Raw genomic sequence first — 57,671 nt, 5'->3', positions numbered from 1 at the left:
CTTTTTTCTATGACCAGACAGCCTTACTTATCGACTTTTCTTTTTATACTTTTTCTCATGAAAGGATTCATTACTCTTAACAATAAAAAACTATAAGCTACTTGTGAAGGCTTTTACTCTAGGATGAGCATTATCAGAAAAAACTTTTTCAGGAGTGTCGTTCATAATTATTTGACCATTGTCCATGAAAATTATCCTGTCAGATATTTCTTTTGCAAAGCTCATCTCATGAGTTACTATTATCATAGTATTTCCAGACTCTGCAAGAGCCTTTATAACTGCTAAAACCTCACTGACTAGTTCAGGATCTAGTGCAGAGGTAGGCTCGTCAAAAAGTAGTAGAGCGGGGCTTGACGAAAGGGCTCTTGCTATTCCTACTCTTTGCTGCTGTCCCCCAGATAACTCATTTGGATAAGCTGAAGCTTTGTGCTCTAGTCCAACTAGCAAGAGCATTTCTAAAGCTTTTTTCTGAGATTCTTTTTTGCTGTAGCCATGAGCTTTTTCTAGCCCTAGAGCTATATTATCAGCTGCGGTGAGATGAGAAAACAAACCGAAATTTTGAAATACCATGCCTATGTGCTTTCTAAGGTCAGAGGCAATAGAGCTATCGATGTTTGACATATCATAAATCAAGCCATTAAAGTGCATGGTGCCTGAATCTGGCTTAACTAGCTGATTGATAGTTTTTAAAAATGTAGATTTGCCTGAGCCAGATGGCCCGATTATGGATACTACCTCCCCTTTTTTGATTTCAAAATTCATATCAGAGATTATGACATTGTTGCCATATGATTTTTTTAGTGCTTCTATTTTGAGCATTATGCCATCCTCCCTTTGCTATAGTGGATTTCTAAATATTTATTTGCTTGGCCGATTATTAAGGTGATAGCCCAGTAAATAAGACCAACAGCCAGATATATTTCGAAAAATTTATAGTTTACAGCGGCTTTCATTTTTCCTAGCCCCATCAAATCATTAAGCCCAAGCATGAAGGTAAGTGCAGTTCCTTGAATAATTCCGATAAAAGTATTTCCAAATGAAGGAATAGCAACTCTAAGGGCTTGAGGTAGCTGGACGTATAGCATAGTCTGCCATAGTGTAAGTCCAACTGAGAGTCCAGCATCTTGCTGGAGCTTATCTACGGACAATATTGCCGCTCTTGTAGTCTCTGCTATATATGCAGCAGAGTTCATAGACATAATCAGGACAGAAGCTTCAAAGGCACCGATGTTTCCTAGTGAAGGAAAGAGCTGAGGCAGCCCGAAGAAAAATAGGAAAAGCTGAATCATCAGCGGAGTGCCTCTAAAAAATGATACATACCCTCTTAAAATCAAATCTATACCTGGTAGCTTAAAATATCTTACTATGCCTATGAATATTCCAAAGCCTAGTCCAATTAGCATGGCAAGCAAGCCAACTGAAAGTGTTATAGGAAGAGCAGAAAGAAGCTCTACTAGAGCTTTTACAAGTATATTAAAATCAAAGTTCATTAATTAAGCACCTTCTCAGTGATATCCATGTCAAAATATTTCATAGATATTTCTTTTATAGTTCCATCTTCGTACATACTATCAATTGCACTGTCTATTTGAGCAACCAATTCTTTGTTTTCCTCATTATTAAGAAAAGGAAAGGCATTTTGCATTTCGTTGATAGGAGGACCAGCAAGCTTTAATGGAAGCCCCGATTCGTTAATTACAGATTGAAGAGCCAATCTATCATTCATAGCTGCATCAACGCGGCCTATGGCAACATCTTGGTATGAACCTGAACCACTGTCATAGGTAATGATTTCTATCTCAGAGTTTTTGTCAAATTCTCTAATTATTGTTTCGTAATTTGTTCCTAGACCTACTGCAACTTTTTTGCCTTTTAATGACTCAAGGTCTATGATGTCGTTTCTATCATCCTTACTAATGAGTTGAGCTCCATAGTAAACATAAGGACGAGTGAAAAGATATTTTTGTTCACGCTCTGGCGTAACAGTTATTTGATTAGCTATAGTATCTAGCTTAGCGGAGTCAAGCATTCCAAATAGTCCGCTAAAATCGCTTGTAACAAATTCAATTTCATGTCCAGTTCTTTTTCCGATTTCTTTCCAAACATCCACATCAAAGCCTGTTAATTCACCTTTTTCATCCAAATAGGTATAAGGTTTGTAAGACCCACTCATACCAACCTTTATAACTTCAGCAGGTTCACTAGCAGTTGATGACTTATCCTTAGTACTAAAAAACATGATTGAGCCTAAAGCCACAGCAATTAAGATAATTATTAATGGTAATTTATTCGATTTCATTTGAAATTCCTCCAATTTTTATTGTTATTTATGATATTTTGATTTTTAATAAACAAGATTTTACTTCAGAAATATTCTAAAGCAATGTTCTTCTGGCCAGAAAAGAAACGAATTACTTGTTTTTTTGCATAAAAAAACGGACAGGTCCACTTAGGACTGCCCGTAATTATAATAAAGTTATTATAAGTAGATTGTTAGGGAAAGTCTTATTTCAGCACCACAAAAAGCTATTATCAAGTTTTTTAGTAATATCTTGACAACAGCAACATGCAAAAGCATTAATTTGTGAAACTAAATTTTGAGCTTTCATATCCAATCTCCTTTCGAACTTTTTTCTATCATAAACGACCTATACTATACCTGTCAAGTAGGAATTAAAAATATTGTTAAAATGGATAAAGAAAAACCCCGAATCCTATTTAGGGATTTTGGGGTTTGATTGAGAACCAACATTTAAATATAAGGTTTTAATATTTAAATATAGAGATACTTTCTTGCATCTGCTGAGCAAGCTTTGCTAAAGATTCGCTAGCATCAGCAATCTGCTCCATAGCAGCGGTTTGTTCTTCTACAGAGGCAGAGGCTTCCTGTGTAGAGGCAGCATTTTCCTCAGATATTGCAGATAAATTTTCAATGATTGCAATTATCTGGTCTTTTTTCACATTCATTGTGGCACTTGATTTATTGAGATGGTCAACTATAGTTTTGACATTGTCTATTGCTTTTGCTATGCCATCAAATTGAGTATTGGTTTTTTGAAGACTTTCATTTTGCATATCAACTATGTGACCGACTTCTTGAATTTTTGATACGGCAAAATCCGTTTGGCTTGTAAGAGAATTTATAATGTTAGAAATCTCAGAAGTAAAGTTAGTAGATTGCTCTGCTAATTTTCTTATTTCATCAGCAACTACTGCAAAGCCTCTTCCGGCTTCTCCAGCTCTTGCAGCTTCAATAGCAGCGTTAAGAGCGAGTAGATTAGTTTGATCTGCAATGTTTTGAATCATCTCACTTGCAGCTGATATACTCTGAGCATTTGTATTCGTGGTGTTGATGACCTCTTGTATTTCTTTAGCAGATAAAGATACTGAGTTGGTTTTTTCAGTAAGCTCTGACAGAACTTCAAATCCTTGATTCTTAAGAGCTTCTACAGTTTGGGCAGATTGATTCAAATTCTCTATTAGAGATATATCACTGTTTATTAGATTGCCAAGTTCATCTACATTGTAAGCGCCTTTTTCTGTCTCGCTAGCTTGGTCGCTAGCACCGTTCGCAATCTCCTCTATAGTTCTAGCAACCTCTTCTGCGGCAGTTGCAGATTGCTGACTTGTGGCGGTTAGCTCTTCTGATGAAGATGCAACATTTTGTGCACTTTCATTTATATTTTGAATTAAATCAATTAAATTTTTCTGCATTTCTGAAAGCGAACTTGCTATTATTCCTACCTCATCTGTATTTTTAATATATTTATTTATATTGCTAGTATCGTTAATTGATAAATCGTAGTTTGAGATTTTTAGTATATCCTCAGACAATCCTTTTATAGGCTTAGCAATAGATTTTCCAAGAAGAAAAGCGAAAACTACTCCTAGCAATAAGCAAAAAAATGTTGTAATTAAAATAAGCTTGGTAAGAGCAGAAAGACCTTCTAAAACCTCAGCTTTATCTGCATTTTGAATCAAAATCCAGTTTGTACCATCGATGGCGGTATAAGCAGAGTACCATGTCTTCCCTTCGTATTCGTAGGTACCTATGCCATGGCTATCCTCAAGCACCTTAGTTAGAAGCTCTGCTAAAGATGAAAATGCTTTATTTTCTTTAGCTGCTTCTATGGGGTTAACTTGATTCATTACATTTTCTCGATTTGGATGCGCGACAGTGGTTCCGTCAGTATTCATAATATAAGCATAGCCGTTTTCGCCGAAGCCCATTGTATCCGTCAGCTCGCTCAAAGCATTACCGTCTCTTCGACCAAGCAAAGCTCCAACTACCTTGTCTTCGACTTTAATAGGAACAGCATACATAAGCACGGCTTCTCCTGTAACTTTACTTATAATGACATCTGATAGATTGGCCTCACCTGAAAGAGCTTTTTTTACATAATCTCTATCGCTCAAATCAGCAGTATTTTCACCTAAAATATATGTAGCTGTGCCATCTGGCGTAACTACAGCAAAATCCAAATAGCCTAATCTTTCAATGTCACTTTTTAATGATTCACGTTGGATGCTTATATCCATGGTTTGAGTTCTTGCTCTATTTGCAAGCTCCTGTAAGAGATTGAGTCTAGCAGCTACTGCATCTTTTATTCTTATTGAATTTATATCGGTGGTGTCGAGCAGAGATTTTTCTGTTTGCGAAGTAAGTGAATCCGAACTAAGTTTAAAAGCAGAAATACCCAGTCCTGAAGCTACTAAAATTATCAATATAGCTACTGATAAAGCAATTTTTTTAGATAAGTCAAATCTCATATAATTCCCCCCGTTTGTCTCTGCCATTATGTATTGTTTATTTTATGACAAAGCTATTTATGACTGTATACCCAAATTTAAACTATCTATAACTCTCCCATATCCATATTGGTATTTTTTTATAAAAGATTTTTTAATTTTGTAAGTGCTTCTTCTAGGTTAGTATCAACTTTGCTAGCTCTTTCTACGTGGTTTATTAATTTATTATGGATTTCTAGCAGAATATCGTCTGAAACTCGAGTTTGCTCAAAAATACTGCTTATATAGTCCCTTTGAGTAAGTATAGTGTCTGTCACAACTTTTACTTCCTTTTGAACCTCATCAAACCCATTGACAATTTCTTTTATCTTTTCTTTTACAACCTCACTCATTTCTATACCTTTATCTATAGCAGAATTGTTTCTCTCATTATTTTTTGAGGCTGTTTCTATTTCGTTTTGAATGTTCATAACTAAATCTTGAATAGTGCTAGTGCTTTTTGTAGTATTTTCAGCGAGTTTTCTTACTTCATCTGCAACTATAGCAAATCCTCTGCCGTGTTCTCCAGCTCTAGCTGCTTCTATTGCTGCATTAAGAGCGAGCAGATTAGTCTGGTTAGCAATATCTGTTATAGTCTCTACTATATCAGTGATTTGCTTAGAACGCTCACCTAGACTGTTCATAGATGAAGAGGATTCTTTTGCTTGAGCTTTAAGAGAATCCATCATAGAAAGCAAGTCCTCAACGGCTTTATTTCCTTCTACAGATTTTTCTACAGAAGTCTGAGATATGCTATTTAATTTGTCGCTTCTAGTAGAAAGCTCTAGTGATAAATCATTAGTATTTTGTGATAGATCCTTTACATTTTCCATTATATCTTTGATATTTTCAGCAAGGGAAGCTAAATCTGAATGCTGGCTATTCACATGATTGTGGCTTTCGATTATTTCTTCCATGCGGCTATAGATTTGGTTGATGTATGATTTTAATAGCTCGTTTTCAGTCTGAAGCTTTTCTTGAATTTCTTTATCTGCAGTATTTGTAACTGTTTCAACTGTTTTATCTTTTTTGAAAAACATTGTATCATCTCCTAATTTTTAGAATCTCTTAAATTATACTCTTTTATTAAGTAATATAGAAGCACTAATAATTATTATCAATAAAGTAAAATATATAAATTTTCTTTACTTTGAAGTATGGAATGGCTTGTATTTTATAATGAATTTCTAGTATGATAAGTAATAGGTATTATAAACTAAAAACCTAGATGAAGGATATGTAAATAAGGAGGGCTTTATGAGAAATCGATTTATTTCTCTTAGATTTGCTGTAACTCTTCCGCTTATAATTGTGCTCATAGCAACCTTTGCAATTTCTATTATGAGATATAGGGCAGATTATGAATTTCTTGCGAAAGAGCAAGGCAGTAAAATAGTAGAAGCTCTTACTAATAATACTCAGAACGAGCTAAATGCAATACTTTCCCAGCCACTTATCATGGCAGAGATAATAGGCTATACTATAACAAACGAAAAAATGTTTCTAGGTGAGGACTTATCTGCTATAGAAAATTATCAGAAAAGTCTGATGAAAAGTATCAAAGCAAAAATTCCCCAGGTTAGCGTAATAAGCTATGGAGACGAAAATGGGAACTATATAGGCATAAGAGATAATGGGGAAGGCAAAGACTTTAGTCTGATGCTTAAGGATAGCAGAACAGGTGGACTACTCAATATATATGAAGGAGATAGCATAAATTCAAACATAATAAGTTCTATTGAGGGTTATGATCCTAGAATTAGGCCGTGGTATGAACCAGTTAGGAAAAATATTGCAAGCAGCTGGTCGAATATTTACATAAATCAAGATGAAAAAATGGAAGCAACTACCTCTGTATCTGTTCCTGTATTTGGAAATAGCGGAGAATTTAGAGGAGTGTTTGAAATAGATGTAAAATTAAATGGAATTAATGATTTTCTCCAAAAAAATAAAATAAAGGACAACGGAGTAGTATTTATAGTAAACGATGAACTTGAGATAGTGGCTCAATCTGAAGAACATAACAATGTAGTAATTACAGATTCAAAGAATTATGAGGGGGAGCTCTTAAAAGTAAAGGACAGTAAGAATATGCTTGTGAAATCACTAGAAGCCTTACTAAGAGCTCGAGATTTGGAATATAAAAAAGTCCATAGAATGGAGATTGAAGATAATAATAATTTTGTAATGATCTCGAAGCTAGAAAATCCTCATGGACTAAGATGGAGAATAGCAGTAGTAATTCCTGAGAATGATTTAATGGGTTCTATTCAGTCTAGATATAATATAAGCATTGCCATGATAATGCTAATGCTTATTCTTGGAACTATAGCAGGGATTTATATTCTAAATAAAGTTACTCAGCCTCTTTTGATGGTAGCGAGTGGATATAATGAAATAACCTCTGGTAACTGGGATGTAGAGATAAAACAAAAAAGAGGACATATTAAAGAAGTACATGAAATGATTAAGGGCTTTAATCTAATGGTAGACAATATAAAGAGCTATATAGGAAAGCTAGTTGAAAAGCAAAATGAAATAGAAGAGCTTCATAAAACAGAAACTCAAAGAATGAATTTAATAATAGACGAAAAAACTGAAAATCTAAAGGCAGTAATGGAAGAGCTGATGGAAAAGGAAAGACTGGCATCACTAGGAGAGCTAGTATCTGGTGTGGCTCACGAAATCAATACTCCTCTTGGAGTGGCAGTATCTGCATCCTCGCTTATGGAAGCAAATAATGAAAGCTTTAAAAAAGAACTACTTGAGGGGAGTATTTCAAAATCAGGTTTAATTTCTTATATTGAATCGATAGATGAGACTACAGCTATTTTAAATTCCAATTTATATAGAGCGGCAGAGCTAGTAAAAAGCTTTAAGGAAATAGCAGTAAACCAGTCTATAGAAGAAAAAAGCAGGTTTAATTTTAGGGAATATATAGATTCTATATTGCTCAGCTTAAAACACGAATACAAAAATAAAAATGTAGAATTTAAAATCGATTGCCCTGATGATTTAGTTATTAACAACTATTCAGGAGCAATTTCTCAAGTTTTTACAAACCTTATCATGAATTCCTTGATTCATGGATTTAAGGATATGAAATCTGGGCAGATAAATATATCAGTAGCGCCAGAGGGTGAAAATCTCATCATACATTATAAGGACAATGGCTTAGGTATGAACGAAGAAGTCAAAAAGCGAGTTTTTGAACCTTTTTATACTACAAATAGAGGCAAGGGCGGCAGTGGACTAGGTATGAATATAGTATATAACCTTGTAACTGCAAAACTAAATGGAAAGATAAGCTGCAAAAGCGAGATTGATAAGGGGACAGAATTTATTATAGAAATCAAAAGATGAAGGACTGTGAGAGTATGAAAGAAAAGCTGAATTTAGACAACATCAAGTTGGATTTTCTATCAGAAGATTCAAAGCCAAAGCTAAAAACCAAAGAAAACTATAAAATAATGATTGCTGATGATTATGATGAAATTCACGTCATAACTAAAATGATGCTCAAGGATTTTGAGTTTGAAGGAAAAGGTCTGGAATTTATAGATACTTACACTGGAGAAGATACCATAAAGGCTCTAGAGGAAAATCCAGATACGGCTGTACTTTTTCTAGATGTAGTCATGGAGGACAATCATTCTGGACTTAATGTAGTGGAGGTACTAAGAGGAAGACTAGATAACAAGATGACTAGAATAGTACTTAGAACTGGACAGCCAGGACAAGCTCCAGAAGAAACTGTCATAAGAGATTATGATATAAATGACTATAGGCTTAAAACAGAGATGACAGCAAAAAGGCTTTACACCACTCTATATTCAGCTCTTAGAAACTATAGAGATTTATACCAAATCAACACCCATAAAAATGGACTGAAGAAAATAATTAAGACAAGTGCAAACTTATTTGAGCACAATAGCCTAAATGAATTTTTAACCAGTATTTTAGTCCAGCTTTCTAATTTTCAAAAGAACAATCCTGAGATAGTATATATAAGAGATGATGTAGATAAAGAAGGCGGCTTTGTAACTATAGAAAAAAATAAAAAAGCTACAATTGTAGCGGCAACTGGAAAGTTTAAAAGCTATATAGGAAAAGATATAGACTTAGTATCAGAGCTTAAAGAAGTGGTCGATAAAATCAAATACAGTGATACGCCTGATGAAAAAATTATATTTGTAGACTCAGGCTTTATAATAAAAAATAATGCTAAAAACAGCTTTAATAACTACATCTATATAGAAGGCAATAATGATATCTATGATTTTGATTTGATTCATTTGTTTTTGACTAATTACTCTGTAGCGCTTGATAACTATATTCTCAACAACACAATAGTAAATACTCAAAAAGAAATAATAATAACCTTTGGAGAAGTGGTTGAAAATCATTTTGAAGAGACTTCAGGACATGTAAAAAGGATATCAGAAATGATGTACAATTTTGCTTTGCTTCTAAATTTCTCACACTCTGAAGCTGAAATTCTAAAAATGGCAAGCATGATGCACGATATAGGCAAGATTGCTATACCAGATAGTATCCTAAAAAAACCTGGAAAATTAACTGAAGAGGAGTTTGAAATTATTAAAACTCATCCTAGTGTAGGCTATAAAATCTTTGAAAAATCTGATTTAGATATGCTTAAAATATCAGCAAATTTAGCACTGAATCACCATGAAAAATACGACGGCTCAGGCTATCCAAATGGGCTTAAGGAAGAGGAAATTCTTTTAGAGGCTAGGATGCTATCTATTATAGATGTATTCGATGCTATGACTCACAAAAGGGTGTACAAGGATGCTTTTTCCACAGAAGAAGCCCTAGACTATATAAGAAATCAAAAAGGAAAGCATTTTGATCCAGAACTAGTGGATATATTTATTAGCAATATAGAAGGTATATTGGATATAGATTAATAAACTACTGAATAACTGGAGGAGATTTGATTGAAATTGTCAGTAAAAGGGATTAAAGCTGTAAGTGCATCGCCAAAGACTAAGGATTATCCAGTATTTTTAAATGATGAAGCCACAAAACCAGTCAGAAAGCTTCATAGCTCACTTACTGGCTACGAACCTACGCCTTTAGTAGTTCTTGATAAGCTAGCTAAAGAATTAGGAGTTAAGAATATATATGTAAAGGATGAGTCGAAGAGATTTTCTATGAATGCATTCAAAGCATTAGGAGCAACTTATGCTATGGCTAGAGTGCTTTGTGATAGACTAGGAGTTTCTATAGATGAAGCTGATTTTAATTACTTTAAATCAGAGGAAGTGAAAGCTAAGATAGCTGACCTAGTGTTTGTAACTGCAACTGATGGAAATCATGGAAGAGCCGTAGCATGGACAGCTCAGATGCTAGGCTGTAAGTCTGTAGTATATATGCCAAAGGGGTCATCCAAGTTCAGACTAGACGCTATACTTTCTCATGGTTCAGATGCCAGTATAACTGAGTTTAATTACGATGATGCAGTTAGGCTTGCATATAAGATGGCCGATGAAAACGGCTGTATATTTGTCCAAGATACAGCTTTTGAAGGCTATGAAGAAATACCGAATTGGATTACTCAAGGGTATACGACTATGGCTTATGAAGCAAATAAGCAGATACTAGATAAAAACCTTCCTGTACCTACCCATATATTTTTGCAGGCAGGAGTTGGCTCAATGGCTGGAGCTGTACTAGGTTATTTTGCAAATAAATACGAAGCTAAGCTTCCAAAAACCATTATTGTAGAGCCAGATGCCGCAGACTGTATATATAAATCAGCAGAAAAAGCAACTGGAGAGCCTGTAAATGTAGGTGGAGATTTAAGCACTATAATGGCTGGGCTTGCTTGTGGAGAGCCGAATACTGTAACTTGGCAGATACTTAGAGATTTTGCCCATGCTTATGTATCGTGCCCAGATTATGTAACTGTGGAAGGGATGAAAGCTTTAGCTCATCCTATGGATGGGGATGAAATGGTTATCTCTGGAGAGTCTGGGGCTGTAGGAGTAGGACTGCTTAGCCTTATTAGTAAATATAAAGAGCTAGATGAAATTAAAAAAATGCTTGAGATAAATGAAGATTCCTCAGTGCTATTTTTTAGCACTGAAGGGGATACTGACCCTGAAAACTATATTAAATGTATTAATGAAACTACTGAGCTGGATTTTGATAAATAGTGACCGTACACTCGTGACTCAGTCATGAGAGGTTCAATAGAAGGGGGACTTAGGTTATGGCTTCAAAAAAAGCAGTGTATTTCTTTTGTATAGATGAAAGTAAAGATGAGGTAGCGCCGAAAGTATTAGGAAAAATTATGGAAACTTTTGAACTGACAGAAACAGACATAGAGGTAGATGGATATAAGGTTTTAAAATATACAGATGAAGCTTCAAATGAATTCTATTTCGTAAAGACTAAAGTAGTTATCTGCGCAGACTATAGCAGTTACCTGCCAACTATAAATGAATACTTTGAAGACTTTGATATAGCTGCGATGGTAAATTGGCATGGTGGTCAAAATGCTCCTGATAAAGTGCTGTGCATTCATACAGTAGGGGATTTGGCATCTGCTAGATATAGTCCTAGTAATCCTGTACCATCTACAAATTTAGCTAAAGCTTTAGAACATCATAGAGAAAGACTAAATCTAGAGGAATTTAAGGTGACAACAGAAGCAACTCACTGGTCGGGCATAGTGTATGACGGAAAAAGTGAGTGGATAGAAGAAAGCAAGCTACCATTTTTAGATATAGAGATAGGAAGCACCTCTGAAAGTTACAACAATCCTGTGGCGGCGAGTGTAATAGCCTTTGCACTTATGGATGCTTTTGCGTCTGAGGAGAAAGCGCCTACTGTACTTTATATGGGAGGAGTTCATTTTGAAGATACCATAACAAATGCAGTGCTTCATAAATCTCACCCAGTTTCGCTGACACATATTCTTCCAAGCAGATGGCTGGAAAATGAAATGTACATGGGAGAGGATGCTAGAGATTACCTTATGAAGTGTATTGACTCTATCCATGGTTCGATAGATGGCATAGTGATACATGAAAAACTAAAGAGAGAAATAAAGGATCATGTTGAGATTATAGCTGAAATTCTTTCTATTCCAGTAATAAAGAGAAAGGCTCTTAAATCTCCAGAATCAACGGTGTTTTACCAGTAAGCTTAAGTTAAACCACCTATAAAGTTTAATTTATAGGTGGTTTAACTTATTATTAATAGTTGTATTAAAAACCATTTTTCGAGTATTATTAATATAGTTAAAAATAGTTATCGTGAATACAATTATGGTTGAGAAACTTATGAGAAATGTGTGATGACATTAATGGGCGAGATGTTTTATTGTCATAAATGCATAGATAAGAAAAGAGTGATATTATGAATAAAAATTGTTTTGTGTCGTGGAGCGGAGGAAAAGATTCTTGCTTAGCTCTTTTTAGAGCCATGGATCAAGGCTATAAGCCAAAGATGCTTTTTACTATGTTTAGTATAGAAAATGATGTCAGCTCTGCGCATAGATTAAATGAAGATATAATAAAGGCTCAAGTAAATGCGTTAGAGCTAGAATCTACAATAGGTAGAGCTAAATTTGAAGATTATGAGGCTGTATTTGTAAGAAATTTAGAATCATTTAAAAGCCAAGACATACAGTACGGAATATTTGGAGACATTGATTTAGATGAACATAGAAAATGGGAAGATACAGTTTGTGAAAAAGCTCAGATGACAGCAGTTCTTCCACTATGGCAGGAAGATAGGAAAAAACTGGTGAAGGAATTTATAGATTGGGGATTCAAGGCAAAGATAGTAGTAGTAAATAAAACTATGATGAGCCCAGAGTTTTTAGGAAGAGACCTCAGTCATGAACTACTTGAAGAAATCGAAAAAACAGGGGCTGACGTATGTGGAGAAAACGGAGAGTACCATACTGTAGTTTACGATGGGCCACTTTTTAAAACCCCACTAAACCTAAATTTTTCTAAAGAAATAAAGGATATAGAAGGCAAATGGGCAAAGATTGAAGTCTTGATATAAATTTAAGAAGGAGGTGAGCTTGGTGTATAAAAATCTGATTGCAATAATCGCTGTATTTTTTATAAGTCTTGGGGTGATATCGTGTACTCCTATAAACAAAGATGATGTAAGCACCAAGCTACGCCCAGATAGCCAAGAAGAGCAAGAAGTTCATATGGACAGTCAGATAGTAAAATATGCGGATTTAAATGAAGACAAAGTCGATGAAAAAATAATCTTGACTCTAAAAAGCTCAGAAACCTATAAGTACAGTCTAGAGATAGGTGATGCAAAGATAGATGTAAGAGGTAATAATATAGAGCCAGACTTTAATATAGTGGACATAGATTACAAAGATGGTATCAAAGAGATTGCAATCAGCGAGTATGGACCAAGCAATGATGAGGCGACTAGATTCTACTATTATAATGGAGAAAAAATTATAAATATAGGATATATATCAGGTTTTTACGGACCTATGCATCAGTACGGCGAAGGCATGGTCGGAGATATGAAGATAGAGGGAATGGGAAAGGTAATTACTAAAACTAGAGGGGAAATATTACATACTTGGTTTTATGAAGATGAATATGGACTTTCAAAGCATCACTATCTTCTCAATAAGAAAAAAACTCTTTATGAAATGGATGCAAAGGTTACAGTTCTTAAAGAAATAGAGCTTCAGAAATCTCCAGAAGACGAAACTAAAGTGCTAAAACTATTGCCAGATGATGAGGTTATTATTTCTTACACAGATAACCATGAGTGGTGTATGATTCAAACAACAGATGGACAAGAGGGATGGTTTGCAGTAGATGGGTTTGACACGATTAGAGAATTAAATCTTCTTGCAGCTGAGGTTTTCTCAGGACTTAACTATGCGGACTAATATTACAAATAAAAATGCAGACTCAGAAAGATTCTAAAACTTGAATCTAGCTGAGTCTTTTTTAGTAATAAACTAATATTTATGTTACGGAAAAAATTTGCTTGTATTTATGAGTATACTTTTATTATTTTTAGCTATATTTTTTTAAATCGTATATATCTGTGACATCAGTGCCAGAAATGCTTTGCTGAGCATAGCTCCAAGCTCTGAATGTATCCATAGAAGTATACACAGGGATATTTCTTTCTATAGCGGCACGTCTCATTAGAAAACCATCTCTGCTTGAGTCATCGCCTAGAGTAGGAGCATTGACTATGAGGTCGATTTCTCCTGCTATAATCATGTCCATTACATCAGGCTGACCAGAGCCTAGTTTTTTTACTAGCTTAGCAGGTATGCCTAATTCTCTTAGTATCTTACAGGTGCCTTCGGTAGCTAAATAATTAAACTGAGAAGGACAGTCTTCTTTTTTTAGCAGAATCTTTTCCTGATCATTTAGTGTAAGAAGTAGAGTTGGGTTTGGTTTTGATGGAGCATTTTTTGCTGCTATAAAGCCTTTATAAAGAGCTTCAGCATAGGTTTTTCCTATCCCAAGAACCTCTCCTGTGGATTTCATTTCAGGTCCTAGAGAAATCTCCACATCTGGAAGCTTGTGAGTAGAAAAAACTGGAACTTTTACAGCTATAATCTGAGGCAATTTATATAGTCCTTCGCCGTAGCCTAAATCTAAAAGTCTTTCACCCATTGATACACGTGTTGCAAGCTCAACAATAGGGACGTTACTAACCTTTGATATATAGGGTACAGTTCTTGAAGCTCTAGGGTTTACTTCTATTACATAGAGCTGTTCTTCATAAGCTATATACTGGATGTTTATTAGGCCTTTGACATTTAAAGCAAGAGCTATTTTACGAGTCACCTCTGTGATTTGCTCTATTATATGAGAGCTCACATTTTGAGGTGGATAAACAGTCATGCTGTCTCCTGAGTGTATGCCAGCGCGCTCTATATGCTCCATTATACCTGGAAGCAGAACTGAATCTCCATCGCATATGGCATCGACCTCAAGCTCTTTTCCAACAATATACTGGTCTATCAGCACAGGATTTTTATCATCCTTTTTAAAGGCATTTGATAGATACTCTGTAAGCTCAGACTCAGCATAGCAGATTTTCATACCCTGACCTCCTAGCACGTAGCTAGGTCTTACAAGCAGAGGATATCCAAGCTCATTTGCTGTTTTTATTCCATCTTCTAGGTTAAATATTGCCTTTCCTTTAGGACGCTTGATATCAAGGCTTTCTAAAAACTCATCGAATTTTTCTCTGTCCTCTGAAAGATCTATTTGAGAAGCACTGGTTCCATATATAGGTATGCCTTTTGAACTTATAAAATCCGCCAGCTTAATAGCAGTTTGTCCTCCAAATTGCAGGATTACTCCGTCAGGCTTTTCTTTATCTATGACGCTTAGTACATCCTCTTCGCTTAGAGGTTCGAAATACAGCTTATCCGCTATAGAAAAATCAGTGCTCACCGTTTCGGGGTTACTGTTTATAATGATGGTTTCAATACCCATTTTTCTAAGGACCTTCACACAGTGTACACAAGCATAGTCGAATTCTATACCTTGGCCTATACGGATAGGACCAGAGCCGAGAACTACTACTTTTTTATTGTCACTTACACTAACTTCATCGTAGCTTTCATAGCTAGAATAATAGTATGGGGAAATAGCTTCAAATTCTCCTGCGCAGGTATCGGCCATATGAAACACAGGCTTTACACCTAGCTTAATTCTTTTATCATATACAGATGCAACTGTTGAGCCTGTAAGCTTTGCTATGCCCATATCTGAAAAACCTTTTTTCTTTAGCATTCTCAGCATAGCTTCATCAATGTCTTCTAAGGATAAGCTCTCAAGCTGAGTTTCTAGAGCTATAAGGTTTTGGAGCTTTTTTAAAAACCACGGGTCAATACCTGTAATCTGTGAAATCATATCCAGTTTATATTCTCTTCTGATAAGCTCAGCTAGTGCAAAAATACGCTCATCATCTGGATGAATCACAAGCTCTTTTAGAGCATCGATAGAATGGTTCATATAGCTTTTGTGCTTTAGATGATATTGACCTAGCTCTAGTGAGCGGATGCCCTTTAAAAAGGCTGCCTCAAAATTACTGCCTATAGCCATAATTTCTCCAGTTGCCATCATCTTGGTGCCTAGACTGCGCTCGCCTTTAGCAAATTTTTCAAAAGGCCATTTTGGTATTTTCACAACTACATAATCTAGACTAGGCTCAAAGCAAGCATAGGTTACTCCAGTCACAGCATTTTTAATTTCATCCAGACTGTATCCAAGTGCTATTTTCGCAGCTACCTTTGCAATAGGATAGCCAGTGGCTTTAGAAGCAAGAGCAGATGAACGGCTCACTCTTGGATTTATTTCTATTACAGCATACTCAAAGCTGTCTGGGTTAAGGGCAAACTGGACATTACAGCCACCCTCTATGCCTATAGCTTCTATTATTTTAAGAGATGAGGTTCTAAGCATTTGGTAATCTTTATCTGAGAGAGTTTGGCTAGGAGCGACTACTATGCTATCTCCAGTATGAATACCTACAGGATCAAAGTTTTCCATATTACATACAGAAATTTTATTTCCGTTAGCGTCTCTCATTACCTCGTACTCTATTTCTTTCCAGCCCTTTATACTTTTTTCTATAAGAACCTGACCTACAGGGCTGTAAGAAAGTCCTGATTTCATAATTAATCTTAGCTGGTCTTCAGTTTCAGCTATTCCGCCCCCAGTTCCGCCAAGCGTATATGCAGGTCTTACGATTACAGGGTAGCCTATTTGACTAGCATAGTTGATACCAGCTTCTAGCTCTGTAAATATTTCTGACTGAATCATAGGCTCGCCTATGCGATTCATGAGCTCTTTAAAAAGATATCTGTCTTCGCCTTGCTTTATACCGTCGATGCTAGTTCCTATAATTTTTATGTTGTAGCTATCTAGTATGCCTTGATCATGAAGCTCAAGTGCCATATTCAGAGCTGTTTGTCCGCCCATTCCTGGAAGCAGACTGTCAGGTCTTTCTAATTCAATTATTTTCTTCACATAATCTAAGGTGATAGGCTCAATATATATTTTATCTGCAGCTTCAGCATCTGTCATTATGGTTGCAGGGTTTGAATTGATTAATACTACCTCTATTCCCTCTTCCTTTAAAGCTTGGCAGGCTTGAGTTCCAGAATAATCAAATTCTGCTGCTTGACCGATTACGATAGGGCCAGAGCCGATAACAAGTACTTTTTTAATGGATTTATTTATGGGCATAGTCTTCCTCCTACTTTTACAATTTTATTTTTGCAAGCTCAATGAATTCATCAAAGAGATAACTGCTCTCTACTGGACCAGGCGAAGCTTCTGGGTGAAACTGCACGGAAAAAACAGGTAGAGTTTTGTGCTTCATACCTTCGACAGACTCATCATTAAGGCTGATATGTGTTATCTCAAAATCCTCAGGAAGCTTAGAAACGTGATATCCATGATTTTGAGATGTAATATACACCTTGTTTTTTCTGATGTCTTTCACAGGATGGTTGCAGCCTCTATGGCCGAATTTTAGCTTTTCAGTACTTCCGCCCATCGCAAGAGCGATAAGCTGATGACCTAGACAGATACCAGCTACTGGTTTTTTGCCTATGATTTTTTTGACTTCATTAACTATTTCAGTTAAATCCTCAGGGTCACCAGGCCCATTTGTAAGAAAAACTAAATCACTGTTATCAGAAAGAAGAGTTTCTGCCTTAGTATCAGCAGGATAGAGTGTTATTTGACAGCCTCTTTTTCGAAGATTGGTAAGAATATTTCTTTTTACACCAAAATCCATTACTGAAATTGAAACAATATCCTTAGAGTCCATATCAGAAATAAGAGGAGGAAGAATCTCTTTTTCCTTTACAGATACCTCGTATACAGCGTAGGTATTGTCAAAGCTTTCAAAGTATTTCTGAATATCTTCAGCTGATAACTCTTCAGCAGTTATAATACCTTTCATAGTACCGCTATTTCTAAGAATTTTTGTAAGAGAGCGAGTGTCTATGCCATCGATTCCGATTATATTTTGTTGCTTCAAATATTTATCAAGCTCGATTTCAGCTCTGAAATTGCTTGAGTCATCACATCTTTCTCTTACGATAAATCCTCTTACCTTGGCTGTTTGTGACTCGTTGTCTTCGAGATTTATGCCGTAGTTGCCAATCAGAGGATAAGTCATAGTCACCATCTGCCCATAATAAGATGGATCCGTAAGTATTTCTTGGTAGCCTGTCATACCTGTGTTGAACACAACTTCGCCCACACAGGTGGCAATATGACCGAATGCTCTGCCTTCAAATACCTGTCCATTCTCTAAAATTAACTTTGCTTTCATATTTTACCTCCTTGTTCTTTGTGTATTATTACTTCGAAGCTGTGTATCAAAAAAGGAAGTACCTCACTTTTTTAGATGTGAGCCATACTTCCCTCAAGATATGCTTAGGCATAATTATCCCTTGTTTTTGCATACATACCTCTTTCTGGCCTCACAGGACCAATTTAAAGCGTAATAATTAAAAGTTATAATAATTGAATTGTTACGAAATGTCAACAATATATTTTCAATATAAGGACATCTCTTAACAAATTTTGATGAAACTGATATGATAGGAGTTAAGTTTATCACGATTTTACAGGGTGTTTATTAAGTTAGGAGAAAAACATGAAAAAAATTAATTTATTTATAGTTACTATGATTTTGATGGTTGCTTTAGCACCTATAGGAGGAAATGCTTATGGGGCTACTCCAGTTACGGCTTTGGTAACTGAGTCGAAGCTAGATATTGATGGTAAGTCCGTAGCTCTAAAAACCTATAATATAAGCGGACACAACTATGTCAAATTAATAGACATGGCATGGCTTTTAAATAAAAGTCCAAAGCAGTTTGATGTGGTATGGGACTCTGAGAAAAAAGCTATAAATATAAAATCCTCAGCATCATATTCAGGAGCTAAACCACTAGCTGAAAGTACACCAGTAGGAGCTAAAGGAGAGCTAAGTAGCTTTGATTTATACAAAGATAATAATAGAGTTAAGCTAACTGCCTATGTCATTGATGGGAGAACTTATTTCAAGCTAAGAGAGCTGTGTATGCTCATGGATATTTCGCTCGTATGGGATTCAGTAAATAAACTAGTAGTTATTAATTCTAAAAAATCATTTGCAGAGGAAACAGGTATGTCCCAGCTAAATTTTTCTAGTGAGTATGGAGAATTTCAATCTGGTACAGTTGTAAATGCAACACTAGATTCATACAAGGATCAAGTTATATCACTGGTTAATAAAAAAAGAGCTAGCCTAGGCTTAGAAGAGTTAAGTAGCAGCACTAAATTAGAAGAGATAGCTCAGTTTAGAGCTCAGGATATGTTTGATGACAATTATTTTGCCCATACCTCACCAACCTATGGAGATTTTTCATCAGTAGCTAAAGATTTAGGGTATACTGCAGTTTCTATGGGAGAAAACATAGCCAAAGGACAGAGTAGTCCTTCTGAGGTAGTAGACGACTGGATGAATTCTAGTGGTCATAGGGCCAACATACTTAGGGATAACTATGAGGATATAGGTATTGGAATAGTGGAGTACCAACCAGGAAGATTTATATGGGTACAGCTATTTTCTGAACCAAAATAAAAAATATCTAGTTGAAAGGACGAGCATAATTGAATAAAATCGTTAACCATATTCTCAGCTTTTTACAGCTAATAATACTAGCAATTGTTTTTTTGGTACAATATTTTTCAACTAGAAAAATGGGCATGATGAGACATGTAGTTTATACCAATCAGAAATGGGAAGCAAACTATCCTATTGCGACCAATGAACTAGGAGCCATTGCTGTTGTAGCAATAATAGCTCTGATAGTTGGTATTAAGCTATTTGTAAAATTAAAATCGGAAAATAAAGATGCAATTTGGATGAAAATATTTGCTCTTCAAATGGCAGTATCTATTATTTACATTGGATTTAGCTTGATTTATTCTACGGAGCAGATTCGCTCATATTACTATATAAATATAGGCTTATTACTGACGGTGTTTTTTCAGACTATGAAAAGCTGTATTTATTTAAAAACTTTCAAACAGCTATAATTATTTAATCTGCACTCAAAATAAAAAGGTCAGAGAGGTTACTCTCTGACCTTTGCTTCTTACTAGTTATATCTTGCAGCAGCTTCTTCTGGTGTGATTTTTTGAACTGGATTTGTTTCATCCATTTGCCATGCAAACCATCCACCGTCGTATAATTTTACGTTAGTCCAACCATTTTCATAAGCCATTAGCCATGGAACACAAGCTCTCCAGCCAGTACCACAATAAAATGCAATTTCATTTTCTTTAGTGATACCTTGCTCACTCCACATCTGTACAGCTTTATCAAAATCAGCTATAGTTCCATCTTCGTTGTAATAATCGAATTCGTCATGTCCCCAAAGAGCACCTTCTGGCTCTCCAGTTTTTTCTATATAGCTGTAGCCACTAATTTTTCCAGTGAATTCATCTAGGCTTCTTATACTTACAAGTCTGAACTTATCGTTAGCTTTCATTGCTTCTCTAGCATCCTTTGGCATAGCTATAACATACTCAGGGTGAGCTGGAATTTGTACTCCAAATTCTTCTGTTGTAGCAGTTGGAAGTATATTGCCTTCTTCTGTTTCATAACCTGCCTCAGTCCAAGAAGCAAGGCCACCATCTAGAACCTTAACGTTTTCAACACCTGCCCATAGCATTACAAAGGCAACTCTTTCAGTTCCTGAGTCAGGACCATAAACTATAACAGTAGTATCCTTAGTAATTCCGTATTTTGACATTACAGCTGTTATTTCTTCAGCATTTCTAATATTCCAATATTCAGGTTCTTCTATTTCATCTGTGTTAAGGTGAATAGCACCTGGAAGATGAGCTTTTAAATAGTCTGGGCTATCTTTTTCTGTACCCCAGGCAGCTTCTAAAATTATGTAATTTTCAGATTCAGGCTGGTTTTTATCGATGACGCTTTTTACCCATTCTGGTGTAACATATACCTTAGTTTTCTCAACTGAAGCTATAGTTTGTTCAGCTTCAGGAGCTGCTTGTTCCTGCGTACCTTGCTCAGCTGGTTTTGCAGAGCATCCAGTAGCTAAAGACATTACTAAAAGTCCGCTTAAAAATAAAGTAACTAACTTCTTTTTCATGATTTTATCTCCTTTTTTAGTATTCATTGTCGACGATAATATTACGTTATTTAACAATATAGGTCAAATTGAAAATTATTATAGAAGTGGCAATATCTATTAAGTTTATCTATAGTAAAAAATTGTAAACTACTTGACAAGTAAATTTCAAAGGAGTATACTTCGTAAAAATATAGTAAAAACTGTGAAAGGAAGAGTAGATATCTGGAATCTTTCAGCGAATTGGGGATGGTGAGAGCCCAAGAAGATGAAGCATATTGAAAGACATCCTTGAGTTGATGATTCAAAAGCTGGGCCCAGCAAGTAGATGAATCCGGGAGTTCCCGTTATAGAAATAAGAGATAACTGCTAGCTATATGGCAGTTAATAAGAATGGTACCGTGAGATAAGCTCGCTTCTTAATTAAGAAGTGGGCTTTTGTTGTTTATAGAAAAGTGAGGGGATGAATTATGAAAAGAATTATGATAGCAGAGCTAAGTAGCTATTTAAATCAAGAGGTGGTTGTAAGTGGATGGGTTCATAGATTAAGAAAGCTTGGGAAAATAGCCTTTATTATTTTAAGGGATAAATCTGGCCTAGTCCAATGCGTTATAGATACAAAAACTATTGATATAAAAGATTTAAAGCTAGAAGCCGTAATAAAGATTAAGGGAAAAGTAAAATTAGCTCAAGGTAAATCAGAAAGCTTGGAGATTCAGGTTATTTCTATAGACATGCTATCTCCTGCACATGAAGATTTGCCAATTGAAATAAACAAGGAAAATATGGATATAAGCTTGGATGTGATGCTAAATAATAGGGCACTTTCACTTAGAAATCCTAAACTAGGAGCAGTGCTTAAGGTGAAAGCTGTTTTAGCTCAAGCTTTTTCTGATTTTTTAATTAAAAATGATTTTACTCAAATTTTTACACCCAAGATTGTAGCTCAAGGAACAGAAGGGGGAAGCAATTTATTTGAGCTAAATTATTTCGAGACTAAGGCATATTTGGCTCAGAGTCCACAATTTTATAAACAGATAATGGTGGGAGCAGGATTTGAGCGGGTATTTGAAATCGGACATGTGTATAGAGCTGAAAGCCACGACACAAAAAGACATCTCAATGAATATGTAAGCCTTGATGTAGAGTTTGGATTTATCCAAGACGAGTATGAGATTATGGAGCTTGAAAATAGATTATTAGATTTTATGATGAAAGAAGTAGAAAGTAAATGTAGCAGAGAGCTTGAGCTCCTTGGTGCACAGTTACCAAAGGTTCCATCTGAAATACCTAAAATGAAACTGTCTGAAGCAATTTCTATACTAAATCAAAAGTATAACCTAAATGACTTACAGACGGATTTAAGCCCTAAGGGAGAAAAGTTAATTTCAGAGTATATAAAAGGAGAATATAACTCAGATTTTGTATTTATAACACATTATCCTCAAAGCAAAAGACCAATGTACACTATGCCTTATGGTGAAGGGGAAACCAGAAGCTTTGACCTATTGTTTAGAGGACTTGAGATAACAACTGGAGGTCAGAGGATTCACGACTATACTCAGCTTTTAGAAAATATAGCAAAACGAGGATTGTCCAAGGAACAGTTTAAGGATTACCTTTATATATTTAAATATGGAATGCCGCCTCACGGAGGGTTTGCAATTGGCTTAGAGAGAATCACTTCAATGCTTCTAGGATTTGATAATGTAAGATATGCATCAGCTTTTCCAAGAGATAAAATGAGGATTACGCCGTGAATTTATAGATTGGGATAAAAATTAGATTTATGGTAAGCTTATATAATGGTAGATATAAATAAATGGGAGTGAGATAAATGATAGATAAAACTAGTCATGTAGGGGAATGTTGAGGACCAACTACAGAAACTGCAGGAGTGCAGACAGACACAAGCAGTGAAAACTGCCTTGTATGCAAAGCAACGCTAGATTATTTTCAAAGCGGACAAGAATTTACATGTATGAAATGTAATAAAACTGAGTTAGGCTATGTGAGCTGTCCTAATGGACACTATATATGTGATAGCTGTCATGGAGAAGATACTTTTGATTTAATTTATGATATGAGTATTTGTTCAGAAGGGATAAATCCATTTTTGATAGCTAATGAAATAATTGATAAAACAAAGCTTCCTATGCTCGGCTGTGAGCATGCATGGGTAGCCGCAGGAGCATTAATAGCAGCAATTCGAAATGAAAAAGCTATAAAAATAACAGATGAAGACATTAAAGAGGCATTAAACAGAACAAAAAAACAAGCTATAGGAGCTTATTGCGGACTTACAGGAATCTGCGGCATAGCACCTGCTATAGGTGGTGTATATAGTGTGATTTTAGGAGCAGCCTGTCCAAAAGATACAGAAACTTCAAAAACAATGTTTGTAGTATCAAAAGTTATAGAGGATATATCTAAGCAAGCTGGTCCTTGTTGCTGTAAAAATTTTGTGTATACTGCTTTAGAAACAGCCTGTAGATATTCGCATGAGAACCTAGGGATAACCTTAGATACAAACTATAACTATACCTGCATGGACAGCCATAGACATCCACATGGCTGTAGAGAAGAAAAATGCAGATACTATAATATATAGTTTATTCTATTTGAGCTAGTTTTTTTGACATTATAATTCCTCTTACTGTAACACTTAGCAAAACCAATCCCCCGCCTAAAAGGCTGAAAAACGTTGGCGATTCCTTTGCAAAGATAAATACCCATAGAGGATTGAGAAGGGGCTCAAGTACAGGAATAAGTACTGCGTCAATAGCAGTGACATTCGGTATAGCAAGCACATATAGAAGGTAGGGTATGCCTAGCTGGAATACTCCTAGTATAAATAAAGGAAGAACACTTTCCATTCCTGGAGAGGATATAAAATAAAAAGGAATACCTACTATTGCAGTAATTACGTTTCCTAGAAGAGTTATCTCTACTAGGGAATTTTCTTTTTGTTGCTGAAATAAAAGAATCATTCCGGCCATTACTATTCCACTTAGGATAGCTAATATATTGCCAAGAAGGTAGCTCATTTCTAGCTCATCAATAAAAAACATAATCATACCAAGTATTACAAAAATAATAGTTATACCATCAATTCTAGAAATCTTTTGCTTAAGAATAGCTCTAGAAAGAAGAGCCACCCATACGGGTGAGGTAAATTGAAGTAATATGGCATTTGCAGATGTCGTAAGTTTGTTAGCAGATACAAACAATATAACTAACGAAGAATAGGAACAGGCACAAATTAACATAGACTTATTTATTTTAAATTTGAATTTTTTTAGATACACCATCATTACTAGAGCGGCTATAGCGCTTCTAGAGCCTGCGATAGCCATAGGATTCCAATTTATAAGCTTAATAAAAATACCACCTATACTCCAAAGCACAGAAGCTATAATCATATATTTTATTGCAGTATTTCGTTTAGTTTCCACTGTTATGTCTCCTTGAATTTAAATTGATTTAGCTTTTTAGTTTTACGAAAAATAATAACTATCCTCCCTGATTATAAAGCTTAAAATCAGCTTAAACAAGCTAATTTTATCAATATTAAATTATGAATTCAGCATATGATAATCTAATTCCATTGACAACTATTATCAAGGATGTTAAAATTTATTTAAACGATAATTATTATCAATAATAAATAATTTTCGTTTATTGATGTTAATATTAACTTTACATAATGAGACATTTTTGAAAGGAGCTTATCAATGAAAAAAATAAAAGTTATCTACTGGTCAGGCACTGGAAATACAGAAATGATGGCAAAGGCTGTAGCAGATGGAGCAAGCTCAGGAGGCTCAGTAGTTGAACTGATTGATGTAAGTAAAGCATCAGTAGACACAGTAGCTCAGGCTGATGCAGTAGCACTTGGATGCTCAGCTATGGGCGCAGAGGTATTAGAAGAAGGCGAAATGGAACCTTTCATTGAATCTATAAAAGGCGTTGTAAGTGGAAAGCCTATAGTTTTATTTGGCTCTTATGGCTGGGGAGATGGAGAATGGATGAGAGACTGGGAAGCTCGCATGAATTCTTGTGGAGCAAACCTGCTTGCTGATGGACTAATCATAAACGAAACTCCAGATGCTGATGCACTTGAGCAGTGCAAAGATCTTGGAAAGCTATTGAGATAGGACTGGATTAGGCTATGCAGACGATTACTAGACCAGATATAGTTCTGATTAAAGAAGCATTAAATGTCTACGGTGATTTAGAATATTTAATGTACAAAATATGCTATCATGCCGCCCCTACACTATTCAGCTCCAAACCATCTTCACTGATTTGTCTGAATAATAATGGGAAGCTCAAACTAAAAGATATATGGGATAAATATAAAGAAACGCTAAAAAATCTGATTTCTCTGGAGTTTTTTGAAGTAAAGTCAAATAAAGACTGTGTTTCTATACTTATTTATAAACGTGAGCAATTAGAAAATATTTTATTTAATATTGATGTTAAATCCTATCTTTTAAGCTGTGGGTATGACAATTATGCTTCGGTAGAAGAGGGACTAAGCCTGTTGAGAGAAAGGAATCGAAATAATTGTCCTGATGAGATAGGTATATTTTTAGGATATCCCTTATCAGATGTCATAGCTTTTGCTTCAAGAGATACAATAAAATGTTGCGCTGTGGGCTACTGGAGAGTTTATTCTAATGAAAAACAGGCTCTGAGCTTGTTCGAGGAATATGATAACGCTAGAAAATGGGTTATCGAAACTCTAGTAAAAGGTTATATGCCTACCCAGCTGCTATTAGCTGCATAAATTATAGATGCATATAATTGCACTTGCATCAAAATTTTCATTACTAGGACTTAGTAGGAAACTTTGATTGCAAGTGCAGTTTTTTGAAATAGATACATGTTTTAACTTGTTATAGAGGAAAACTAGGCTCTACTCTATTTCGTCCTTTGCTTTTAGCTAAGTAGAGATTTTCATCAGCTCGTTTAATAATGCAGTTTGCTTCGTCATCCTTTTGGACGGAAGAAATTCCTATGCTAACAGTATAATTGCCTTCTATATCAAAAGACTCTTCCTCAATGGCTTTTCTAATAGATTCTCCTAAAAGAACAGACTCAGCCAAATGAGTGCTAGGACAAATTACAATAAATTCTTCTCCGCCCCAGCGTCCTAAAACATCAGTTTTTCGCATTCTTTCCTTTAATATTTCAGCAGTTTTCTGCAAACACCAATCTCCTTTTTGATGTCCATACACGTCGTTTACTCTTTTAAAATTATCTACGTCAACTATTAATACAGAAAAAGCTGCGGCATATCTTTTGAACCCTGCTATTGCTTCATCTAGCCTTTTATCTATTTCCAACCTATTATAAAGACCTGTTAATTTATCTGTTATGGCTAGTACCATGGTTTGCTGTAGGAGTTTTTCTAGTTCTTTGGTTTTTTCATTAACCATTATTTCCAAGAGTCTATTTCTTTCTTCCATTTCCTTAAGGGGGTAGGACTCATCAGCTCCTTGTTCTTTTGCAGGAAAGGACACATGCTGATGCCTGATTTTGAATGTATCAGCCTCGCTTTCCCTTGAAAACAAAATGCTCATCCGTAGGTCACTTAGTTTAACCTCATGCCCGAAGAGCTCAGTCTCAAAGTCTACGATACAAAACACGATGGCTGATAAAGTGCTTACTACATCGACTTCGAACTCTTGAAACTTGTACCGGACTTTCGCTAGGAGCTTGCTCAATATCCCTCTTGAAAAGCCTCATAGAATTGTAACTATCTTTAGAAAACTCATCCTCGCCAGTTCCAATCCCCTTGAAATCTTGGTTTAAGAATTGGAGCAGTTTTTCAAAATTTCTCTCTTTCAGATATGTTTCAAAATAATCATTGCATATTTTAATGACTTCATTATTAACACTCATATATTGCCTCCTGTAATATTGGCCTCTATAGTGCTTATCTTTATTATTATATAGTAGAATAAAAGCTTGTTAGAAATTAATACCCGAGACATATCGGATAGTGCATCTAATTTTCTAATTTCGAAATATTTTGATATTTCAATTGTAGCATTTTTCAATTATAAATACCTATGAAAATATTTACAAATACTTTATTAAAGACTTTAAATTTCCTTATTTATATTTTTCAGAACCTAAAATTTAGAAAATAGCTTACAAAAAAATCCATTGCTTAATTGTAAAATCAAATTGAACCAATAAAAAATTCCATAGCTTTCCAACCTGTAATATAATTAAATCACCACAAAATAACCAACTACAGGAAGGTGCGAGCTATGGAATACTCTAATAATACACCAATATGCAGAAGGAATAAACACTTAAATGAGTTTGAAAGAAGTAAAATTGAAGTTTTAAGTTCTTTAGGCTACTCGCCTTACCGTATTGCTAAAATGATTAATAGATCTGCTAATACTGTACGTAATGAGATTAAAAGAGGAACTGTTACTCAAATTAAAGCTGGGAAATCTACATCATCGTATTTCGCTGAAACAGGTCATATCATCTATAAAAGGAACAGGAAGAATTGCGGTAGCAAATACAAACTGTTTAAATGCCAAAACTTCATCGAGCATGTGTATAAACTCTTTTATGAAAATAAGCATTCATTTGATTCAATAGTAGGTTCATGCAAGACAAATGAAAGCTTTGCTGCTACTGATATGGTATGTGCTAAAACACTATACAACTACGTTGATAAAGGTCTTCTTCAAATCTCAAATGTAGATCTTCCATTTAAACTAAAAAGAGATACTAAAAGTAAGCGTATCAGATTTCATAAAAGGAATCTTGGAACAAGTATCGACCTTAGACCTGAGATCATCAATTCGCGTAGCGAGTTTGGACACTGGGAGATTGATACTGTCATCGGTAGTAAGAGCAAGGAAGATAATGTGCTTCTTACACTAACTGAAAGAATGACTAGAAAACAGATTATAAGGATGATACCTTCCAAAACAGCTGACGCTGTTCAGAATAGTCTAAATGAGCTCTTCACAGAATGCGGAAGCTTGTATACTAAGGTATTTAAAAGCTTTACTGCTGACAATGGTCAAGAATTTTCAAGGCTTAGTACTTTGGAGAAATATTCGAATTTAAGGGTATATTTTGCACATCCTTATTCATCAGGTGAAAGAGGAACGAATGAACGTCATAATGGTCTGATAAGAAGGTTCATTCCGAAAGGAAGAAGAATCAAGGATTATACACATAAAAACATCATCAAGGTGCAAAACTGGTGCAACTCACTTCCAAGGAAGATACTAAACTATCTTACTCCAGATCGAGCATTTGAAGATCAAATTAGAGAATTATTTTATCAATAGTTATTACAGGTATGGAGAACTAGTTCAACTTATTATTGCAATTTACGAAAAAAATCCATTATTGACTTGAATAAATTTTGTGATATAATTTAGGAAAACGTTTAACCAAAAGAACTTATACGGATGTGATTTATGAAAGTTACAATTAAAGAGATTGCTAATGCCGCAGGGGTATCTATTGCTACAGTTTCAAAGGTGGTAAATGGAAAGGACCATAATATTACTCCAGCTACGAGACAAAGAGTTTTAGAAACTATAAATGAATTAAATTACGTACCAAATAGAATAGCCTCATCTATGATTACAAAAAATACCTATACTATAGGCCTTGTAATCCCAGATATAACAAATCCTTTTTTCCCTGAGGTAGCAAGAGGAGTAGAGGATTATGCAAACCAAGCAGGCTATCATGTAGTTTTATGTAACTCAGATAACAACTTAAAAAAGGAATCAACTTATATATATATGCTCCAAGAAAAAATGGTAGATGGCATTATTATCACCTCTTCGACCTCTAGTGTGAGAGAGGAATCGGCAAGAAACTATATGAAGATTGGAATACCAATAATCACAGTTGATAGAGATATGAAGGATTTTAAAACACAGGGCAAAATTTTAGTAGATAATACTAAGGGTGCTTTTGAAGCGGTGTCCTATATGATTGAAAAAGGATATAAAAAAATTCTTCACTTGTCTGGTTCTATGAACTCAACTCCATCGATTCAACGTTTTGAGGGATATAAAAATGCTCTTAAGTATCATAATATAGATTTTGATCCAGATTTATATCTTGAAGGAACTTATGATGTAGAATGGGGATATGAGGGTATAAAAAAAATAATGGACAAAAAAATTGATTTTGACAGCGTGTTTTGTGGTAACGATTTAATAGCGATAGGTGCAATGAAAGCAATAAAAGAACTAGGACTTAGAATCCCAGAAGATATAGGAATTATGGGATTTGACAATATATATATAGCTAGCGTGGTAACGCCTAGCTTATCGACTGTGAATCAACCCAACTACAAGATGGGATATAAAGCAGCTGAACTACTTATTAATTTTATTAAAAATCCATCAAAACCTGATGATGAAGTAGTGCTAGAAACGGAATTAATTATAAGAGAATCGACTCTATGATTCTCTTTGTCTACAATAGTTAAACGTTTACCTTGTTTTGAGCTAAAGGAAAACGCTTCGAATAACTTGTGAGGAGAAATTTTGTATGAAAAAGATATTGGTAATAGGTAGCCTAAACATGGATCAAGTGACAAAGGTCCATCATACTCCCAAAATAGGCGAAACTGTAGTAGGAAATGGACTGGAGCTTATTGCAGGAGGAAAAGGAGCAAATCAAGCTGTAGCTATGGGTAAGCTAGGCGCGGATATCACTATGATTGGAATGGTAGGAACAGATGATTTTGCAAGTCAGCTTCTAGACAACCTAAAGCAAATGGGCGTTACGGATAAAGTGATGAAAACGGACAAAGCACCTACAGGGACAGCCCTTATTATGGTAAATGAGTCAGCAGACAATTCAATAGTGGTAATAGCAGGAGCAAATGGTCTTTTAAAGCCAGATATGATTAAGCCATCTTGGTTTGATGATATAGATATTGTAGTGCTTCAGCTAGAGATACCTCTTGATACTGTAGCGGAAATAATAAAGCAAGCTAAAGCAAGAAATATATACACTGTACTTAACCCGTCTCCAGCTACTCATTTAGATGAAGACTTGCTAAAAGATGTAGATTTGCTAGTTGTAAATGAAACAGAGTTTGAATCTCTTTCAGGTATAGAATTTGAAGCTGAAGAATCACTTGATAAGGGCTATGAGAAGCTAAAAGTTAAAGAACTAGTGGTTACTCTTGGGACTAAAGGTTCCTGGTATTATGATAAAGCTTCTAAATACTATGTGCCAGCTCTTAAGGTTGATGCAATAGACACCACAGCGGCAGGGGACAGCTATATGGGAGCTCTTGTATGCGAGATATCAAAGGGAATTCCTATAAGTCAAGCTATGGAATTTGCAACAAAGGTTGCAGCCTATACAGTTACAAAATTAGGAGCTCAGAGTTCACTGCCTACACTAGAGGATTTAAAGGAAAGGGGTCTAATATGATAAGAGGTAGATTACTAAACTCAGAAATAATTTCTGTACTGGCAGCTATGGGACATACAGATCAATTAGTTATTGCAGATGCAGGGCTTCCTATTCCTGCTACTGTAAAGAGAATAGATTTGGCACTAGAAAAAGGATTACCTTCCTTTGATGCTACACTAGCTCTTATAGCTTCGAACATGGTGATGGAAAAAGTGATTTTGGCTGAGGAAATAAAAGAGAATAACCCTGAAATGCTTAAAAAAATAAAAGAAATTCTAAGCGATAAAAAAATAGAGCTAGAGTTTGTGTCACATGAGTATTTTAAAAAGCTCAGCTCTAGCAGTAAGGCAATAGTAAGAACAGGAGAATGTACCCCTTATGCAAACATTATCCTACAATCTGGAGTGAATTTTGAAGGTGAATAACATGAGAGAAGTAATACTGAGAATGGAAAATATAACAAAGGAATTTCCTGGGGTAAAGGCTTTGGATAATGTAAATCTAAATGTCTACAAGGGAAAGGTTATGGCACTTCTGGGTGAAAATGGAGCAGGAAAATCTACTCTAATGAAGATTTTATCAGGAGTCTATAAAAAAACTTCAGGAGAGCTTTATTATAATAATGCTCCTTTAGAAGTAGCAAACCCAAAGGATGCCATGCAAAAAGGTATAGCTATAATTCACCAAGAGCTTAACTTGATAGAGGAAATGTCTGTTGCAGAAAATATATTTATGGGAAGATATCCATCAAGTGGAGGAAGAATATCATGGAAGAATCTTCATGATGAATCCAAAAGGCTCTTAGAAAAGCTAGGCATGGATATTAATCCCAAAACCAAAGTTGGTTCACTGAGCATAGGACAAAAGCAGATGGTTGAAATAGCCAAAGCTCTATCTTTCGATGCACAAATAATAATTATGGACGAGCCAACAGATGCACTTACAGATTCTGAGGCAGAAAGTTTGTTCAAAGTTATAAAAGAACTAGTTAGTGAAGGTAAGAGCGTAGTTTATATTTCACATCGTCTTCCTGAGATATTTCAGATTTGTGATGATATTACTATTTTGAGAGATGGACAGTTTATAGATGAGATGCCAGTATCTGAGATGGATGAAACCATCCTCATTGAAAAAATGGTAGGAAGAAAGCTAGAAGAACAATATCCATATATAGCTCCACTGAGCGATGAAACCTTGATGGAAGTTAAAAATATTAAAAATGAATTTGTATCTGATATTAGCTTTGTAGTTAAAAAAGGTGAAATATTAGGTGTTGCAGGCCTTATGGGGGCAGGCAGAACTGAGCTTGCAAAATCCATATATGGAAGCATCAAATGTGAAATAAAAGATATTATGCTAGATGGGGTCAAGTTTGAAGCCAAAAACGAAAAACAGGCACTACGCCAAGGCATAGTGTATGTTTCTGAGGATAGAAAAAAAGAAGGGCTAGTTTTAGGCATGTCAGTTGCAAAGAATGTTACTATTTCATCTCTAGGACGCTTTTCAAAAGGTCAGCTTATAAACAAGAAGCAAGAAAAAGAAAGTGTACTTCACTATAAGGATGCTATGAGAATAAAAACTCCATCCTTAGACCAGAGCGTAAAGCTACTCAGCGGAGGAAACCAGCAGAAAGTATCTATTGCGAAATCTCTATCAACTCAGCCGAAGATACTTATTATGGATGAGCCTACTAGGGGAGTAGATGTAGGAGCAAAAAAAGAAATTTATGAACTCATGAATGAATTTAAAAGAAATGGACTGGGAATCCTTATGATTTCTTCTGAGATACCTGAGCTACTGGGTGTGTGCGATAGAATTATAGTCATGAGCGAAGGTAAAATTGCTGGGGTACTCAGCAGAGACAAAGCTAACTCTAATGAAATTATGAGACTAGCTATAGGAGCAGGAGTGTGATTTATGAAAAAAATAGATATATCTAAGTTTCAGTCCTTGATTGGGCTTATAGTGTTTTCAGTTATAGTGGCATTTATAAATAGCAGATTTATGACAACTTCGAATATACTCAACATTCTAAGACAAACCTCAATTAATGCTGTTATTGCAACAGGTATGACCTTTGTAATACTAACAGGAGGAATAGATTTATCAGTAGGCTCGATTTTAGGATTTTCTGGAGCAGTTGCAGCTATGATGCTAGCAAGTGGAGTAGACTCTCTTATAGCAATACCCACAGCTCTAGTTGTTGGCTTAATAGCAGGAGGTTTAAATGGAGTGCTTATATCTAAAGGAAAGCTACAGCCATTTATAGTAACCCTTGCAACCATGACCATGTTACGTGGAGCTACATTGGTATTTACTGATGGAAAGCCAATAGGCACAGGTTTTGAAGCAAATTCCAAGCTATTTGCTTGGTTTGGAAATGGGTATGTGCTTGGCATACCAGTTCCTATAATAGTAATCATTGTAACTTTTTTAGTAGCTTTATTTGTTTTGACTCAGACGAAAATTGGAAGATACGTATATGCCCTAGGTGGTAATGAAGAAGCAACTAAGCTATCAGGAATAAGTACAGACAAAGTTAAGATATTTGTATATGCAATAAGTGGTATGATGGCAGCTCTTGCAGGAATCATAATAACATCAAGACTATCTTCGGCTCAGCCTACAGCAGGAAGCGGATATGAGCTAGATGCTATTGCAGCAGTAGTACTAGGTGGTACTTCATTAGCTGGAGGAACTGGAACTATTGTTGGAACAATGATAGGAGCACTTATTATAGGGGTCTTAAACAATGCGTTAAACTTAATGGATGTAAGCTCGTATTTCCAAATGCTTGCTAAAGGGTCCGTTATTTTACTCGCAGTGTTGTTAGATAGAAAAAACAAATAGTATATTTTAAGAGGAGGGTAACAATGAAAAAGTTAGTTTTATCATTTGTGTTACTGGCAGCTTTAGTTTTTAACCTTACAGCTTGCCAAAGTCAGCCTGCAGCAACAGAGGAACCAGCTGCAGAAGAAGCAGCAGGAGCAGCAAAAATTGGTTTGGTAGTATCTACTCTTAACAATCCTTTCTTTGTTTCATTAAAAGAAGGAGCAGAGCAAAAAGCTAAGGATATGGGTATGGAGCTTGTAGTGCTTGATTCTCAAAATGACCCAGCGCAAGAACTTGCTAACGTTGAAGATTTATTAACTCAAGGCGTTTCTCTTATCTTAATCAACCCGACAGACTCAGATGCTGTAGGAAATGCTATAATCGCAGCAAACAACAAAAATATTCCTGTAGTAACACTTGACCGTGGAGCTAATCAAGGCGAAGTTGTATCACATATCGCTTCTGATAACGTAGCAGGTGGAGTTATGGCTGGAGAGCACATAGTTTCACTTCTTGGTGGAAAAGGTAAAGTAGTAGAATTAGAAGGAATCGCAGGAACTTCTGCAGCTAGAGACCGTGGACAAGGCTTTAACGATGCTATAGCGGGAACTGAAATCGAAGTAGTTGCTAAGCAAGTTGCTGATTTTGACAGAACTCAAGGTCTATCAGTTATGGAAAACATCCTTCAAGCTCAACCAGAAATAGATGCAGTTTTTGCTCACAATGATGAAATGGCATTAGGAGCTCAAAAAGCAATCGAAGCATCTGGAAGAGAGATAATCATTGTTGGATTTGATGCTACAGACGATGCTGTTGAAGCTGTCAAAGAAGGTAAAATGAGTGCTACAGTAGCTCAGCAGCCTTCATTAATCGGAGAGCTAGGCGTTGAAACTGCTAAGAAAATATTAGATGGTGAAAGCGTAGAAGACTTTGTTCCAGTTGATTTACAACTAGTAACAGAATAATTTATACTTTCTAATGCATTGTTAAGACACCTTAAATACAAAAAATGACAGGAAGCTATCCTGTCATTTTTTTGCGATTTATAAAATACTGTCTAAATCTTTTTCTATAAATATTCCTTTGAACTTATCTTGGCTATCTATATTCTTTTCTATCAGCCTAGCTACTATATCCATTGCTTTTTTAACGCTTAGTTCCAATGAGGTTTCTTTTAAAAGTTCTCCTATCATTACAGCAGAAAATATATCGCCAGTTCCAGGGAATCTCACTGGAATATAGTCATAAGAGAGATAAAAGTAAGATTTTGATTTGTCATCATAGCCACAAACAAAGTGATTGTTTGAATCTTTTTCAATAATACTTGTTATTACTACAGACTTTGAACCTTGAGATACAAGCTTATCGATTAAAGCATTAATCTCAGATTTTGTTAAGCTGGATTTATCTGTAAATAAACCTGCTATAAAAGCTGCTTCTGTGTAGTTTGGAATCAAAATATCAGCGTAGCTAGAGAGCTCTTTCATATGAACAACAGTTTCGTTAGTTATTCCATTGTAGAGCTTTCCATCATCACCCATAATAGGATCAACGACAACAAGAAGATTAGGGTTGTTTTGTGACTTAATATAGTTAGTTATTATATCTACTTGCTTACTAGATAGAATAAATCCAGTAGAGATACAGTCAAATTGAAATCCTAATTCATTCCAAACTGTAATGGTATTTTCCATATAAGAAGTAGTATCTAGAATTTCAAACTTCCCATAATCAAGAGTATTGGACACCAGTGCAGTAGGAAGATTATAAAGACTATAACCCATCTTAGACAATATAGGGAGCATAGCTGAAAGTGCTACCTTACCATAGCCGGGCAAGTCATTAATAAGTAGAATATTTTTGCTTTTCATCTTTTTCTCCTTGAGCTTACATGAAATTTTCTTATACTAATGACTCTATAGAAGGCTTTTCAAAATAAAGTGCTTCTCCATCATTTATATTTACGCAAGGAATTCCAACCAGGCCTTTAGCTTTTATCTCAGAAAATTCTTCCCTTGTATCTCTGAGCTTTAGAAAGGTTTTTAGATAGAACATATTTTCAGTGATATCAAGGTATATAAAATCTATATTATTTTCCTTTAAATAATCCTGCATAGGCTGACAATCTGGGCAATGCTTACTTCCAAATACAATAATTTTCTTCATGATTTCCTCCTGAATTTAGTATTTTTTCTATTATCACATAAAAATTTCTCTTTAACAAGCAAGGGTAAATTTTATAAAAAGAGAATAATTTACTGAAAATGTATAGATTACAAAAAAGAAAATATTATAAAAAAGTATTGAGTTTTATAGAATTATGGATTAAAATTAAGTATAGATAAATTTTATAACAATTATAGATTTTACTTATTGAAGTTAAGACAATTTTTCATAAATAAAATAGAAATTGCTTACGTTAATGACCTGAAGTCAGCATCACGTATTAATAAATGTTTTTCAATAATAAGCTCATAATTTTAATTATATATTTATAAAGGGAGAAGGAGGGATTAGATGCCTGAACAATTTAAAGCAGGATGCCAGCGTCCAGCGGTTAAGAAAAATGTACCTAAAGAAGAAAGCCCAGAAAATACAGTACTTATTCAAAAGGAGGAGAAACAATCTATGATTAAAGTAGGAAAACCAGCACCAGATTTTAGTGCACCAGCATATTATAAAGGTCAGTTTGCAAATGTAGATTTATCTGAATATAAAGGAAAGTGGTTAGTGCTATGCTTTTATCCAGGAGACTTTACATTTGTCTGAGCTACAGAAGTTTCAGCAGTTGCTGAAAAGTATGATGAGCTTCAAGGTTTAGGAGTAGAAGTTCTTTCTATCAGTGTTGATAGTGTTTTTGTACACAAAGTATGGAATGACCAAGAACTATCTAAAATGGTTAATAAAGACATTCCTTTCCCAATGCTATCTGACCAAGATGGAACCATAGGAAAACTTTATGGAATCTATGATGAAGATGCTGGAGTAGAAACAAGAGGAAGATTTTTAATTGATCCAGATGGCATAGTGCAAGCTTTTGAGGTTGTAACTCCGCCAGTTGGAAGAAACGTATCGGAACTGATAAGACAAGTAAAAGCATTCCAACATGTTAGAAATAGTGGTGGAACAGAAGTTACTCCATCAGGATGGAAACCAGGAAAGAAAACTCTTAAGCCAGGGCCAGACCTAGTAGGAAATGTTTGGAAAGAGTGGAAGGTTCAGGAAGCTTTCGAAGATTAAACATAGAATATAAATGTTAAAAATAAGATTATTGACTTGTAAAAATCTCATTTCTATCAACATGGAAATGAGATTTTTTGTTGTTAATAAAGTAAGATTGCCAATAACTTTTATGAATCTTCAATCATTTTAATATCTAGCTTTATAATCAATTTATCCTTTGTTTTAATTTTGTAATTTATTACCAAATAATCTAAACTATACTTAAAGATATATGAATCTAAAGGGGGATAAATATGAGAAAAATCTTTAATAAAAAGTCAATAATAACTGTTTTTTTAACGATGGCTGTGCTTACTACATCTGTATATGCATTAGATAAAAATGAAGCCTTTAAGGATTTGTTTGATAATAAAAGCCAGTATTTGGATGAAAGCAGTACACATCCTCAGCACAGTGCTCAGCTAAATGGTATAAAAGTCACCTTAGTTTCAATGGCTGGAGATGAAAAAAATGCCTATTTTGTAATTGATTTTGAAAATACAAATGGGAGAGAGTTTAAAGGAAACAATATAGCCTTTGAACAATTTCAAATAAAAATAAATAGACCTAAATTCGTTTGGTTTAATCAAAATATTGGAGTAGAAAATAGTGGAAGCGGTATGTCGTGGAGAGTTGTTAACAGTGAGGATGAGGATTTTGGGAAAAAACCTCGTTTATTTGTAGTAATGTCAGAAAATGACAAAATTGCTGGTGAAACTGGAGAAATAGTAATCGAAAATATAATAGAAGAACTAAATCCAGTATCTTTAGATAATCTATCTAAAAGCAAGCTAGATTTATATAAGCTATATACTGAGAGCACTGCAAATTACAAGCAGACTATAGTCGACAACTCAGAGGAAATAAAATGGGCTAATGAAAATAAAGAGGATATGTACCAGACAGAATATGCGAATAACATACCTAGCCATAAGCTTCAGCCACGAGGTCTAGATAGGCAGATGTTTGAGGATTTGGATGGAGTATTTATAGATAATATTGATTTTGTAGATGGAAAGCTCCATATCGTGACAAGGTTTATTAATCAAAGACAATCCTTCGGACCGACCTTATCACCAAAAGTACAGAGTAAAGACTCGAGTCAGACTGATATAAATCCTATCTACAATATTTTTGAAAGTGCTTCGAATCAAGATAGCTCTTATGGTTATTATGTATATGATATTTCTACGCCAGAAGAGCTAAAACAGTATGATTTATCGGGCTGGTATTCTAAAGAGCTAAACAAAACTCAAGGAGTATGGAAGATACCATTTAATGCAAATTATAAAGTTACAAACAAGAAAATTAAGCTTGATGAAAAAATTAAAATAGATGATGAAGAATCTATAGTTGAATCTGTTTTTATTTCTCCTATATCTATTGAGCTTAATCTGAACGGTAAAAATCCTAATAATGGATATGTAAATTTAAAGGTTTTTGACAAGTCAGGAAGCGAGATTTTTTTAAGTGGCGGATCAAATATGTCTAGCAAAACAAAAGCTACCTATGTGTGGACGTTTATGGAGCCAGTGGATATAAACGCTATAAATAAAATCGTAATAGAGGGTAATGAAATAATGCTAAAAAATTAATTCTCTCAGTTAGATTTTAGATTTTTAAATTTTTGAATCTAAAATTCTACTTCAAAAAAATTAAAGGGTAGCTATATAGCTGCCCTTTAATAATTATGCTTAATCAATATCATTTAAATTTCAAAGCTTTCTGTCACAATTAACAATCTTTTATTTCATTAATAGGTTTATTTTTTCTTATGAGAATAAATTTTCATAGCATCTCTCATAAAAAGTGCAAGACCATCTCCAAATTTATCGATATTTTTTGTGAACCTCTCATCAGCCACATACATTTCGCCTAGTCCTTCGAAAGCCTCTAGTGAGTATGAACCCATATCATTGAGAAAATAAAACCACTTCTCTATTGCAGCTTGAGCTTCGTTTGACTCTGGAGGAAGCTGTCTTAGAGATGCTAGATTTCTATATATAGCGTTCATTTTCTCGCTTAGCTCTGCTTCGTTACCTTTAATTTTGGCTTTTGAGCCATCTACTGCTTTATCGCCCCATTTTTCCCTAGCTTCCTTTTCGTACAAATCGCCTTGAGAAAAATCAAAGCCCTCGAATTTTTCTTTATCTGTCATTGCTATCTCTCCTTTTTGATATCTAATAGTTTTATCAATTGTTTCTACTAGCTTACTTATATGAGCTTGTTTATCAAGCAACATTTTTTTGTGAGCAAGCAAGGCTTTTTCCTTATTAAAACTAGGATCTGAAATAATATTTTTTATTTCTTTAAGGGAAAAACCTAATTCTTTAAAAAACAATATCTGCTGGAGGCAGTCGATATCTTTATCAGAATATATTCTGTAGCCGGCTTCAGTTTTTTCAGGACATAAAAGTCCTATACTGTCATAATGATGAAGTGTGCGCACACTTATACCTACAAGCTCAGACAATTCTTTTATTTTAAGCACTATATCGCCTCCTTGATTTCACTATAAAGGATAACGTAAGGTGAGAGTCAAGTATATTTATTATAAAATTAAAAGGATATTGTGATGCCGCCTTCATTCGTGTAAAGACTGCTAAGCCCAGCCATAGGGACTATAAATACTTTTTTGAAAGGGTAGCGTGATTCTATTTCTTTCTTTAGATATTCTGCTTTTTCACTGGCATAACAATGTGATATTCCCAGAATTTTATCTTCAAAATTGTCGCCCATTTCTCCGATTAATTCTACAAGTCTACGAAGAGATTTTTTCTCACTTCTCACATTTTCGATGAGCTCAACTTCGCCTTCAGGACTAGAGCATAGTATAGGACGGATATTTAGGACATTTGCAATCATACCTTTTAGCTTAGATACCCTGCCGTTTTTTATCATAGTATCAAGACTTCCTAGCTGGAATATATATTTCATGTTTTCGATATAATGTTCAGTTTTTTCTACTATATCTGATTCTGTAAGCTTCATATCGATAAGCTCTTTTAGCTTAACGGCTATCATAGTTTCTTTCACTGACGAGCCTTTTGAGTTAAAAATATGTACAAAGCTGTTTTCAGTTTCTTCTTGGAATAATTCTTTTGCTTTCATTGCAGAATTGTAAGTCCCACTTAGAGCGGCTGTCATAGTTACTACAAATACAGATTTAGCTTCACCAAAGGCATCAATAAAATCCTGAGGGGAAGGGCAAGCAGATTGAGCTGCTTTATCGTGAGCTTTTATAGCTCTCATCATTTCATCAAGGTTTAGGGTTTCGTCGTCCCTAAAATTTTTTTCTCCTACTCTTATGGTAAGCGGAACTAAAGTGACATCGAGCTCTTTTTTTAGCTCAGCGGTTAAATCACAACTACTATCTGCAACTATTTTCATTTTTACCTCACTTAATATTATTATGGTTACCTAGACTAGGACTATTTTCTTAGTCTATAATAGAAATTTTACATAATATAGTATCGACTGGTCAAGCTATTTATTTAGATAGATATGCGAAATTCTTTGAATTCATCATTAGACCATGTATAATATAATATAGTGATTTGAAAAAAGAAAGAGGTGTGAATTATGCAAAGAGAAATGAGAAGAAGTGATAGACAGCTAGCTATAGAGGAAGCGAAAGAAATTTTGACAAAAGCTGAATATGGAAGCCTTGCTACCATAGGGGAAGATGGATATCCATATGTAGTACCAGTAAGCTATGCTTTTGAGGACTCGAGCATCTATATTCATGGGGCTACCGAGGGACATAAATTAGATAATATAAATTTTTCTTCAAAAGTTTCATTTTGCGTAGTTGGAGATACGAATGTACTGCCTTCAAAATTTTCAACCGAATATGAGAGCGTAATAGTATTTGGAAGAGCTAGCATAATTGAGCAAGAGGAAAAGCTACATGCTCTTGAGTGCCTGATAAAAAAATATTCACCTGATTTTATGGATTCAGGGATGAAATATATAGCCAATGATAAGCATAAGACAACTGTAGTAAAAATAGATATAGAAAAAATTACTGGAAAAGCTAGAAGGTAGATGAAAATGAGCAATAAGGAAGAGAGATATAAAATTGGTTTTTTTGATTCTGGGATAGGTGGACTTACGGTGCTTCACAAAGCTCTTGAAATGATGCCTCTTGAAGACTATATATATTATGCAGATACTGAAAATCAACCCTATGGAATTAAAACTAAAGCTGAGGTAAGAGAGCTTGTTTTTAAAGCTATGGATTTTATAGTAAGCAAGAATGTCAAGGCTATAGTAGTTGCTTGCAATACGGCTACTAGCGTAGCAATAGAGGATTTAAGAAAAAAGTATGATATTCCTATAATAGGTATGGAGCCTGCAGTAAAACCAGCAGTCAGGTATACTGATATAGAAAACAAAAAGGTGCTTGTTACAGCTACTAAGCTCACTTTAAAGGAAGAAAAGCTGCATAATCTCATAAGTGCTTTAGATAGCGAAAGTATAGTGGATTTACTGGAGCTTCAAGAATTGGTTCAGTTTGCGGAAAGACTTGATTTTGATGAGACAAGAATAACTAAATATCTTGAGAATCAGTTTAAGGAGATTGATTTAAAGGATTACCAGACATTGGTTTTAGGGTGCACTCACTTTATATTTTTTAAGGATATGATACAAAAGCTTGTGACCAAAGAAATAAGTATAATAGATGGCAACGAAGGGACAATAAGGCATCTTCAAAATATTCTTAGAACTAAAAAAAGTCTCAATCAAGGCAGTGGCAAGGTTGAATTTTATAATTCAGGAGTTATTGCTAAAGAAGGCAAGGATTTAGAAAGATACCAAATATTATTTAGAAGATTAGAGGAAATTGAAAAACTAAGCCTAGGGTATTAGCCTATGCTTAGTTTTTTGTATTATCTATAATTATTTAAAAAAACTTTTTTTAGGTTAATTTGGTGTCTGTCGCCACTATAGCCACAAGAGTGATAAAATGACCTTGAATCTACTTTTGTTTCACCTGATATCAATCTAACACCTGCGGCACTTGTGTCCATAGCCCAAAGCTCTACAGCATTAATTAATTGCTTTGCTACACCAGTATGCTGATATTTAGATGAAACAGCTAAAGCGACTATATTTTTCATAGGAGGCTCAAGTAGTGAATCATAATCATTTGCATGAACATAACCCACAATATCTTCATCTATAGTAGCAACAAATAGTTTGTGCTTAGGGTCTGAAAGAATTTTTCCTAAAGCCATTTTTGTTTGTGAAAGAGGAGTCTCTAATCCCATTTCAGTTCTATTTAAAAGAGTTATATGTTCGAAATCTGAGAAGATGCCTTCTCGAATAGATAAGTTCATGATAGTTTCTCCTTTTACTTTATTTCACATATAATATAATTATAAATCTAATAAGTATAAAAGTTAATGGGTACAAACTATCATAATAAACATATGTAATCATAATGAAATATTTGTGTTAAAATATAAAAAGCTTAAGTCTATTATTTCAAAATAAATTTTTTATGACACACTTTATAATAAAACCGTTTTAATTCGAATAAACATTTGAGAGGGGATATAACGTTGAAGGACTATAACAAAATGGCACTAGAGCTACATGAAAAGAGCAAAGGGAAGATAAGTATAGCAAGCAAGGTGAAGCTTGAATCTAGGGATGATTTGAGTACGGCTTATACACCTGGAGTTGCTGAGCCATGTAGAAAAATAAATCAAAACAAATCAGATGTTTACAAATATACTTCAAAGGGAAATCTTGTAGCAGTTGTTACGGATGGAACAGCAGTGCTTGGTCTTGGAGATATCGGTCCTGAGGCAGGGCTACCTGTTATGGAAGGCAAGGCAATACTTTTCAAAGCCTTTGCAGATGTAGATGCTTTTCCTATTTGCCTTAGCTCTACAGACACTGAGGAGATAATTAAAGCAGTAAAAATGATAGCTCCAACATTTGGAGGAATAAATCTAGAGGATATTTCTGCACCTAGATGTATAGAAATAGAGGAAAGACTGAGAAAAGAACTAGATATACCAGTATTTCATGATGATCAGCATGGAACGGCTATAGTAGTGTGCGCAGGGCTAATCAATGCGCTAAAGCTAGTAAATAAATCCATGAGTGAGCTTAAAATAGCAATAAATGGAGCAGGAGCGGCAGGAAGTGCTATAGTAAAGATGCTACTTAGTTTAGGAGCTACAAATATAATTATTTGTGATACAAAAGGAATATTACATAAAAATGTGGATACAAGAGGAAACTTCTTAAAAGATGAGCTATGCAAGATAACTAACCCTCATCAGATTACAGGGACTTTAGAAGATGCAATGAAGGATGCGGATGTATTTATAGGAGTATCTGCGGCAGATATGGTAAATGAACCTATGGTTAAATCTATGGCAAAGGATTCGATTATATTTGCAATGGCAAACCCAGTTCCAGAAATTATGCCTAATATTGCGATATCAGCAGGAGCTAAAGTAGTAGGAACTGGCCGCTCAGATTTTGCCAACCAAATTAATAATGTACTTGCATTTCCAGGGATTTTTAGAGGTGCTCTAGATGTGAGAGCAAGTGATATTAATGAAGAGATGAAAATAGCAGCAGCCTATGCCATAGCTGATATAATACCTGAAGATAAGCTAAGTCCTGAATATGTAATTCCGGACGCTCTTGATAAAGAGGTAGCAAAACAGGTAGCAAAAGCTGTAGCAGAGGCTGCAATAAAGACTGGTGTAGCTAGAATCTAGCTAAGTATAAGTGATGATTTTATAAGAGATTTTTTAACTGAATATGCAACAGAAGAACCCAAAGCAATTTTGATTATATCGGCAAGTATGAATGGGGTAACTCCTCCTAATAAACCTTGGATTAAAGAAAGCTTAGCAACTAGCATAAGCTGAATTACCCCAAAGGTATAGATAACGAGAAGTCCTGCTACCATACTAAAAAGTATAGTCAGATACTCAGCCTTTGGGTTTTGTTGTTTTGATGCAAAGATTTCAATTAGCCATCCTATGACAAAGGCACTCGCCATAAAACCAAATATGTATCCACCTGTAGGTCCAAGTAGTACAGAAAAACCAGCTTTGCCACCTGCAAATACAGGAAGGCCAACAGCACCTAAAAGCGTATAAACAGCTTGCGAATAAAATCCAAGTCTTTTCCCTAGAACAGCACTAGACATAGTAACTGCAAGAAGCTGTAGAGTTATAGGGACTGGAGTAAAAGGAAGCGGAATAGATACAATAGATAGTATGCAAGTGATTGCTGCAAATAACGATACCAACACTAATTCTCTGACATTTTTCATAGTAGTCTCCTTTAAACAATAAAATTTTAATAAATATAATAGCATCTAAATAATTCTGCTTTAATTATAAGAGATTAACAATACATAGTCAACCTATAAAATTAATAGGTTTACAATTAAATTAAGAAGAAGTACTTTACATAAAGTATTTTGATTTTACTAGAGTACTTACTAAAAAACTCTCAAAATAGATAAGTAATTTAGATTACAATATCAATTTTGAGAGTATATTTTAAAATATCATTCATTCTATTTTTCTTCTATCCTTGAAATATCTTTCAGTGTATAGAAAGGTCCTTGTTTCTTAATTTCTACAACTAGGCTACCTTGTCTTGATAAATTCTCAAGCTCAGTTCCAGTTCCCTCGGGCACATAAAATCTATTTAATCCGATGCTCAGTCTTGCCTTCTTAGCATATTCATCTATATAGAAAAGCTTTGCTTTAATATAATTTGAACCACTAGGTCTATCAGGGACAAGGGATATGGCCTTAAGAGGATTAGAATCTTCTTCATATATTAGATATCCAGCATCGTCGTGTATTTTATAATAGATATTTCCAGATTCATTTACCTTTTCATACATAGATTTGTCAACTAAATCCATATCGAGATTTTCAATTTCATATTGCAAATTTACATAATCTCCTCTAAACAAATCAACTGGGTCGTAAGGAACAGTTTCAAGATATAAGGATTTTCCATAATTTTCAGCAACTAGATGAATAGAGCCAAATCCTATTAATATCAAAAATAAAAGTCCAAGAGCAAGGAGTTTCTTTTTATCTAATTTTTTAATAGTCATCTTTAGATACCCCCTCTCTGCGCTGCTTTTCAAACCAGAAGCCAAAAGCTCCTAAGATTAAGCCAGCAACTATAAAAACGAGGGACTTAGATGCAAATTTTAAAGTAAGGTCAAAATAATATCTAAGAATAACACTGCATATTAGTAGGATGGAGTAAATTTTGCCTTTTTTGAGCCAATATAACAAAAGTAAACTGTAGAAAAATGCAAAGCCTAGAGCTATCATTTCATCGTTTGGCTTTAAAAGATAATAGGTCGAATCTATAGTTAAAAATATTCCAGAAACTAAAATTACAAGTACTCCGATTGAATTAATTACAGCTACAGCATATGGTTTGATGTCTTTAAGATATACCATGATTAAGCCTAATATAAAGAAGCTTGCTAATATTAAATGTTCATCTACTTCTAAGACTATGTTTAGCGTCATCAAGAAGCCAAGCGCTGATATAACAAAAGCTAAGCTAGATAGAAAATTTTCGCCGTGAGCATAATTTAGTTTGTGGTATAAAGCGAAATATATACCAAAGAGTAAAATCAAAGCAAAAATAGGCATATCATAGGTTACTAAAAATGAAAATATAAGCATTTGAGATGCAACTAGTATAACCAAATCTTTGTAGACTATAGCTATAGGAAGTATAGCAAGTCCCCAAATTAGAAGCTCAGCCGTACTTTGAAAAGTTAAGTTGAATATCTGCTGAATTAAAAATATTCCTCCTCCAAATATAAGAATGCTCAAATATAGTAAGCTTCTGGAGGTTTTAGGATAGCTCTCTTCAGTTGCAAGTGAAGCAAAGCTAGATAAAGCTAGAAAAATTAGTACTAAAATAAATTTAAACCATGCAGTTAAATCTTCCCAGTTACTAGCGATAAACGTTAAAATACCTAGTCCAATCAGCACTGAGGCTATACTTAAGATAACTCTAGTAAAGCTATAGGGTGAATGAGCTTCATACATAGCTAGAGAGCTTTGAACCTGAGATTCAGTTAGTATTTGCTTATTATTCAAATATTTAAGCTCAGATGATAAAAAATTGTAGTGGGATTTTGATAGCTTGCGTTTTTCAGTGTCCATAGTTTCACCTTCTTCCTCATTAAAATGATACCTCGTTTAGGAGAATTTGAAACCTATTAAACTGAAATTTGATTTAAATCTTAGAAAGAACTACTCCAGTTCTATCAACATTTAGTAATTCTACTCTAAATAAAGGATCAATAGCTTTTAACTTTTCCTCTATTACAAGCTTTCTGTCTTGGCAATCATCTAAAAATACTCCCATTAGTGTAGAGCCTGAACCACTCATGAATTCTCCGATTGCACCGTTTTCTTTGAAAAGCTCAAATACATAAGTAGCATCTTTTAAAAGAGGCAAGCGATAAGGCTGATGAATCCTGTCACCAAAAGCCGTTCTAAGCAGATGATAATCCTTTAAGTTAAAGGCATTAATCATCATAGAAGCTCTAGACACATTCTGGATGCAATCTGCTCTTGTGTAGTCTTTAGGTAGAACTTCTCTGCTTTGCTTGGTTTCAGTTTTGTAAGGAGGAATAACAGCCATAAATTTCACTCTATCTTCTATAGGAACATGAGTAGTGTAGGGCTTTCCTTCATCCATTACAGAAATAGTCATACCACCTAGAAAGCAAGGAACTACATTATCTGGATGTCCCTCTATTACCCAGGCTTTGTAAGCCAGTAAATCCTTGTCAAAGTCTTTTCCCATAAGAGCATAGGCAAGAGTTAGTCCAGCTACTATAGCAGCGGAACTGCTACCTAGTCCTCTTACCATTGGTATATTACATTTTCTAGCTATAACCTTTACATTTGGGATAGGAAAATCATGCTCCTTAAATACATCTATCATACTTGTATAAATGAAGTTTTCTTTTTCAGGAACTTCCTCTTCCTCGCATTCCCAAATGAAATGAAGTGGTTTATCTGATTCATAAACCTCTACTTCGTTGTACAAATCCAGAGCTATCCCTATGCAGTCAAAGCCTGGCCCCATATTTGCACTTGTTGCAGGTACTTTTACTTTAAACATTATTTATTCCCCCTTAAAATATAATCCTCGATTACCTTGTAATCAGATTTTAAGGTGGCGTATTCATAAGGGTTGTCTAGTATGATGTCACTGTCCTTTAGACCATTTCCAGTTAATACGCAGACTACTTTTGAGCCTTGGTTTACACGGCCCTCATCTTTAGCTTTAATAAGACCAGCTAGAGATATACATGAAGCTGGCTCAGCAAATATTCCTTCTGATGTAGAAAGTAAAAACTGCGCTTTTAAAATATCCTCATCCTTAATTCTATCTATATTTCCGTTGGACTCTTTTATAGCGGCAAGAGCTCTATCACCACTTGCTGGATTACCTATTCTTATAGCTGTAGCAACAGTTTCTGGATTTGAAACTGGATGACCAAGCACTAGTGGAGCACTGTTATATGCTTGAAAGCCCATAAGCTGAGGCAGATTCGAAATTTTTCCAGCTTTATGATATTCATTAAAGCCCTTCCAGTAAGCAGTGATATTACCTGCATTTCCAACTGGAATAAATAAATAATCTGGAGCTACTTTTAAATCATCGCATAGTTCAAAGGCAGCAGTTTTTTGACCTTCTATACGATGAGGATTAAGTGAATTTACCATAGTTATAGGATGATTGCTTGAAATTTCCTTAACCATATCTAGCGCCACATCAAAATTTCCATCTATTGCAAGTATAGTAGCGCCGTAGGCTACAGCCTGAGCCAGCTTGCCTTTAGCTATTTTTCCATCTGGGATAATGACATAGGATCTAAGGCCTGCTCTAGCAGCATAGGCTGCAGCTGATGCAGATGTATTTCCAGTTGAAGCACAAATTACAGCCTTGCTATTATCTTCTACAGCTTTTGTAACTGCACTTGTCATACCACGGTCTTTAAAGGAGCCCGTAGGATTAAGTCCTTCGAATTTAAAATAAAGCTCTATATCTATACCTAGAAGGGTTTCTAGATTATTTGCTCGAATCAGTGGCGTCCTGCCTTCATTTAATGTCACAGGAACCGTTTCTTTATTAAAATTAAAAAATTCTCTGTAGTTATCAATTAAGCCCTTATACATTGTGATATCCCCCTTGATTATATTCCGTAGTTATAAATTTAGTTTTTTACTGGCAAAACGTATTTACTTGAAACACAATAGTAAGCTAGAAAAATACTAATGGAAATATTATAACATAAACAGGAGATGTGTCTAGACAAAAAAATAAACAAGCCATAAGATTTGTTTAAAGTAGGTCTCTTAGGGCTTGTTCATTTAGTATGAGTATTTTCTTGTTTCCTATGAAATCTATATAGCCTAACTCTTTAAACAGCTTAAGCTTTCTAGTCATAGTTTCTCTTGATATTCCAGCATAGCTTCCCATTTCTTCTCGGTTTATGGAAAGTCCAAGCATGATACCTTTGCTATCTTTTGCTCCAAAATCTTTAATCAAATTTAATAAAAGTCCAGCTACCTTTGCATCAGCACTACTAACAGAAAGTCTTTCAACCAGTCGTTCAGCAGCCTTAATTCGCTCATAGGATTTTTCTAGTATCTTCAGAGTAATAGTAGGATTTTTTAGGATTATCTGATCAAAGGTATCCTTTGATAGACAGCTAATAGTCATGTCCTCAAGAGCCTCTGCACTAAATTCAAACTCGTCTTCCTTTAAAAGGTTAAAGGCCCCTATAAAATCACCAGGAGAGTATATATATAGAATCTGTTCATGCCCATCAGATAGATATTTGTAAATTTTCATTCTTCCAGAGCAGACAATATATAGCTTATCAGCTTTTTCACCTATAGAAAAAACTGTTTCTCCGGCTTTATAATCTTTGAAAACTACTCCTTCAGATATTTTTTCTATTTCGAGTCTATTTAGACTGGACAATAAAGGAGTTTTCTTGATACATGCCTTGCCTTTGCATACCTCGCATGGCGTATTGCCAATAGAACAATGGCCTATCACAATCACCTACTTTAATAATATTTAGTTTAAAGTTCAAACTTTATATTGTAGTATACTAAATAATATTTTTGCGGGCAAGGACTTCTTCTTTTTCTTCAAGTAACATACTATTTAAAAGATTCTCATAGTATTTAGCTTTGTCTTCGTTCATCTCTTCTACGTCAGCCATTGTATAAGTCATTCCAAGCTTTTCGTATTTTTCGAGTCCCATTTTATGATAGGGAAGAACTTCTATTTTTTCTATGATATGAGCTAAAGGAGCAATTTCATGAAATAGTTTATTTATAGCAGTTTCGTTATCTGTTAGGCCTGGAACCATTACATGGCGAATCCATACCTTTCCTTTAAAACTATCTAGCTTAGAAGCAAACTCATAAAAACCATTCATAGGTTTACCAGTTAGGGCTTTATAGCCAGGAGAGTCAAAATGCTTGATATCAAGTAGAACCACATCGGTGTATTTTAATATATCATCGTAGTATTTTGAATCTCCATAGCCACTAGTATCTATAGCTGTGTTAAAGCCATTTTCCTTTAAAAGCTTTAAGGTTTCTACTAAAAATTCACCTTGAAGCAGAGGCTCTCCACCAGAAAAGGTTACGCCTCCACCAGTTCTGTTGTAGTAGGCTTTATATTTTGAAGCGGTTTTTAGTACTTCTTCAGGAGATATATGTTTTTGAGAAAACATGTTCTGACTGTCTGGATTGTGACAATAGGCACAGCGAAGAGGACAGCCTTGCAGAAAAAATATTGTTCTAATGCCGGGGCCATCTACTAGCCCCATAGTTTCTATTGAATGTAGTCTGCCCTGCATCATAATATCCCCTTTCGAAAGTAAAAATTAAGCACTCTTGTGGAAAGTTCTGTTAATAACCTCAAGCTTTTGCTCTTTAGTAAGTCTGTTAAAGTGCACGGCATATCCAGATACACGAATTGTAAGAGTAGGGTATTTATCTGGATTTTCCATAGCATCTATTAATAAGTTTCTGTCTAGTACGTTTACATTTAAGTGGAAGGCTTTTTGTGCAAAATATCCATCCATAATTCCAACTAGATTGTTTATTCTTTCAGATTCTTGTTTTCCAAGTGCTGAAGGAACTATTGAGAAAGTATTTGAAATACCGTCTTGGCATACTTCGCAGTAAGGCAATTTTGCAACAGAGTTAAGTGATGCAAGAGCCCCGTTTTCATCTCTTCCGTGCATTGGGTTTGCTCCTGGAGCAAATGGCTCTCCAGCTTTACGTCCGTCTGGAGTAGAGCCTGTTTTCTTTCCATATACTACATTTGAAGTTATAGTAAGCACTGATAAGGTATGCTCAGCATCTCTGTAAGTTGGAGTTTTCTTTAGCTCATTACTGAATTTTGTAACTACATCTACAGCTATTTGGTCTACTCTATCATCATCATTTCCGTATTTAGGGAAATCGCCTTCGATTTCAAAATCTATTGCAATTCCGTGCTCATCTCTGATAGGCTTAACTTTAGCGTATTTGATAGCGCTTAAAGAGTCAGCAACGATTGAAATTCCAGCAACGCCAAAGGCCATATATCTATGCACCTTGCTGTCATGAAGAGCCATTTGGCCTTTTTCATAAGCATATTTGTCATGCATATAATGGATAGTATTCATTGTATCTACATAAAGCTCGGCTAGGTATTCCATTACTTTATCTAGGTTTTCTTTTACTTCATCATAGTTTAGTACATCGTCTGTAATTGCATTAATACCTTCTATCAGCTTGATTGGACGACCGTTTTTAGCTTTTTTAAGCTCATCTACTCCACCATTTATAGCATATAAAAGAGCTTTTCCTAGATTAGTTCTAGCTCCAAAGAACTGCATTTCTTTTCCTACTCTCATGGCAGACACGCAGCAAGCTATTGCATAGTCATCTCCATAGATAGGCTTCATGATATCGTCGTTTTCGTACTGAATAGAACCTGTTTCGATTGACATTCTTGAGCAATATTTTTTGAAAGCCTCTGGAAGATTTTCTGACCAAAGCACTGTCATATTTGGCTCTGGAGCAGGAGTTAATGTAGTAAGAGTGTGAAGGAATCTGTAAGCAGTTTTAGTAACTAGAGTTCTATTGTCTTCTCCCATTCCACCGATTGATTCTGTTATCCAGTTAGGATCTCCAGCAAATAAATCGTTATAGTCAGGAGTACGTAGATGTCTTACCATTCTTAGCTTTATTACAAATTGGTCCATTAATTCTTGAGCCTGCATTTCTGTTAAGATGCCAGCTTTCATATCTCTTTCTATATAAATATCTAAAAATGCTGTGTTTCTTCCTAGGGACATAGCAGCTCCATTATTTTCTTTGATTGCTGCAAGGTATCCAAAATATAAGAACTGAACTGCTTCTTGAGCATTTTTAGCAGGTTTTGAAATATCGTAGCCATAAACTGCTGCCATAGCCTTGATATCATCTAAAGCTCTGATTTGTTCAGAGATATCTTCTCTTAGCTGGATAGTAGTAGCGCAAGCATGTCCTTTTAGATTTTGTCTATCTTTGATTTTTTCTGCTTTTAGAAAATCTATTCCATAAAGTGCTACTCTTCTATAGTCACCGATGATACGGCCTCTTCCATAAGCATCTGGAAGTCCAGTAAGTAGTCCAACGCTTCTTGCAGCTTTCATTTCATCAGTGTAAGCATCGAATACACCTTGGTTATGTGTTTTTCTAAAAGCATTGAATGAGCTTTCTAATTCTTTATTCATTTCGAAGCCATAAGCCTCTAATGAATCATGTACCATTCTATATCCACCATAAGGATTCACTATTCTTTTTAAAGGAGCATCAGTTTGATATCCCACTACAAGCTCATTGTTTTTATCGAGATACCCTGGCTCGTATCCAGCTATACTTGAGAATCTATCAGTATCTATGTCAACCTTGCCTGTTTGTATTTCTTCTTTAATCATTGATTCTGCTTTATTCCAAAGCTGCTTTGTCTTTGATGTTGATTCAGATAAAAAGTTCTCATCTCCAGTGTATGGAGTATAGTTAAGCTGAATAAAGTTTCTTACATCTACCTTTTCCGTCCATTCTCCTTTGTTAAACCCTTGCCAATTTTCCATATAATCATCTCCTCGAGTTATGTATCTAAAATAAACATTATGATAATGATAGATTATATTCATTTTTTAAATTAAATGCAGTGATTCAAATCACAGTTTTTGAAAATATAAATTTAAGTGGAAAATACGTTGAAAACATAGCAAAAAATATTGAATTTATCAGATTATTCTTTTATAATAAAAGTGAAATTATTAATTTATATATTTATACTTAGAAAGGATTTTTGGGGGCAAAAAATGAAAAATAGTGTTGATTTTGAAACTTATAGTGCTTTAAAGGAAAAGAGAAACAAGAGTTTAAGCGCCAAATCAAAAAAGAAAGTAGATGAATTCGAAGATCACTTGGAAAAGATGCTTTCAGCAAAGAAGAAGAATGAGTTTAAGCAAAAACCTCTTAAAGCATTTAAAAATCATCAGAAGGATTTTCAGTATGACTATGAAGAGGACCCGTATGAGCCAGGGTACGATGATTATGAGTTTTAATGAGTGAACCAAAAAACACGTTATCAAAAAAATGCCGAGCATATAATCTGCTCGGCTTTAATTTTATATTTAATATTAAGTATGCTTTAGTGATTCATTAGTAATTTTACATGAGTGTAAAAATAGTTACTACTCAAATAATGAAGCTATTTTTTCGGCTGACCCTTCCTTTTTTTCCATTCTCATTGAGACTTTAATTCTCTCTAACTTTTCGGGATAATCATAGAGAGTTTTCACAACCACATCTAGAGGAAAGGTTCCAGTTGGTTTGATTGCTAGACCATTGTTAAGCAGAAAATCCAGATTGTCTTTTTCCTGTCCAGGTATAAAAAAGGGTATTATCATAGGAAGCTCTTTGAGTATGCATTCTGTAGTTGTAAGACCACCAGGCTTTGTAACTATGCAGTTGCTTACTGACATTAGAGCGTTCATTTTGTCTGTAAAGCCTAAAAGTAAAATATCCTTGGTTTTGTTATTTGTCTGAAGGTACCGCTCTACCTTAGAGTATAAGCTGCTGTTTCTGCCACAAACAATTATAATCTGAATATCCTCTTTTATTTTTAACAAATCAGAAAGCACATCGATTATATTACCAGCACCAAAGCTGCCACCCATGAGCATAAGCGTGAACTTATCCTTCAAATCAAACTCTTTTCTAGTGGATGGAGCATCTATGGCTTCTAGGAATCTTTTTTCTATAGGTATTCCATAAGGATATACTAGTTCAGATGAAACACCTTCTTTTTCAAGCAGAGATTTCATATATTCATCAGCTACTATATATGCATTTACTTCTTTTGCAATATGAGCGCTATGAATAGTGTAATCAGTTATGATAGAGTAAAGAGGAAGCACTGTGTAACCATATTCCTTTAATTTAGATACAGCCATAACAGGAAAAGGATGAGTTCCGACGATATAGTCAGGCTGTTCCTGCTGAATTAATTTCCAAAGTCTTTTAGTTATAAATTTGAGCAGTAGATTTTTATCCATTCCCTTACGAATAACTTTTGTATCTGATATTCTATACATGCCTCCATAGGCTTTTGGAGTGTAAAGAGCCGATGTCTCATAGCCTTTTGAAATAACAGTATCTACCATTTTGCTGACAAATTTAAGTGAATCTACTATTTTACACTCTAGACCCAGCTTTTCAACTTCTTCTTGGACAGCTCTGGCAGCACGGTTGTGACCTCCACCTGTAGATGCTGAAAGAATCAATACTTTTCTAGTCATATTATTCTCCTTTTTAACTATCGAATATCACAATATAATCATTATACTAGGAATAGAAGGATTTAAAAATTATAAATTGATTAAATTTAGAATAAAAGAGTAGTAAAATATTTTTTCTGTCGTATAATAAAGAAATACTAGTAAATATAGGATTTTAGGAGGGATAGGATTGCTTTTTAAGAAAGATAATTTAAATATATTTTTCATTTTGTTAGTAGCTTTTCTAATGTACAAAATAGTAGACAATCATAAGTATTTCTTAGGTCAGCTAGCTATACTTTGGGCTATACTATCACCTTTTTTTTGGGCATTTGCTACAGCTTATATCCTCAATCCCTTGATGGTAGCGCTTGAAAAGTTGGATAATCGAATAACAAGACCGATTTCTTTGATTATAGTTTACATCCTTTTTGTTGGGATTCTTACTTTAGCGATTACAATAGTAACGCCAGTTATTGTAAAAAATATTACAGAAATAATTGAAAAGCTTCCTAATTATATTGATGATACTGAAAAGTGGATAAGCAGGCAGGTGCTTGACTACGATTTACTTGAGCAACTTGGCATAAATACTTATATCTTTAATAACTTAGATTCCATATTTAATGGAGCTGTTGATTTTTTGAATTTAACTCTTACAGGAGTAGTAGCCAGTATTATTGGTATTACGTCTGGAGTTGCAAAAATGCTACTTGGCTTAGTGATTTCTGTATATCTGCTAGCTGACAAGGAAAAGTTTATAAGAGGAATAAAGAAGAACCTTTATGCTTTTATGGGAAGAGAACATGCAGATAAGACTATTGATTTTGGAAATGAAGTAAACCGTATATTTACTAATTTCTTTGTAGGAAAACTTATTGATTCTATGATAATTGGAATCTTATGTTTCATTGGGTTATCCTTATTAAAAGTAAGATTTGCTTTACTGCTTAGTATAGTTGTTGGAATCTTCAATATGATACCTTATTTTGGACCTTTTATTGGAGCGGTTCCAGCGATTGTTATAACCTTGTTCTATAGTCCAATCCAAGCTCTTTGGGTAACACTATTTATATTTGCTCTTCAGCAGTTTGATGGAATAATACTAGGACCTAAAATATTAGGAGATAAAGTTGGAGTTTCGCCATTTTATATTATTTTAGCCATTATGATAGGCGGAGGCTTTTTCGGACCCATGGGAATGCTTATGGGAGTTCCAGTACTGAAATCCTTCTTTGTATTTTGGGACAAAATTTTAGTTACATTACTAAAAAAGAAGAATATAGAAGCAATATAAGAATATAAATCTAGCTCAAAAAGCCTATGAAAATAGTTATTAAACTATATTTCATAGGCTTTTTGATTTTTTAAAACAACATGATTTCCTGAAAAAATTAAAAGTATTGCTTTCTTTATTATTGGAAACATTAGAAATAGTCATTACTACTATTTAAGTAGAACAAATTTAGATATCTAATGTCTCGTTGGGATTCATAATAACTACTTCGCAAAGAGGACTTTTAAACTTAGTAGGATCTTCTTTTATAAGGTTAAAAGTGTTGTAATGCATGGGAATAGCTTTTTTAGGACGAATTAGTTCTAAGGCGTGAAGAGAATCCTCTAAGTCCATAGTGAAGTTCCCACCTATTGGAAGCATAGCATAATCTATTGCTTCTCTTTCTAGGAGCTTCATATCATAGGTTAAAGCTGTATCTCCAGCATGGTAAAGCTTAACACCATCAATCTCAATTAAAAATCCGCAGGCAACACCAGCGTAGATTATATGAGTACTCTCAGTTATTGATGAGCCATGAATAGCTGGTGTCATTTTTACTTTTCCAAAATCTAAAGCTACTCTTCCGCCGATATGCATAGCATGGTAGTTAATATTGTATTTATCTAGATACTGAGCTATTTCAAAATTACAAATAACTTTGCTATTGTGACGTTTCGCAATTTCTACAGTATCCCCAAGATGATCAGAGTGACCATGAGTAACTAGAATATAGTGAATTTTAGGAAGCTCTGAAAGCTCTAACTTGCACAAAGGATTATCCTTTACGAAAGGATCTATTATTATATTGTGCTTTGTAGTATTAATAATAAAGGCAGAATGACCTAAATATGTTAGTTTCATTGAGATACCTCCTTAGAGCAAAACCATTTTCATGGTAAAAGAGCCACCCTTAATTAGGGTAGCTCTATAAATAATTATATTATTTTAGATTTATGCGTGAATTTTTGAAGCTTCGTAAGCAGCTTTTTCTTCTTCAGTCATTTTAATCATAGTAATTCCAGTGAATCCATAGAATATAGATATAAATGGATTTATTAAGTTTAAGAATGCATATGGAGCATATGCAAGTGGAGATATTCCTAATGTTGCAGTCATGAAAGCTCCGCATGTATTCCATGGAATAAGTGGAGATGTTATAGTTCCAGAGTCTTCAAGTGCTCTTGAAAGGTTAACAGGAGCTAATCCTCTGTCAGCATAAGCGTCTTTGAACATTCTACCAGGAATAACTATTGAAAGATACTGCTCTCCAGTTATTAAGTTAACTGTGAAACAAGAAAGAACTGTAGCAGTAACCAATAGGCCAGTATTAACAGCAAGTTTCAATATACTTTGGGCTATTGCATTTAGCATACCTGTTGTTTCTAGGATACCACCAAAAGTAAGGGCACAAAGGATAAGAGAAACTGTCCACATCATACTTTGCATACCACCACCACTTAAAAGTTCATCTATTAACACTACTCCAGTTTCTGATACGAAACCGTCGTTAGTTACTGATAAGATAGTGCTAAAGTCTGCGCCTTGGAATAGCACAGCAAAGATACAACCTAATAAAACTCCACCAATAAGTCCAGGAATAGCTGGAACTCTAAATATAACCATCGCTATAACAAGTATTGGAGGGATAAGCAGTAAAACATTAAGATTAAATGATGATGATAATGTAGTTAGAATCTCTTGAATCTGAACTGTATCGAGCTCTTTTCCAGCATAACCAGCACCGATAATTCCATAAAGCACAAGTGCAATAAGTAAAGATGGACCAGTTGTAAATGCCATATGACGAATATGGTCAAATAGAGTAGAACCAGCCATAGCAGGAGCTAGGTTGGTAGTATCTGATAGAGGTGACATTTTGTCTCCAAAATATGCACCAGATATGATAGCACCAGCAACTATTGGAGCTGGGATTCCCATACCTTGTCCTACACCTAGAAGAGCAATACCAACTGTACCAGCTGTAGTCCATGAAGAACCAGTAGCTAGTGAAACAACAGCACAAATTATTGCAGTTGCTACGAGGAAAATTCCTGGAGATAATATTTGTAATCCATAGTAAATCATAGTAGGAACAACGCCGCTTAAAATCCATGATCCGATAAGCATTCCTATAATCATAAGTATTAGAATAGCTTGCATACCCATATTTATAGTCTTAAGTACACCTTCTTCTAAATCACTCCAAGAATATCCTAATCGAATAATAGCTACTGAAGCAGCAATTATAGCTCCAACTACTATAGGAATATGTGGAGATTCACCGTAAATAAAAATAGTCGGTGCCAGAACTAAAATAAGTGCGACAATAGGAATAATTGCTTCAATTAATGTGGCATCTCTTTTTACCTTGCCTTCTTTCATTTTCATTCCTCCCTTGCAAAAATGTTTGTATTACAATGAACTCAGCATAAAGAAAACGTTTCTTATAAGCTTTTGACACATTGTTACAGTAAAGTATAGCAAGATTGAGTCCAAATTTCAATAATAAATTAGAAATTTCAAACAATTTAACACTTAATAAACAGAAAAATTTGACAAGAACTTAACATAGCGCAATGCTTGTAAATAAACAAACCTCAGATTATTTTACTCTAATAATTTGAGTATATTTTCTGAGGTTTGCAATTATAATGGTTTGTAAAATTCATATCCATTTTTTCCAGAAGTTTTTACTCTGTAGAGAGCTTTATCGGCTTTATCGATTAATTCGTCAACAGTTATAGCGTCTTGAGGGAAAATACTAATTCCTATAGAAGCTCTGATTTTAAGCGGTATATGTTTTTTTATATTAAATGAGGGATGAATTTTTTCTAATAATAGATTTGCTTGATTTGCAAACTTTTCTATTCCAGAATCTGACTCGCTAAAAAGAACAAACTCATCACCAGCCAATCTAGCTATAAAGCATTCAGAGTCATCACTTTTCATCAATAAAGATACTCTATCAGCGAATTCCTTTAATATTTCATCACCTATTTTGTGACCGTAGGTATCGTTAATTTTCTTAAGGTCGTCCAAATCTATGAAAAACACTG

At 34.7% G+C, this 57,671-nt stretch carries 55 protein-coding genes and 1 other annotated feature (2 of these 56 cut by a window edge); of the genes, 27 read left to right on the top strand and 28 right to left on the bottom strand.

Annotated features, from left to right (window positions below; translation table 11 throughout):
- Positions 1-96, top strand: the 3' portion of a protein-coding gene (locus CLOST_RS12350; protein ID WP_013362648.1) for a helix-turn-helix domain-containing protein. It extends 516 nt beyond the left edge of the window; the window shows 96 of its 612 coding nt (coding positions 517-612); its start codon lies beyond the left edge, outside the window; the stop codon is at positions 94-96.
- Here the strand turns inward: CLOST_RS12350 and CLOST_RS12345 are convergent.
- The 5 genes from CLOST_RS12345 to CLOST_RS12325 form a co-directional block, all read right to left on the bottom strand.
- Positions 91-819 carry an amino acid ABC transporter ATP-binding protein gene (locus CLOST_RS12345; RefSeq protein WP_013362647.1) on the bottom strand — a complete coding sequence of 243 codons (729 nt, stop codon included), beginning with the start codon at positions 817-819 and terminating at the stop codon, positions 91-93. The two genes, CLOST_RS12350 and CLOST_RS12345, sit on opposite strands and share 6 nt — an antisense overlap.
- A complete protein-coding gene (locus tag CLOST_RS12340) occupies positions 819-1,490 on the bottom strand; it encodes an amino acid ABC transporter permease (protein WP_013362646.1) in 672 nt (223 codons plus the stop codon). Before CLOST_RS12340 ends, CLOST_RS12345 begins: the two co-directional genes overlap by 1 nt.
- Positions 1,490-2,299, bottom strand: a complete 810-nt coding sequence (locus CLOST_RS12335) for an amino acid ABC transporter substrate-binding protein (RefSeq protein WP_013362645.1) — start codon at positions 2,297-2,299, stop codon at positions 1,490-1,492. Before CLOST_RS12335 ends, CLOST_RS12340 begins: the two co-directional genes overlap by 1 nt.
- Before the next feature lie 467 nt (positions 2,300-2,766).
- Entirely contained in the window at positions 2,767-4,770 is a 2,004-nt protein-coding gene (locus tag CLOST_RS12330) for a methyl-accepting chemotaxis protein (RefSeq protein ID WP_013362644.1), read from the bottom strand.
- A 119-nt stretch (positions 4,771-4,889) separates the two neighbouring features.
- Positions 4,890-5,828: a methyl-accepting chemotaxis protein gene (locus CLOST_RS12325; RefSeq protein ID WP_013362643.1), complete on the bottom strand. Its 939-nt coding sequence runs from the start codon at positions 5,826-5,828 to the stop codon at positions 4,890-4,892.
- A gap of 217 nt (positions 5,829-6,045) precedes the next feature.
- On the opposite strand from CLOST_RS12325, the gene CLOST_RS13675 reads away from it, so the two are divergent.
- The 6 genes from CLOST_RS13675 to CLOST_RS12295 all read left to right on the top strand — a co-directional run bounded on the left by CLOST_RS13675 (position 6,046) and on the right by CLOST_RS12295 (position 13,702).
- Entirely contained in the window at positions 6,046-8,151 is a 2,106-nt protein-coding gene (locus CLOST_RS13675; protein ID WP_013362642.1) for a sensor histidine kinase, read from the top strand.
- A gap of 14 nt (positions 8,152-8,165) precedes the next feature.
- On the top strand, positions 8,166-9,719 hold the full coding sequence (locus tag CLOST_RS12315) for an HD domain-containing phosphohydrolase (RefSeq protein ID WP_041487546.1): 1,554 nt from the start codon (positions 8,166-8,168) through the stop codon (positions 9,717-9,719).
- Positions 9,720-9,749: 30 nt separating this feature from the next.
- Positions 9,750-10,970 (top strand): diaminopropionate ammonia-lyase, encoded by a 1,221-nt coding sequence (gene dpaL, locus CLOST_RS12310; RefSeq protein WP_013362640.1) that lies wholly within the window; start codon positions 9,750-9,752, stop codon positions 10,968-10,970.
- A gap of 56 nt (positions 10,971-11,026) precedes the next feature.
- Positions 11,027-11,962, top strand: coding sequence for a D-aminoacyl-tRNA deacylase (locus tag CLOST_RS12305; RefSeq protein WP_013362639.1), 936 nt, complete (start codon positions 11,027-11,029; stop codon positions 11,960-11,962).
- A 215-nt stretch (positions 11,963-12,177) separates the two neighbouring features.
- The gene (locus CLOST_RS12300) at positions 12,178-12,834 is read left to right on the top strand and encodes a Dph6-related ATP pyrophosphatase (RefSeq protein WP_013362638.1); all 657 of its coding nucleotides are present in this window, start codon (positions 12,178-12,180) and stop codon (positions 12,832-12,834) included.
- 22 nt (positions 12,835-12,856) lie between these two features.
- The gene (locus tag CLOST_RS12295; protein ID WP_013362637.1) at positions 12,857-13,702 is read left to right on the top strand and encodes a hypothetical protein; all 846 of its coding nucleotides are present in this window, start codon (positions 12,857-12,859) and stop codon (positions 13,700-13,702) included.
- Positions 13,703-13,832: 130 nt separating this feature from the next.
- Here CLOST_RS12295 and carB read toward each other — a convergent pair whose 3' ends face one another.
- Both carB and carA read right to left on the bottom strand, forming a co-directional pair.
- Positions 13,833-17,036 carry a carbamoyl-phosphate synthase large subunit gene (gene carB / locus CLOST_RS12290; protein WP_013362636.1) on the bottom strand — a complete coding sequence of 1,068 codons (3,204 nt, stop codon included), beginning with the start codon at positions 17,034-17,036 and terminating at the stop codon, positions 13,833-13,835.
- 16 nt (positions 17,037-17,052) lie between these two features.
- Positions 17,053-18,135, bottom strand: coding sequence for a glutamine-hydrolyzing carbamoyl-phosphate synthase small subunit (gene carA / locus CLOST_RS12285; RefSeq protein ID WP_013362635.1), 1,083 nt, complete (start codon positions 18,133-18,135; stop codon positions 17,053-17,055).
- 327 nt (positions 18,136-18,462) lie between these two features.
- Here carA and CLOST_RS13670 point away from each other — a divergent pair, with 327 nt between their 5' ends.
- Both CLOST_RS13670 and CLOST_RS12275 read left to right on the top strand, forming a co-directional pair.
- Positions 18,463-19,434 (top strand): CAP domain-containing protein, encoded by a 972-nt coding sequence (locus CLOST_RS13670; protein WP_013362634.1) that lies wholly within the window; start codon positions 18,463-18,465, stop codon positions 19,432-19,434.
- A 29-nt stretch (positions 19,435-19,463) separates the two neighbouring features.
- Entirely contained in the window at positions 19,464-19,892 is a 429-nt protein-coding gene (locus CLOST_RS12275) for a hypothetical protein (protein ID WP_013362633.1), read from the top strand.
- 62 nt (positions 19,893-19,954) lie between these two features.
- Here CLOST_RS12275 and CLOST_RS12270 read toward each other — a convergent pair whose 3' ends face one another.
- Positions 19,955-20,974 carry a sulfurtransferase gene (locus tag CLOST_RS12270; RefSeq protein ID WP_013362632.1) on the bottom strand — a complete coding sequence of 340 codons (1,020 nt, stop codon included), beginning with the start codon at positions 20,972-20,974 and terminating at the stop codon, positions 19,955-19,957.
- 175 nt (positions 20,975-21,149) lie between these two features.
- Positions 21,150-21,376, top strand: a binding site (T-box leader).
- A 47-nt stretch (positions 21,377-21,423) separates the two neighbouring features.
- Between CLOST_RS12270 and aspS the strand changes: the two genes are divergently transcribed.
- Positions 21,424-22,713 carry an aspartate--tRNA(Asn) ligase gene (aspS, locus tag CLOST_RS12265; RefSeq protein WP_013362631.1) on the top strand — a complete coding sequence of 430 codons (1,290 nt, stop codon included), beginning with the start codon at positions 21,424-21,426 and terminating at the stop codon, positions 22,711-22,713.
- A 77-nt stretch (positions 22,714-22,790) separates the two neighbouring features.
- Complete coding sequence (locus CLOST_RS12260) at positions 22,791-23,564, top strand: DUF5714 domain-containing protein (protein WP_422665475.1); 774 nt, start codon at positions 22,791-22,793, stop codon at positions 23,562-23,564.
- 1 nt (position 23,565) lies between these two features.
- On the opposite strand, the gene CLOST_RS12255 is transcribed toward CLOST_RS12260, so the two are convergent.
- Positions 23,566-24,408 (bottom strand): DMT family transporter, encoded by an 843-nt coding sequence (locus CLOST_RS12255; protein ID WP_013362628.1) that lies wholly within the window; start codon positions 24,406-24,408, stop codon positions 23,566-23,568.
- Positions 24,409-24,687: 279 nt separating this feature from the next.
- Here CLOST_RS12255 and CLOST_RS12250 point away from each other — a divergent pair, with 279 nt between their 5' ends.
- A complete protein-coding gene (locus CLOST_RS12250; RefSeq protein ID WP_013362627.1) occupies positions 24,688-25,110 on the top strand; it encodes a flavodoxin in 423 nt (140 codons plus the stop codon).
- 14 nt (positions 25,111-25,124) lie between these two features.
- Positions 25,125-25,745 (top strand): DUF3793 family protein, encoded by a 621-nt coding sequence (locus CLOST_RS12245; protein WP_013362626.1) that lies wholly within the window; start codon positions 25,125-25,127, stop codon positions 25,743-25,745.
- 109 nt (positions 25,746-25,854) lie between these two features.
- On the opposite strand, the gene CLOST_RS12240 is transcribed toward CLOST_RS12245, so the two are convergent.
- The gene (locus CLOST_RS12240; RefSeq protein WP_049779819.1) at positions 25,855-26,541 is read right to left on the bottom strand and encodes a GGDEF domain-containing protein; all 687 of its coding nucleotides are present in this window, start codon (positions 26,539-26,541) and stop codon (positions 25,855-25,857) included.
- A gap of 43 nt (positions 26,542-26,584) precedes the next feature.
- Entirely contained in the window at positions 26,585-26,863 is a 279-nt protein-coding gene (locus tag CLOST_RS12235) for a nuclear transport factor 2 family protein (protein ID WP_013362624.1), read from the bottom strand.
- A gap of 374 nt (positions 26,864-27,237) precedes the next feature.
- On the opposite strand from CLOST_RS12235, the gene CLOST_RS12230 reads away from it, so the two are divergent.
- The 7 genes from CLOST_RS12230 (at position 27,238) to rbsB (ending at position 34,188) form a co-directional block, all read left to right on the top strand.
- Positions 27,238-28,287, top strand: a complete 1,050-nt coding sequence (locus CLOST_RS12230; RefSeq protein WP_013362623.1) for an IS30 family transposase — start codon at positions 27,238-27,240, stop codon at positions 28,285-28,287.
- A gap of 132 nt (positions 28,288-28,419) precedes the next feature.
- Positions 28,420-29,427 (top strand): LacI family DNA-binding transcriptional regulator, encoded by a 1,008-nt coding sequence (locus CLOST_RS12225; protein ID WP_013362622.1) that lies wholly within the window; start codon positions 28,420-28,422, stop codon positions 29,425-29,427.
- A gap of 85 nt (positions 29,428-29,512) precedes the next feature.
- A complete protein-coding gene (rbsK, locus tag CLOST_RS12220; RefSeq protein ID WP_013362621.1) occupies positions 29,513-30,409 on the top strand; it encodes a ribokinase in 897 nt (298 codons plus the stop codon).
- Positions 30,406-30,816, top strand: a complete 411-nt coding sequence (gene rbsD / locus CLOST_RS12215) for a D-ribose pyranase (RefSeq protein ID WP_013362620.1) — start codon at positions 30,406-30,408, stop codon at positions 30,814-30,816. The genes rbsK and rbsD overlap by 4 nt, the downstream gene beginning before the upstream one ends.
- 1 nt (position 30,817) lies before the next feature.
- Complete coding sequence (locus CLOST_RS13955) at positions 30,818-32,305, top strand: sugar ABC transporter ATP-binding protein (protein ID WP_013362619.1); 1,488 nt, start codon at positions 30,818-30,820, stop codon at positions 32,303-32,305.
- Between the two features lie 3 nt (positions 32,306-32,308).
- Positions 32,309-33,241, top strand: coding sequence for a ribose ABC transporter permease (gene rbsC / locus CLOST_RS13950; protein WP_013362618.1), 933 nt, complete (start codon positions 32,309-32,311; stop codon positions 33,239-33,241).
- A gap of 23 nt (positions 33,242-33,264) precedes the next feature.
- Positions 33,265-34,188 (top strand): ribose ABC transporter substrate-binding protein RbsB, encoded by a 924-nt coding sequence (gene rbsB / locus CLOST_RS12200; protein WP_013362617.1) that lies wholly within the window; start codon positions 33,265-33,267, stop codon positions 34,186-34,188.
- A 78-nt stretch (positions 34,189-34,266) separates the two neighbouring features.
- On the opposite strand, the gene CLOST_RS12195 is transcribed toward rbsB, so the two are convergent.
- Complete coding sequence (locus tag CLOST_RS12195; RefSeq protein ID WP_013362616.1) at positions 34,267-35,094, bottom strand: pyridoxamine kinase; 828 nt, start codon at positions 35,092-35,094, stop codon at positions 34,267-34,269.
- Positions 35,095-35,125: 31 nt separating this feature from the next.
- Positions 35,126-35,389, bottom strand: coding sequence for a glutaredoxin domain-containing protein (locus tag CLOST_RS12190; RefSeq protein ID WP_013362615.1), 264 nt, complete (start codon positions 35,387-35,389; stop codon positions 35,126-35,128).
- Positions 35,390-35,740: 351 nt separating this feature from the next.
- On the opposite strand from CLOST_RS12190, the gene prxU reads away from it, so the two are divergent.
- Entirely contained in the window at positions 35,741-36,463 is a 723-nt protein-coding gene (gene prxU / locus CLOST_RS13830) for a thioredoxin-dependent peroxiredoxin (protein ID WP_013362614.1), read from the top strand.
- A gap of 236 nt (positions 36,464-36,699) precedes the next feature.
- The gene (locus CLOST_RS12175; RefSeq protein ID WP_013362613.1) at positions 36,700-38,040 is read left to right on the top strand and encodes a hypothetical protein; all 1,341 of its coding nucleotides are present in this window, start codon (positions 36,700-36,702) and stop codon (positions 38,038-38,040) included.
- A gap of 167 nt (positions 38,041-38,207) precedes the next feature.
- On the opposite strand, the gene CLOST_RS12170 is transcribed toward CLOST_RS12175, so the two are convergent.
- Together CLOST_RS12170 and CLOST_RS12165 are read right to left on the bottom strand one after the other, a co-directional pair.
- Complete coding sequence (locus CLOST_RS12170; protein WP_013362612.1) at positions 38,208-38,936, bottom strand: MerR family transcriptional regulator; 729 nt, start codon at positions 38,934-38,936, stop codon at positions 38,208-38,210.
- Between the two features lie 68 nt (positions 38,937-39,004).
- Positions 39,005-39,835 (bottom strand): DegV family protein, encoded by an 831-nt coding sequence (locus CLOST_RS12165; RefSeq protein ID WP_013362611.1) that lies wholly within the window; start codon positions 39,833-39,835, stop codon positions 39,005-39,007.
- Between the two features lie 192 nt (positions 39,836-40,027).
- On the opposite strand from CLOST_RS12165, the gene CLOST_RS12160 reads away from it, so the two are divergent.
- Both CLOST_RS12160 and murI read left to right on the top strand, forming a co-directional pair.
- On the top strand, positions 40,028-40,492 hold the full coding sequence (locus CLOST_RS12160) for a pyridoxamine 5'-phosphate oxidase family protein (RefSeq protein WP_013362610.1): 465 nt from the start codon (positions 40,028-40,030) through the stop codon (positions 40,490-40,492).
- Between the two features lie 6 nt (positions 40,493-40,498).
- A complete protein-coding gene (murI, locus tag CLOST_RS12155; protein WP_041487542.1) occupies positions 40,499-41,317 on the top strand; it encodes a glutamate racemase in 819 nt (272 codons plus the stop codon).
- A gap of 20 nt (positions 41,318-41,337) precedes the next feature.
- Here the strand turns inward: murI and CLOST_RS12150 are convergent, their stop codons facing one another.
- Positions 41,338-41,787: a GNAT family N-acetyltransferase gene (locus CLOST_RS12150; protein ID WP_013362608.1), complete on the bottom strand. Its 450-nt coding sequence runs from the start codon at positions 41,785-41,787 to the stop codon at positions 41,338-41,340.
- Positions 41,788-42,030: 243 nt separating this feature from the next.
- Here CLOST_RS12150 and CLOST_RS12145 point away from each other — a divergent pair, with 243 nt between their 5' ends.
- Positions 42,031-43,191, top strand: a complete 1,161-nt coding sequence (locus CLOST_RS12145) for an NAD(P)-dependent malic enzyme (protein ID WP_041487541.1) — start codon at positions 42,031-42,033, stop codon at positions 43,189-43,191.
- Here CLOST_RS12145 and CLOST_RS12140 read toward each other — a convergent pair.
- From CLOST_RS12140 to pflB, 8 genes are all read right to left on the bottom strand, one after another.
- On the bottom strand, positions 43,188-43,754 hold the full coding sequence (locus tag CLOST_RS12140; protein ID WP_013362606.1) for a biotin transporter BioY: 567 nt from the start codon (positions 43,752-43,754) through the stop codon (positions 43,188-43,190). The two genes, CLOST_RS12145 and CLOST_RS12140, sit on opposite strands and share 4 nt — an antisense overlap.
- Before the next feature lie 249 nt (positions 43,755-44,003).
- Complete coding sequence (locus CLOST_RS12135; protein WP_013362605.1) at positions 44,004-44,558, bottom strand: GDYXXLXY domain-containing protein; 555 nt, start codon at positions 44,556-44,558, stop codon at positions 44,004-44,006.
- Positions 44,548-45,636: a DUF2157 domain-containing protein gene (locus CLOST_RS12130; protein WP_013362604.1), complete on the bottom strand. Its 1,089-nt coding sequence runs from the start codon at positions 45,634-45,636 to the stop codon at positions 44,548-44,550. Before CLOST_RS12130 ends, CLOST_RS12135 begins: the two co-directional genes overlap by 11 nt.
- A 73-nt stretch (positions 45,637-45,709) precedes the next feature.
- A complete protein-coding gene (gene thrB / locus CLOST_RS12125) occupies positions 45,710-46,606 on the bottom strand; it encodes a homoserine kinase (RefSeq protein WP_013362603.1) in 897 nt (298 codons plus the stop codon).
- Entirely contained in the window at positions 46,606-47,667 is a 1,062-nt protein-coding gene (gene thrC / locus CLOST_RS12120; RefSeq protein WP_013362602.1) for a threonine synthase, read from the bottom strand. The genes thrB and thrC overlap by 1 nt, the downstream gene beginning before the upstream one ends.
- A gap of 166 nt (positions 47,668-47,833) precedes the next feature.
- On the bottom strand, positions 47,834-48,556 hold the full coding sequence (locus CLOST_RS12115; protein WP_013362601.1) for a Crp/Fnr family transcriptional regulator: 723 nt from the start codon (positions 48,554-48,556) through the stop codon (positions 47,834-47,836).
- A gap of 55 nt (positions 48,557-48,611) precedes the next feature.
- Entirely contained in the window at positions 48,612-49,370 is a 759-nt protein-coding gene (pflA, locus tag CLOST_RS12110) for a pyruvate formate-lyase-activating protein (RefSeq protein WP_013362600.1), read from the bottom strand.
- Between the two features lie 27 nt (positions 49,371-49,397).
- Positions 49,398-51,641, bottom strand: a complete 2,244-nt coding sequence (gene pflB, locus CLOST_RS12105; protein ID WP_013362599.1) for a formate C-acetyltransferase — start codon at positions 51,639-51,641, stop codon at positions 49,398-49,400.
- A 237-nt stretch (positions 51,642-51,878) separates the two neighbouring features.
- Here pflB and CLOST_RS12100 point away from each other — a divergent pair, with 237 nt between their 5' ends.
- A complete protein-coding gene (locus CLOST_RS12100) occupies positions 51,879-52,124 on the top strand; it encodes a hypothetical protein (RefSeq protein WP_013362597.1) in 246 nt (81 codons plus the stop codon).
- Positions 52,125-52,253: 129 nt separating this feature from the next.
- Here CLOST_RS12100 and CLOST_RS12095 read toward each other — a convergent pair whose 3' ends face one another.
- Complete coding sequence (locus CLOST_RS12095; protein WP_013362596.1) at positions 52,254-53,360, bottom strand: MGDG synthase family glycosyltransferase; 1,107 nt, start codon at positions 53,358-53,360, stop codon at positions 52,254-52,256.
- Positions 53,361-53,529: 169 nt separating this feature from the next.
- On the opposite strand from CLOST_RS12095, the gene CLOST_RS12090 reads away from it, so the two are divergent.
- Positions 53,530-54,636: an AI-2E family transporter gene (locus CLOST_RS12090; RefSeq protein ID WP_013362595.1), complete on the top strand. Its 1,107-nt coding sequence runs from the start codon at positions 53,530-53,532 to the stop codon at positions 54,634-54,636.
- Positions 54,637-54,804: 168 nt separating this feature from the next.
- On the opposite strand, the gene CLOST_RS12085 is transcribed toward CLOST_RS12090, so the two are convergent.
- The 3 genes from CLOST_RS12085 to CLOST_RS12075 form a co-directional block, all read right to left on the bottom strand.
- The gene (locus CLOST_RS12085; protein ID WP_013362594.1) at positions 54,805-55,476 is read right to left on the bottom strand and encodes a metal-dependent hydrolase; all 672 of its coding nucleotides are present in this window, start codon (positions 55,474-55,476) and stop codon (positions 54,805-54,807) included.
- 90 nt (positions 55,477-55,566) lie between these two features.
- On the bottom strand, positions 55,567-56,997 hold the full coding sequence (gene nhaC / locus CLOST_RS12080; RefSeq protein WP_013362592.1) for a Na+/H+ antiporter NhaC: 1,431 nt from the start codon (positions 56,995-56,997) through the stop codon (positions 55,567-55,569).
- A gap of 264 nt (positions 56,998-57,261) precedes the next feature.
- Positions 57,262-57,671: the end of a GGDEF domain-containing protein gene (locus tag CLOST_RS12075; RefSeq protein WP_157858304.1), read on the bottom strand. Its footprint extends 466 nt past the window's final position; only the last 410 of its 876 coding nucleotides appear in the window; its start codon lies off the right edge, out of view; the stop codon is at positions 57,262-57,264.

This window comes from Acetoanaerobium sticklandii, assembly GCF_000196455.1.
GTDB lineage: Bacteria > Bacillota > Clostridia > Peptostreptococcales > Filifactoraceae > Acetoanaerobium > Acetoanaerobium sticklandii.
Note: the sequence above shows the minus strand (reverse complement) of the source record. Positions and strands in the feature narration are given on the sequence as shown.

Excerpts from the sequence above, each read along its gene's own strand:
- CLOST_RS12345 (WP_013362647.1), bottom strand. The coding sequence starts at position 819 with ATGCTCAAAATAGAAGCACTAAAAAAATCATATGGCAACAATGTCATA.
- CLOST_RS12340 (WP_013362646.1), bottom strand. The coding sequence starts at position 1,490 with ATGAACTTTGATTTTAATATACTTGTAAAAGCTCTAGTAGAGCTTCTT.
- CLOST_RS12335 (WP_013362645.1), bottom strand. The coding sequence starts at position 2,299 with ATGAAATCGAATAAATTACCATTAATAATTATCTTAATTGCTGTGGCT.
- CLOST_RS12330 (WP_013362644.1), bottom strand. The coding sequence starts at position 4,770 with ATGAGATTTGACTTATCTAAAAAAATTGCTTTATCAGTAGCTATATTG.
- CLOST_RS12325 (WP_013362643.1), bottom strand. The coding sequence starts at position 5,828 with ATGTTTTTCAAAAAAGATAAAACAGTTGAAACAGTTACAAATACTGCA.
- CLOST_RS13675 (WP_013362642.1), top strand. The coding sequence starts at position 6,046 with ATGAGAAATCGATTTATTTCTCTTAGATTTGCTGTAACTCTTCCGCTT.
- CLOST_RS12315 (WP_041487546.1), top strand. The coding sequence starts at position 8,166 with ATGAAAGAAAAGCTGAATTTAGACAACATCAAGTTGGATTTTCTATCA.
- CLOST_RS12305 (WP_013362639.1), top strand. The coding sequence starts at position 11,027 with ATGGCTTCAAAAAAAGCAGTGTATTTCTTTTGTATAGATGAAAGTAAA.
- CLOST_RS12300 (WP_013362638.1), top strand. The coding sequence starts at position 12,178 with ATGAATAAAAATTGTTTTGTGTCGTGGAGCGGAGGAAAAGATTCTTGC.
- carB (WP_013362636.1), bottom strand. The coding sequence starts at position 17,036 with ATGCCCATAAATAAATCCATTAAAAAAGTACTTGTTATCGGCTCTGGC.
- carA (WP_013362635.1), bottom strand. The coding sequence starts at position 18,135 with ATGAAAGCAAAGTTAATTTTAGAGAATGGACAGGTATTTGAAGGCAGA.
- CLOST_RS13670 (WP_013362634.1), top strand. The coding sequence starts at position 18,463 with ATGAAAAAAATTAATTTATTTATAGTTACTATGATTTTGATGGTTGCT.
- CLOST_RS12270 (WP_013362632.1), bottom strand. The coding sequence starts at position 20,974 with ATGAAAAAGAAGTTAGTTACTTTATTTTTAAGCGGACTTTTAGTAATG.
- aspS (WP_013362631.1), top strand. The coding sequence starts at position 21,424 with ATGAAAAGAATTATGATAGCAGAGCTAAGTAGCTATTTAAATCAAGAG.
- CLOST_RS12250 (WP_013362627.1), top strand. The coding sequence starts at position 24,688 with ATGAAAAAAATAAAAGTTATCTACTGGTCAGGCACTGGAAATACAGAA.
- CLOST_RS12245 (WP_013362626.1), top strand. The coding sequence starts at position 25,125 with ATGCAGACGATTACTAGACCAGATATAGTTCTGATTAAAGAAGCATTA.
- CLOST_RS12240 (WP_049779819.1), bottom strand. The coding sequence starts at position 26,541 with ATGAGCATTTTGTTTTCAAGGGAAAGCGAGGCTGATACATTCAAAATC.
- CLOST_RS12235 (WP_013362624.1), bottom strand. The coding sequence starts at position 26,863 with ATGAGTGTTAATAATGAAGTCATTAAAATATGCAATGATTATTTTGAA.
- CLOST_RS12230 (WP_013362623.1), top strand. The coding sequence starts at position 27,238 with ATGGAATACTCTAATAATACACCAATATGCAGAAGGAATAAACACTTA.
- CLOST_RS12225 (WP_013362622.1), top strand. The coding sequence starts at position 28,420 with ATGAAAGTTACAATTAAAGAGATTGCTAATGCCGCAGGGGTATCTATT.
- rbsK (WP_013362621.1), top strand. The coding sequence starts at position 29,513 with ATGAAAAAGATATTGGTAATAGGTAGCCTAAACATGGATCAAGTGACA.
- rbsD (WP_013362620.1), top strand. The coding sequence starts at position 30,406 with ATGATAAGAGGTAGATTACTAAACTCAGAAATAATTTCTGTACTGGCA.
- CLOST_RS13955 (WP_013362619.1), top strand. The coding sequence starts at position 30,818 with ATGAGAGAAGTAATACTGAGAATGGAAAATATAACAAAGGAATTTCCT.
- rbsC (WP_013362618.1), top strand. The coding sequence starts at position 32,309 with ATGAAAAAAATAGATATATCTAAGTTTCAGTCCTTGATTGGGCTTATA.
- rbsB (WP_013362617.1), top strand. The coding sequence starts at position 33,265 with ATGAAAAAGTTAGTTTTATCATTTGTGTTACTGGCAGCTTTAGTTTTT.
- CLOST_RS12195 (WP_013362616.1), bottom strand. The coding sequence starts at position 35,094 with ATGAAAAGCAAAAATATTCTACTTATTAATGACTTGCCCGGCTATGGT.
- CLOST_RS12190 (WP_013362615.1), bottom strand. The coding sequence starts at position 35,389 with ATGAAGAAAATTATTGTATTTGGAAGTAAGCATTGCCCAGATTGTCAG.
- CLOST_RS12175 (WP_013362613.1), top strand. The coding sequence starts at position 36,700 with ATGAGAAAAATCTTTAATAAAAAGTCAATAATAACTGTTTTTTTAACG.
- CLOST_RS12165 (WP_013362611.1), bottom strand. The coding sequence starts at position 39,835 with ATGAAAATAGTTGCAGATAGTAGTTGTGATTTAACCGCTGAGCTAAAA.
- CLOST_RS12160 (WP_013362610.1), top strand. The coding sequence starts at position 40,028 with ATGCAAAGAGAAATGAGAAGAAGTGATAGACAGCTAGCTATAGAGGAA.
- murI (WP_041487542.1), top strand. The coding sequence starts at position 40,499 with ATGAGCAATAAGGAAGAGAGATATAAAATTGGTTTTTTTGATTCTGGG.
- CLOST_RS12150 (WP_013362608.1), bottom strand. The coding sequence starts at position 41,787 with ATGAACTTATCTATTCGAGAAGGCATCTTCTCAGATTTCGAACATATA.
- CLOST_RS12145 (WP_041487541.1), top strand. The coding sequence starts at position 42,031 with ATGGCACTAGAGCTACATGAAAAGAGCAAAGGGAAGATAAGTATAGCA.
- CLOST_RS12140 (WP_013362606.1), bottom strand. The coding sequence starts at position 43,754 with ATGAAAAATGTCAGAGAATTAGTGTTGGTATCGTTATTTGCAGCAATC.
- CLOST_RS12135 (WP_013362605.1), bottom strand. The coding sequence starts at position 44,558 with ATGACTATTAAAAAATTAGATAAAAAGAAACTCCTTGCTCTTGGACTT.
- CLOST_RS12130 (WP_013362604.1), bottom strand. The coding sequence starts at position 45,636 with ATGGACACTGAAAAACGCAAGCTATCAAAATCCCACTACAATTTTTTA.
- thrB (WP_013362603.1), bottom strand. The coding sequence starts at position 46,606 with ATGTTTAAAGTAAAAGTACCTGCAACAAGTGCAAATATGGGGCCAGGC.
- thrC (WP_013362602.1), bottom strand. The coding sequence starts at position 47,667 with ATGTATAAGGGCTTAATTGATAACTACAGAGAATTTTTTAATTTTAAT.
- pflA (WP_013362600.1), bottom strand. The coding sequence starts at position 49,370 with ATGCAGGGCAGACTACATTCAATAGAAACTATGGGGCTAGTAGATGGC.
- pflB (WP_013362599.1), bottom strand. The coding sequence starts at position 51,641 with ATGGAAAATTGGCAAGGGTTTAACAAAGGAGAATGGACGGAAAAGGTA.
- CLOST_RS12100 (WP_013362597.1), top strand. The coding sequence starts at position 51,879 with ATGAAAAATAGTGTTGATTTTGAAACTTATAGTGCTTTAAAGGAAAAG.
- CLOST_RS12095 (WP_013362596.1), bottom strand. The coding sequence starts at position 53,360 with ATGACTAGAAAAGTATTGATTCTTTCAGCATCTACAGGTGGAGGTCAC.
- CLOST_RS12085 (WP_013362594.1), bottom strand. The coding sequence starts at position 55,476 with ATGAAACTAACATATTTAGGTCATTCTGCCTTTATTATTAATACTACA.
- nhaC (WP_013362592.1), bottom strand. The coding sequence starts at position 56,997 with ATGAAAGAAGGCAAGGTAAAAAGAGATGCCACATTAATTGAAGCAATT.